This window comes from Flavobacterium marginilacus (genome assembly GCF_026870155.1).
GTDB lineage: Bacteria > Bacteroidota > Bacteroidia > Flavobacteriales > Flavobacteriaceae > Flavobacterium > Flavobacterium marginilacus.
In genome coordinates this window covers 807401-865071 of record NZ_CP113975.1, presented here as the reverse complement: position 1 = coordinate 865071, position 57671 = coordinate 807401, and the positions used below count along the sequence as shown (strand labels likewise).

55 protein-coding genes and 1 pseudogene (2 of these 56 running past the window's edge) are annotated in these 57671 nt (G+C 33.9%); 26 read left to right on the top strand and 30 right to left on the bottom strand.

Annotated features, from left to right (window positions below):
- The 3 genes from OZP07_RS03675 to OZP07_RS03665 form a co-directional block, all read left to right on the top strand.
- A protein-coding gene (locus OZP07_RS03675; protein ID WP_281637335.1) for an alpha-2-macroglobulin family protein crosses the window boundary here: on the top strand, positions 1–1629 show its 3' end. The gene continues 4860 nt to the left of window position 1, outside the view; 1629 of the gene's 6489 nt are visible here — the last part of the coding sequence; its start codon lies beyond the left edge, outside the window; the stop codon is at positions 1627–1629.
- Between the two features lie 122 nt (positions 1630–1751).
- Positions 1752–2567, top strand: coding sequence for a UDP-2,3-diacylglucosamine diphosphatase (locus OZP07_RS03670; RefSeq protein ID WP_194639854.1), 816 nt, complete (start codon positions 1752–1754; stop codon positions 2565–2567).
- Between the two features lie 15 nt (positions 2568–2582).
- On the top strand, positions 2583–3572 hold the full coding sequence (locus tag OZP07_RS03665) for a glycosyltransferase family protein (protein ID WP_281637334.1): 990 nt from the start codon (positions 2583–2585) through the stop codon (positions 3570–3572).
- A 142-nt stretch (positions 3573–3714) separates the two neighbouring features.
- On the opposite strand, the gene OZP07_RS03660 is transcribed toward OZP07_RS03665, so the two are convergent.
- The 5 genes from OZP07_RS03660 to hpt form a co-directional block, all read right to left on the bottom strand.
- Entirely contained in the window at positions 3715–7170 is a 3456-nt protein-coding gene (locus OZP07_RS03660) for a T9SS type B sorting domain-containing protein (protein ID WP_281637333.1), read from the bottom strand.
- Positions 7171–7317: 147 nt separating this feature from the next.
- Positions 7318–8319: a GTPase ObgE gene (gene obgE, locus OZP07_RS03655; RefSeq protein ID WP_194639849.1), complete on the bottom strand. Its 1002-nt coding sequence runs from the start codon at positions 8317–8319 to the stop codon at positions 7318–7320.
- Between the two features lie 112 nt (positions 8320–8431).
- Positions 8432–9655, bottom strand: a complete 1224-nt coding sequence (locus OZP07_RS03650) for a hemolysin family protein (RefSeq protein ID WP_281637332.1) — start codon at positions 9653–9655, stop codon at positions 8432–8434.
- Positions 9656–9965: 310 nt separating this feature from the next.
- Positions 9966–10538 carry an adenylate kinase gene (locus OZP07_RS03645; protein WP_194639845.1) on the bottom strand — a complete coding sequence of 191 codons (573 nt, stop codon included), beginning with the start codon at positions 10536–10538 and terminating at the stop codon, positions 9966–9968.
- Positions 10539–10579: 41 nt separating this feature from the next.
- Positions 10580–11110: a hypoxanthine phosphoribosyltransferase gene (hpt, locus tag OZP07_RS03640; protein WP_194639843.1), complete on the bottom strand. Its 531-nt coding sequence runs from the start codon at positions 11108–11110 to the stop codon at positions 10580–10582.
- Positions 11111–11198: 88 nt separating this feature from the next.
- Between hpt and OZP07_RS03635 the strand changes: the two genes are divergently transcribed.
- From OZP07_RS03635 to OZP07_RS03610, 6 genes are all read left to right on the top strand, one after another.
- Positions 11199–11747, top strand: coding sequence for a HEAT-like fold family protein (locus OZP07_RS03635; RefSeq protein WP_281637331.1), 549 nt, complete (start codon positions 11199–11201; stop codon positions 11745–11747).
- A gap of 79 nt (positions 11748–11826) precedes the next feature.
- Positions 11827–12984, top strand: coding sequence for a 5-(carboxyamino)imidazole ribonucleotide synthase (locus OZP07_RS03630; RefSeq protein WP_281637330.1), 1158 nt, complete (start codon positions 11827–11829; stop codon positions 12982–12984).
- A 55-nt stretch (positions 12985–13039) separates the two neighbouring features.
- Positions 13040–14278 carry an ATP-binding protein gene (locus OZP07_RS03625; RefSeq protein ID WP_281637329.1) on the top strand — a complete coding sequence of 413 codons (1239 nt, stop codon included), beginning with the start codon at positions 13040–13042 and terminating at the stop codon, positions 14276–14278.
- 1 nt (position 14279) lies between these two features.
- A complete protein-coding gene (locus tag OZP07_RS03620) occupies positions 14280–14876 on the top strand; it encodes an HNH endonuclease domain-containing protein (RefSeq protein ID WP_281637328.1) in 597 nt (198 codons plus the stop codon).
- Between the two features lie 12 nt (positions 14877–14888).
- Positions 14889–15374, top strand: coding sequence for a 5-(carboxyamino)imidazole ribonucleotide mutase (gene purE, locus OZP07_RS03615; protein WP_281637327.1), 486 nt, complete (start codon positions 14889–14891; stop codon positions 15372–15374).
- A 280-nt stretch (positions 15375–15654) separates the two neighbouring features.
- Positions 15655–17682, top strand: a complete 2028-nt coding sequence (locus OZP07_RS03610; protein WP_281637326.1) for a M3 family metallopeptidase — start codon at positions 15655–15657, stop codon at positions 17680–17682.
- A 129-nt stretch (positions 17683–17811) separates the two neighbouring features.
- Here the strand turns inward: OZP07_RS03610 and OZP07_RS03605 are convergent, their stop codons facing one another.
- A complete protein-coding gene (locus OZP07_RS03605) occupies positions 17812–18225 on the bottom strand; it encodes a DUF1842 domain-containing protein (RefSeq protein WP_281637325.1) in 414 nt (137 codons plus the stop codon).
- Positions 18226–18627: 402 nt separating this feature from the next.
- Here OZP07_RS03605 and OZP07_RS03600 point away from each other — a divergent pair, with 402 nt between their 5' ends.
- From OZP07_RS03600 to OZP07_RS03580, 5 genes are all read left to right on the top strand, one after another.
- Positions 18628–19131 (top strand): GbsR/MarR family transcriptional regulator, encoded by a 504-nt coding sequence (locus OZP07_RS03600; RefSeq protein ID WP_281637324.1) that lies wholly within the window; start codon positions 18628–18630, stop codon positions 19129–19131.
- Positions 19132–19284: 153 nt separating this feature from the next.
- On the top strand, positions 19285–19632 hold the full coding sequence (locus OZP07_RS03595; RefSeq protein ID WP_281637323.1) for a hypothetical protein: 348 nt from the start codon (positions 19285–19287) through the stop codon (positions 19630–19632).
- Between the two features lie 19 nt (positions 19633–19651).
- Positions 19652–20038: a hypothetical protein gene (locus OZP07_RS03590; RefSeq protein ID WP_281637322.1), complete on the top strand. Its 387-nt coding sequence runs from the start codon at positions 19652–19654 to the stop codon at positions 20036–20038.
- 66 nt (positions 20039–20104) lie between these two features.
- Positions 20105–21016 (top strand): TIGR01777 family oxidoreductase, encoded by a 912-nt coding sequence (locus tag OZP07_RS03585; RefSeq protein ID WP_281637321.1) that lies wholly within the window; start codon positions 20105–20107, stop codon positions 21014–21016.
- Positions 21013–21462: an SRPBCC family protein gene (locus OZP07_RS03580; RefSeq protein WP_281637320.1), complete on the top strand. Its 450-nt coding sequence runs from the start codon at positions 21013–21015 to the stop codon at positions 21460–21462. The genes OZP07_RS03585 and OZP07_RS03580 overlap by 4 nt, the downstream gene beginning before the upstream one ends.
- Before the next feature lie 41 nt (positions 21463–21503).
- Here OZP07_RS03580 and OZP07_RS03575 read toward each other — a convergent pair.
- The 6 genes and pseudogenes from OZP07_RS03575 to OZP07_RS03550 all read right to left on the bottom strand — a co-directional run.
- A pseudogene (locus tag OZP07_RS03575) lies at positions 21504–21998 on the bottom strand (IS982 family transposase); the annotation flags it as partial.
- Positions 21999–22481: 483 nt separating this feature from the next.
- A complete protein-coding gene (gene makC, locus OZP07_RS03570; protein ID WP_281637319.1) occupies positions 22482–22883 on the bottom strand; it encodes an alpha-pore-forming tripartite toxin MakABE regulator in 402 nt (133 codons plus the stop codon).
- Between the two features lie 422 nt (positions 22884–23305).
- Positions 23306–24052 (bottom strand): LytR/AlgR family response regulator transcription factor, encoded by a 747-nt coding sequence (locus OZP07_RS03565; RefSeq protein WP_194639825.1) that lies wholly within the window; start codon positions 24050–24052, stop codon positions 23306–23308.
- On the bottom strand, positions 24039–25790 hold the full coding sequence (locus tag OZP07_RS03560; protein ID WP_281637318.1) for a tetratricopeptide repeat-containing sensor histidine kinase: 1752 nt from the start codon (positions 25788–25790) through the stop codon (positions 24039–24041). Before OZP07_RS03560 ends, OZP07_RS03565 begins: the two co-directional genes overlap by 14 nt.
- Before the next feature lie 104 nt (positions 25791–25894).
- Positions 25895–26356, bottom strand: a complete 462-nt coding sequence (locus OZP07_RS03555) for a hypothetical protein (protein WP_281637317.1) — start codon at positions 26354–26356, stop codon at positions 25895–25897.
- Positions 26357–27110: 754 nt separating this feature from the next.
- Positions 27111–27923 carry a UbiA prenyltransferase family protein gene (locus tag OZP07_RS03550; protein ID WP_281637316.1) on the bottom strand — a complete coding sequence of 271 codons (813 nt, stop codon included), beginning with the start codon at positions 27921–27923 and terminating at the stop codon, positions 27111–27113.
- 220 nt (positions 27924–28143) lie between these two features.
- On the opposite strand from OZP07_RS03550, the gene gcvP reads away from it, so the two are divergent.
- From gcvP to OZP07_RS03520, 6 genes are all read left to right on the top strand, one after another.
- Positions 28144–30993 (top strand): aminomethyl-transferring glycine dehydrogenase, encoded by a 2850-nt coding sequence (gene gcvP, locus OZP07_RS03545; RefSeq protein ID WP_281637315.1) that lies wholly within the window; start codon positions 28144–28146, stop codon positions 30991–30993.
- Positions 30994–31404: 411 nt separating this feature from the next.
- Positions 31405–32463: a 3-oxoacyl-ACP synthase III family protein gene (locus OZP07_RS03540; RefSeq protein WP_194639816.1), complete on the top strand. Its 1059-nt coding sequence runs from the start codon at positions 31405–31407 to the stop codon at positions 32461–32463.
- Positions 32464–32653: 190 nt separating this feature from the next.
- Positions 32654–33181, top strand: coding sequence for a class I SAM-dependent methyltransferase (locus tag OZP07_RS03535; protein WP_281637314.1), 528 nt, complete (start codon positions 32654–32656; stop codon positions 33179–33181).
- 98 nt (positions 33182–33279) lie between these two features.
- Positions 33280–34128: a glycosyltransferase family 2 protein gene (locus OZP07_RS03530; RefSeq protein WP_281637313.1), complete on the top strand. Its 849-nt coding sequence runs from the start codon at positions 33280–33282 to the stop codon at positions 34126–34128.
- 106 nt (positions 34129–34234) lie between these two features.
- Positions 34235–34984, top strand: coding sequence for an MlaE family ABC transporter permease (locus OZP07_RS03525; protein ID WP_194639808.1), 750 nt, complete (start codon positions 34235–34237; stop codon positions 34982–34984).
- Positions 34981–35742 carry an ABC transporter ATP-binding protein gene (locus OZP07_RS03520; RefSeq protein WP_194639806.1) on the top strand — a complete coding sequence of 254 codons (762 nt, stop codon included), beginning with the start codon at positions 34981–34983 and terminating at the stop codon, positions 35740–35742. The genes OZP07_RS03525 and OZP07_RS03520 overlap by 4 nt, the downstream gene beginning before the upstream one ends.
- A 102-nt stretch (positions 35743–35844) precedes the next feature.
- Here OZP07_RS03520 and OZP07_RS03515 read toward each other — a convergent pair whose 3' ends face one another.
- Genes OZP07_RS03515 through OZP07_RS03500 form a run of 4 tightly spaced genes read right to left on the bottom strand, consistent with a single transcriptional unit; the run spans position 35845 to position 38620 of the window.
- Positions 35845–36900 carry a mannose-1-phosphate guanylyltransferase gene (locus OZP07_RS03515; protein WP_194639804.1) on the bottom strand — a complete coding sequence of 352 codons (1056 nt, stop codon included), beginning with the start codon at positions 36898–36900 and terminating at the stop codon, positions 35845–35847.
- Positions 36901–36936: 36 nt separating this feature from the next.
- A complete protein-coding gene (locus OZP07_RS03510) occupies positions 36937–37536 on the bottom strand; it encodes a SprT-like domain-containing protein (protein WP_281637312.1) in 600 nt (199 codons plus the stop codon).
- 26 nt (positions 37537–37562) lie between these two features.
- Positions 37563–37916 carry a four helix bundle protein gene (locus tag OZP07_RS03505; protein WP_281637311.1) on the bottom strand — a complete coding sequence of 118 codons (354 nt, stop codon included), beginning with the start codon at positions 37914–37916 and terminating at the stop codon, positions 37563–37565.
- 26 nt (positions 37917–37942) lie between these two features.
- Positions 37943–38620 carry an SDR family NAD(P)-dependent oxidoreductase gene (locus OZP07_RS03500; protein ID WP_281637310.1) on the bottom strand — a complete coding sequence of 226 codons (678 nt, stop codon included), beginning with the start codon at positions 38618–38620 and terminating at the stop codon, positions 37943–37945.
- A gap of 125 nt (positions 38621–38745) precedes the next feature.
- Between OZP07_RS03500 and OZP07_RS03495 the strand changes: the two genes are divergently transcribed.
- Positions 38746–39324: a GNAT family N-acetyltransferase gene (locus tag OZP07_RS03495; protein WP_281637309.1), complete on the top strand. Its 579-nt coding sequence runs from the start codon at positions 38746–38748 to the stop codon at positions 39322–39324.
- On the opposite strand, the gene OZP07_RS03490 is transcribed toward OZP07_RS03495, so the two are convergent.
- From OZP07_RS03490 to OZP07_RS03435, 12 genes are all read right to left on the bottom strand, one after another.
- Positions 39317–39955 (bottom strand): hypothetical protein, encoded by a 639-nt coding sequence (locus OZP07_RS03490; RefSeq protein ID WP_281637308.1) that lies wholly within the window; start codon positions 39953–39955, stop codon positions 39317–39319. The genes OZP07_RS03495 and OZP07_RS03490 overlap by 8 nt on opposite strands.
- Positions 39956–40993: an ATP-grasp domain-containing protein gene (locus tag OZP07_RS03485; protein WP_281637307.1), complete on the bottom strand. Its 1038-nt coding sequence runs from the start codon at positions 40991–40993 to the stop codon at positions 39956–39958.
- Between the two features lie 58 nt (positions 40994–41051).
- Complete coding sequence (locus tag OZP07_RS03480) at positions 41052–41762, bottom strand: NRDE family protein (RefSeq protein ID WP_281637306.1); 711 nt, start codon at positions 41760–41762, stop codon at positions 41052–41054.
- Positions 41750–42238 (bottom strand): DinB family protein, encoded by a 489-nt coding sequence (locus OZP07_RS03475; RefSeq protein WP_281637305.1) that lies wholly within the window; start codon positions 42236–42238, stop codon positions 41750–41752. The genes OZP07_RS03480 and OZP07_RS03475 overlap by 13 nt, the downstream gene beginning before the upstream one ends.
- Before the next feature lies 1 nt (position 42239).
- Positions 42240–42629: a DoxX family protein gene (locus tag OZP07_RS03470; RefSeq protein WP_194639779.1), complete on the bottom strand. Its 390-nt coding sequence runs from the start codon at positions 42627–42629 to the stop codon at positions 42240–42242.
- 6 nt (positions 42630–42635) lie between these two features.
- On the bottom strand, positions 42636–43097 hold the full coding sequence (locus OZP07_RS03465; protein ID WP_281637304.1) for a YHS domain-containing (seleno)protein: 462 nt from the start codon (positions 43095–43097) through the stop codon (positions 42636–42638).
- Between the two features lie 98 nt (positions 43098–43195).
- A complete protein-coding gene (locus tag OZP07_RS03460) occupies positions 43196–44077 on the bottom strand; it encodes a helix-turn-helix domain-containing protein (protein ID WP_281637303.1) in 882 nt (293 codons plus the stop codon).
- A 22-nt stretch (positions 44078–44099) separates the two neighbouring features.
- A complete protein-coding gene (locus tag OZP07_RS03455) occupies positions 44100–44729 on the bottom strand; it encodes a pyridoxamine 5'-phosphate oxidase family protein (protein WP_281637302.1) in 630 nt (209 codons plus the stop codon).
- 8 nt (positions 44730–44737) lie between these two features.
- Positions 44738–45151: a nuclear transport factor 2 family protein gene (locus OZP07_RS03450; RefSeq protein WP_281227943.1), complete on the bottom strand. Its 414-nt coding sequence runs from the start codon at positions 45149–45151 to the stop codon at positions 44738–44740.
- 279 nt (positions 45152–45430) lie between these two features.
- Complete coding sequence (locus OZP07_RS03445) at positions 45431–45967, bottom strand: carboxymuconolactone decarboxylase family protein (RefSeq protein WP_281637301.1); 537 nt, start codon at positions 45965–45967, stop codon at positions 45431–45433.
- A gap of 278 nt (positions 45968–46245) precedes the next feature.
- A complete protein-coding gene (locus OZP07_RS03440) occupies positions 46246–46923 on the bottom strand; it encodes a Crp/Fnr family transcriptional regulator (RefSeq protein WP_281637300.1) in 678 nt (225 codons plus the stop codon).
- A gap of 174 nt (positions 46924–47097) precedes the next feature.
- The gene (locus tag OZP07_RS03435) at positions 47098–48237 is read right to left on the bottom strand and encodes an acyl-CoA dehydrogenase family protein (protein ID WP_281637299.1); all 1140 of its coding nucleotides are present in this window, start codon (positions 48235–48237) and stop codon (positions 47098–47100) included.
- A 97-nt stretch (positions 48238–48334) separates the two neighbouring features.
- Between OZP07_RS03435 and OZP07_RS03430 the strand changes: the two genes are divergently transcribed.
- The 3 genes from OZP07_RS03430 to OZP07_RS03420 all read left to right on the top strand — a co-directional run bounded on the left by OZP07_RS03430 (position 48335) and on the right by OZP07_RS03420 (position 51782).
- Positions 48335–49420, top strand: coding sequence for an anhydro-N-acetylmuramic acid kinase (locus OZP07_RS03430; protein ID WP_281637298.1), 1086 nt, complete (start codon positions 48335–48337; stop codon positions 49418–49420).
- A 246-nt stretch (positions 49421–49666) separates the two neighbouring features.
- The gene (locus tag OZP07_RS03425) at positions 49667–50251 is read left to right on the top strand and encodes a chalcone isomerase family protein (RefSeq protein ID WP_194639767.1); all 585 of its coding nucleotides are present in this window, start codon (positions 49667–49669) and stop codon (positions 50249–50251) included.
- Between the two features lie 304 nt (positions 50252–50555).
- On the top strand, positions 50556–51782 hold the full coding sequence (locus OZP07_RS03420) for a Glu/Leu/Phe/Val dehydrogenase dimerization domain-containing protein (RefSeq protein WP_281637297.1): 1227 nt from the start codon (positions 50556–50558) through the stop codon (positions 51780–51782).
- Between the two features lie 59 nt (positions 51783–51841).
- On the opposite strand, the gene OZP07_RS03415 is transcribed toward OZP07_RS03420, so the two are convergent.
- Positions 51842–53257: a family 43 glycosylhydrolase gene (locus tag OZP07_RS03415; protein WP_281637296.1), complete on the bottom strand. Its 1416-nt coding sequence runs from the start codon at positions 53255–53257 to the stop codon at positions 51842–51844.
- Positions 53258–53314: 57 nt separating this feature from the next.
- Positions 53315–56035 (bottom strand): family 78 glycoside hydrolase catalytic domain, encoded by a 2721-nt coding sequence (locus tag OZP07_RS03410; protein WP_281637295.1) that lies wholly within the window; start codon positions 56033–56035, stop codon positions 53315–53317.
- Between the two features lie 358 nt (positions 56036–56393).
- Here OZP07_RS03410 and OZP07_RS03405 point away from each other — a divergent pair, with 358 nt between their 5' ends.
- Positions 56394–57257: an energy transducer TonB gene (locus OZP07_RS03405; RefSeq protein ID WP_281637294.1), complete on the top strand. Its 864-nt coding sequence runs from the start codon at positions 56394–56396 to the stop codon at positions 57255–57257.
- A 300-nt stretch (positions 57258–57557) separates the two neighbouring features.
- Positions 57558–57671, top strand: partial view of a hypothetical protein gene (locus OZP07_RS03400; protein ID WP_281637293.1) — the start only. It continues 498 nt past the right edge of the window; the window shows 114 of its 612 coding nt (coding positions 1–114); the start codon lies at positions 57558–57560; its stop codon lies beyond the right edge, outside the window.

Sequence of the window (57671 nt, the reverse complement as noted above, 5' to 3'; positions counted from 1 at the left end):
GCCCGTTTTTATGCAAATGCTTTGGCTTCGGAGATCATTTCCAGTAATCCAAAAATCGCCGAGCTTTTTGAAACCTGGAGAAAAAACGGAAAATTAAATTCCAAACTGGAAGAAAACGAAGAATTAAAATCGATTATTCTTGCTGAAACACCTTGGTTAAACGACGCTCAAAACGAAGACGAAAAAAAGAAAAATCTAGCTCTGCTCTTTGATTTAGAAAAAATGAAAACTTCGCAACAGGCAGCTTTTGATAAATTAAAACAAAAACAAAAAACCTCGGGAGGATTTCCATGGTTTGACGGAAGCGACGAAAACGAATACATTACTAGACATATTTTGGCGGGGTTAGGCCATTTGGCAAAATTAAATTCAAATGATGAAACCATTGAAAAAATAGATTCAATTTCAGAAAAAGGTATTCCGTTCATTGACAGCAAATTTTTGGAATACCACAAAACGAGAACCAAAAACTTAAAGAAAACAGATAAATTGATTTGGATAAACCCATATTCTGATCTGCATTATTTATACACCCGCAGTTTTTATTTAAAAGATTATCCATTAAACGATACTTTGAAGAAAGCAACAAAACTGTATTTAGAAACAGCTAAAAAAGATTGGCTAAACTATTCTTTGTATGAAAAAGGAATGACGGCTTTGGTACTGAATCGTTTTGGCGAAACATCATCTGCCAAAAAAATCATCGAAAGCTTAAAAGAAACCGCTTCGAACAATGAAGATTGGGGAATGTACTGGATTGCAAATAAGCCAGGCTGGTATTGGTATCAGGCGCCAATTGAAACGCAGGCTCTGCTGATTGAAGCTTTCGCCGAAGTGGATAACGACACGAAATCTGTCGATGCGATGAAAGTTTGGTTATTAAAAAACAAACAGACCAAAAACTGGCCCACCACAAAATCCACCACCGAGGCTGTCTATGCGTTATTAATGCAGGGAACCGACTGGCTGAGTGTAAAAGACAACACCTTTATCAAAATTGGAGATGAAAAAATCCTGACCAAAAAACTAGCTGGAAACGAAAAAGAAGCCGAAACTGGTTATATCAAACTGAGTTGGAAAGCGAATGAAATCAAAAAAGAAATGGCTTCAGTTTCTATTCAAAACAAATCAACAGTTCCAGGTTTTGGAGGTTTGTATTGGCAGTATTTTGAAGATTTGGATAAAATCAAAAACAATTCGGGAACTAATTTATCGGTTGCCAAAGAATTATATATCAAGAAAAACACAGACAAAGGTTCTGAACTGCAAAAAATAACAGCCAAGAATAAATTGAAAATTGGTGATTTAGTTACTGTCCGATTAATAATTTCTGCCAAAGAGGATATGGAATTTGTTCACTTGAAAGATATGCGAGCTTCCTGTTTTGAGCCTGTTGATGTGCTTTCGGGCTATGAATACAAAGGCGGTTTGGGCTTTTACAGAAGCACCAAAGATGTTGCAACTCATTTCTTTTTTGACCAGATAAACAAAGGAACATATATTTTAGAATATGATATTCGGGTAAATAACACAGGAAATTTCTCCAATGGAATTTCAACGATTGATAGTATGTATGCTCCTGAATATACGAGTCATACTAAAGGAATTCGGGTGAATGTAAAAAATTAGAAAATTCTTCATTCAATTAAAAATCCGTCTCGTTAAATTTAACGAGATGGATTTTTTATACACAAATAATACTAAAAACACATTGGGATAACATAGCGGTTTTACTTTCGTAAAAACTAAAAATGAAAAGACGAAGAAAAATCCCCTTAGTTGTTATAAGCGATGTTCACTTAGGCACTTACGGATGTCAAGCCAAAGAATTATTGCAGTATTTAAAATCAATAAATCCTCAGACATTGATTTTAAACGGTGACATCATCGATATCTGGAGTTTTACCAAAAGTTACTTTCCCGTTGCCCACATGAATGTTTTAAGACAAATCATAAAAATGTCCAATCAAGGCACTCGGGTTATTTACATTACTGGAAACCACGATGAAACTTTACGAAAATACTCAGACTTTATTTTGGGCAATTTCGAATTATTAGACAAAATCATTCTTGATTTGGACGGCAAAAAAACCTGGATTTTCCACGGAGATGTATTTGATTCTTCAACCAAAGGCTATGCCAAAATACTAGCCAAACTTGGCGGGAAAGGCTATGATTTATTGATTCTGATTAACAGTTTGATTAATTGGTTTCTGGAACTTTTGGGCAAAGAAAAAAGAAGCTACTCCAAAATGATCAAAGACAGCGTCAAAAAAGCGGTTTCTTTTGTTTCCAATTTTGAAACCACAGCTGCCGAAATAGCCATCCAAAAAAAATACAGTTACGTAGTCTGCGGACATATTCACAAACCACAAATGAAAGAAATTGAAAATGAACACGGAAAAGTATTGTATCTGAATAGCGGCGACTGGATAGAAAACCTTACTTCATTAGAATATAAAAAAGGAAAATGGAGCCTTTACCATTATAAAAAAGAACATTACAAAGACCCCGATTTATCTGAAGACAAAGAAGTAAATGACATTGTCAACAAAATTCTTTCATAACCTAAAAAGCTAACAATGAAAATATTTTACGCAATACAGGCAACAGGAAACGGCCACATCAGCAGAGCCATACAATTATATCCTTATCTGCAAAAATTTGGAGAAGTCGATTTTTTTCTAAGCGGCAACAATGCAACTCTGGACATCGATTTACCCATAAAATTCAGAAGCGCCGGCTGCAGCCTTCATTACAGCAAATGCGGAGGTTTAAATTACTGGGATATTGCCAAAAACATAAAACCAAAGCAAATTTATGACGATGCCAATGCTTTACCGCTAAAAAATTATGATGTTGTCATTAATGATTTTGATTCCATTACCTCATTAGCTTCCAAACTGCAGAAAGTGAACTCAATACAATTTGGACACCAAGCCAGTTTTATTTCGCCAAATACTCCAAGACCCGAAAAGAAAAGTATGATGGGAGAAATGATTCTGAAACATTATGCACCGTCTCCTAAAAACATCGGACTGCATTTTGATAAGTACGATGATTTTATTTATCCTCCCGTCATCAAAGACGAAATCGTAAATGCCGATCCAAAAAACAAAGACCATATTACAGTTTATCTTCCTTCATTTCAAAAAGACTGTTTGGAAAAAACATTCAATAAACTTCCTAATTTAAAGTTTCATTGGTTTTTGGAAGAAACAAAAAACAAACATACTATAAAAAATGTGACGTATTATCCCGTCAGTAAAGACCTCTTTAACAAAAGCCTGATTAACTGCGAAGGAATTATCACTGGCGGAGGATTTGAAACTCCTGCTGAAGCTTTATATCTTGGCAAAAAAATACTTTCGATTCCAATCAGACAGCACTATGAACAGGAATGCAATGCCGCAGCACTCAAAAAAATGGGCGTTCCTGTGCTTTATGAAATAGGTGATGATTTTCATTTAATAATCGAAAACTGGCTCGATTCCCACATAAAATATCCAACTATAAAAGCCAATAATATCAACGACACACTGCAGTATTTATTTGATACTTATAATGACTGATACTTTTCTTATGCAGCCTGATTTCGATTTTTAATTATTCTAAAAGAGAAGAAATAATAATCGAATGTGGTTACAAACAAAAAAACCGTTTCAGTGATGTAACGGTTTTTAAATTTTTAGTCAGTCAATACTTTTCAATAGTTTATCTTTTCAAAGAGAAATGTCCTTTAAGTTTCTTTCCTTCTTCTGTAATTAATTCAAACCAATAATCCGAGGAAGGCATCGGATTGTTATTATAATTACCATCCCAACCCATACTGTCACCTTTTAGACTCGTCATAATCTTGCCATATCTATCATATATCACAATCTTTACACTGGCACCGCCAGCAGAAGCTATAATATTCCAATAATCATTTATTCCATCACCATTAGGTGTGAAAAAATTTCGATACATCATTAAAAAAACCTTATCCCTGATTACAGAACAATTATCTTTATCCCTGATAAAAATTTGGTATTCTCCAGGCAGTAAATCTTTAAAAACAGGTATATCCTGATATGTTAAACCATCCATAGAATATTCATAATTACCAGATGCTAAAATTTCTATTTCATTTTTTTCGCTTTTCCAATCACTAGTTTTTATTGAAAAAGGAATATTCGCATTTTGACTTTCTGCTCTTAAATAAATAAAAAAAGAACCTACATCAAAACAGCTGCTCATAACTGAATTTTCAATTCTAAAAAAAATCTGATTATCACTTTTCTCAGCATAATATGGAAAAACTATTTCATTGATTTTATTGACAGCATCATCATAAGAATTGTAAAAACCAATGTTATATGTACCCTTTTGTCCATTTAGAATCTCTTGAGCTTTAGCATCAAAATCGTCCAATTTATAATTTGAATTCGGCGATTTACAAATAATAATATCTTTAGGATTAGAAAAAACAGCTCTAAAATTCAAATTAAATCCAAATTTAGATACCAGAAAACATCCAGTTAACACATTAGTTACTCTAAAATAAATAAAATTAGGATTACTATTAAAAGCATATATATCTGGTAACGAATTACTGTTATTTAAAGCATCCGATTCAGATTCATAAAAAGTCACTTTTAAATTAGACTGATTCCCTATAATATCGGGTTCAACAGCTTTAAGATTAAAATTTAAAGGGAATCTATCGCAGATTGAAATATCTTTTGGTATCGTAAAAACTGGAGTTTCATTTAAATCTAAATTGAAACTGGAAACTGAAAAACAGTCTGTTGACAGATTTGTTACTCTAAAAAAAATAGCTTTAGGATTACTATTAAAAACTGAGACATCTGGTAACGAATTACTGTTATTTAAAGCATCGGCATTAGACGCATAAAAAGTCACTTTTAAACCAGATTGATTCCCAATAATCTCAGATTCAACTGCTCTAAGATTGAAGCTCAAAGGAAATATACCACAAACTGAAATGTCTTTTGGTATTGTAAAAACCGGCAGCTGGTTTATAACTAAATTAAAACGCGAAACCACAAAACAGCCCGTTAATGGATTTGTTACTCTAAAATAAATAGAATTAGGATTACTGTTAAAAGCATATATGTCTGATAAAGAATTACTGTTATTTAAAACATCTGTATTAGACGCATAAAAAGTCACTTTTAAACCAGATTGATTTCCTATAATCTCAGATTCAACAGTCTTAAAATTAAAATTTAAAGGAAATCTATCGCAGATTGAAATATCCTTCGGTATTGTAAAAACTGGAGTTTCATTTAAAGCTAAATTAAAACTTGAAATTGAAAAACATCCAGTTAACACATTAGTTACTCTAAAATAAATAGAATTAGGATTACTATTAAAAGCATATATATCTGGTAACGAATTGCTGTTATTTAAAGCATCGGCATTAGATCCATAAAAAGCCACTTTTAAACCAGATTGATTCCCTATAATCTCAGATTCAACTGCTCTAAGATTGAAGCTCAAAGGAAATATACCACAAGCTGAAATATCTTTTGGTGTCGTAAAAACCGGCGGCTGGTTTATAGCCAAATTAAAACGTGAAACTACAAAACAGCCTGTTGATGGATTTGTTACTCTAAAATAAATAGAATTAGGATTACTATTAAAAACTGAGATATCTGGTAATGAATTGCTGTTATTTAAAGCATCGGCATTAGAACTATAAAAAGTCACTTTCAAATTAGACTGATTTCCTATAATCTCAGATTCAAGAGCCCTAAGATTAAAATTTAAAGGAAATATATCGCAGATTGAAATATCTTTTGGTATTGTAAAAACCGGAGATTCTTTTATGATTAAATCAAAACTAGAAACAGAAAAACAGCCTGTTGATGCATTTGTTACTCTGAAATATACTTTTGCATTTTTCCCGCTTATGGTATAAAGGCTCGGCAATGGATTACTGTTATTCTTTGCATCAATTTCTGATTTATGAAAACTGACTGTCACATTGGTTTGCGACCCAATAATCTCAGAAACAGTCTGATTAATATCAAAAAGAGATGCATTAGTATCAAATTCACAATGTTCAATGTTTTTTGGATTTGTATATGATGGCGAAAATCCTATTTTTATATCGACTGGTACAATTTGAGACTGCTGATTGACTGAGTTATTAATAACGGCATATACTGTTTGTCCGCCTGGAATTGTATTGTTCCAAGTGGACGGCAGTGCATTCACTTGATTTTGTGCATCAGCAGCTGTTTCATAGACTTTTACATCAAAAGCTACAGTTTCGTTTTTCCCTGCTGCTCCATACCATGCTCCACTCGAAAAATCATTATTTAAAATAACTTCATTATAGATAGAATCTGAATTGATTTTTATCCTAAATAACTGATTTGATGTAACACCATATAAACTGCCTAATTCACTGGCTAAACCGTATGTTTCATTTGGCAGATTCCCCAGAACTTTATGCGAAACATAATTCATATTATTATCAACAGTCACTTCATAAAGCTGACATTTTCCAATACTATAATTATTCCAAGCGATATACATTTTATCGCCATACATCACAAAATCACCGGCTGCACTGCCAAAAACAAAATCATGCCATAAATTTGCTTGATTATAGTTTCCATTATTGAGACGATATACACTTGAACTGGAGCCACCAAAATAAATATTAGACTGTCTATCGAATGACAGGGAATTAATATTACCTATTACATTAGAAGTATATATATTTACAACACTACAGTCTGTTTTATTTATTTTGTAAATATTAGATTGATAAGAAACATATGTATCTCCGTTTTGATTATAGGCAATATCAAATATTGGCACAATCGAATTAGAGCATACCTTTATTTTAGAAGGATTTGTTGTTAAATTAGTAACTAATTGTATTTCGCCTGAACTTGTGCCTATATAAATACCCGATTCTGCAATTATTTGAGACGAATTAGCATCTAATGCACGGTTTTTTAAGTCTTCCAGATTTATGGAAACAATTCCATCACTGTCTGTATCGCAAAATTGAAAAGGTGAGATTGCTGACTTTTTAGCAACATTAGCTATTTTACTAAAAGTTTTGGGATATATGCTATAATCCGCAGAAAGATCTTGACTAAAAACAAATAAAGGAAATAAACAAAATAGCAGGTAAATATGTTTCATAATTCTTTTAAACAATTGGGTAAATATAATAAAAGAAATAGTGTTAATTTAGATTTAATCACCATAAATAAACCTTCATTTCAAGTCTAAAAAAACCACTAACAAATCGAATTCATTAGTGGTTTTTATGTGTTTTAAAAATATATTTTACTCATTCAGCATTTTCCATAGCTTGTCTTTCAGCTCTGTTAATCCCTGCTGTGCAACCGATGAAATAAACAAATAAGGAATACCTTTGAATTCTTCGTCTAATTGTGTTTTCAATTCCGCTTTCAATTCATCATCCAGCATATCGATTTTTGAAATCACCAATAGGCGTTCTTTATCCAGCATTTCCGGATTGTATTTAGTCAGTTCATTTACCAAAACATCATACTCTTCCTTGATATTTGGCGTATCCACAGGAACTAAAAACAATAGAGTCGAATTACGCTCGATATGGCGCAGGAAATAATGACCAAGCCCTTTACCTTCGGCAGCACCTTCAATAATTCCCGGAATATCGGCAATTACAAACGATTGAAAATCCCTGTAAGCTACAATTCCAAGATTTGGTTTCAAAGTCGTAAATGGATAATCTGCAATTTTTGGTTTTGCTGAAGTCAATACAGACAATAGTGTTGATTTTCCAGCATTTGGAAAACCTACCAAACCAACATCTGCCAAAACTTTTAATTCCAAAATCACATCCATTTCCAAACCTGGCAAACCTGGCTGTGAATAACGAGGCGTCTGATTCGTTGAACTTCTAAAGTGCCAGTTTCCTAAACCTCCTTTTCCTCCTTTGGCAAGTATTTGTTTTTCACCATCCTCAGTAATCTCAAACAATGTTTCGCCTGTTTCTTTATCTTTCACGACAGTCCCTAATGGAACTTCGATATATTTATCATCTCCGTCAGCACCTGTACTTCTGTCTCCTCCTCCGTCACCTCCGTGACCTGCTTTGATATGACGGGCAAATTTTAAGTGAAATAAAGTCCAAAGATCCTTATTCCCTACCAAATAAACATGTCCGCCACGACCTCCATCACCTCCATCTGGACCTCCATATTGGATGAATTTTTCTCTATGCAAATGCGTAGACCCCTTTCCTCCTTTTCCGGAAGAAACATAAATTTTTACGTAATCTACAAAATTTCCCTCTGTCATTTTCTTTTGTTTAAAAGTTTAAATCTAAAGTTTAATCGTTTAATCGTTTAATCGTTTAATAGAAAATCTATCAACTTTAAACTTAAAACCTTAAACTATTTTTAAACTAAATTTAATCTTTTAAGGCTCTCACCATTACTTTATCGATCTTCACGCCATCCATATCGATAACTTCCAGCACAAATCTTTGCCAAATCAGCTTTTCGCCTTCTTTCGGAATATGTGATAACTCCGTCATTATTAAACCACTTAGAGTGGTCACTTCATAATCATTTATCAAATCATCCAGCTCGAAATAGGTAAGGAAATCGTGCAGTGAATAATGCCCGTCTACCATCCAGGTTCCGTCTTCTCTTTCAATTAACTGAAAATCGTCTTTATAGAAATCGGAAGCGTTTCCAACCAAAGCTTCCAGAATATCATTCAGCGTAATAATTCCTTGAAAAACTCCATATTCATCGGAAACCAATGCATAATGAATTCCTGTTTTTTTGAATTGTTCCAATGCCTTATAAGCCGTAGTCTGCTCCATCATAAATGGGGCATCAGTCATAATTTCTGCCAGATTAAAATTGTCATTATCAACATTAGCAAAAATGTTTTTCAAATTGACAACTCCAACGATATCATCGTGGTTTTCATTATAAACCGGGTAAACAGAATGCAGTTCTTTGATCATAAAACCTCTTACTTTGCTTTTATCAGCATGTAATGGCAGCATCATCACTGATTTTCTGTGAGTCATTAACGAATTTATTTTTCTATCTCCAATATGAAAAACACGCTCTACAATATCCTGCTCTATTTCCTGAACTTCTCCTCCTTCGGTACCCTCCTTGATAATTGCTTTTATCTCTTCCTCGGTTACTTTTCCGTCGGCGGTAGGTTTTATTTGCAAAATATCGAGTAAGAAATCAGTAGAAGTAGTTAACAGCCATATAAAAGGTGCTGTTATTATAGAAATTATTTTCATTGGCAAAGCCACTGCTTTGGCAATTCCTTCGGGATAGTTTAATCCAATTCTTTTAGGAAGTAATTCTCCTAATACCAATGAAAAAAAAGTCAATACAACAACAACAATCCCAACGGCAATTGAATGAGCATAAGGAATCAGTATCTGAAATCCTTTTACAAAAGCTTCAACATCGGCAGTAATTTTATCGCCGCTGTAAATCCCTGTCAGTATTCCAATAAGTGTAATTCCTATTTGTACTGTCGACAGAAATTTATTCGGTGAATTGGCCAAATCCAAAGCAGTCTGGGCATTTTTGTTTCCTTTTTTTGCTGCGGTTTCCAATCTGTTTTTTCGGGCCGAAATCAATGCAATTTCAGACATAGAGAAAACCCCATTTAAGAGTATTAGAAAAAATATTATAACTATTTCCAATGTTTAGATAATTCGTTTATACTTTGGATTTTATGCAATCCTTTTGTTATTCATTCTTATTTTAATAGCCCAGATGGAAGTGAAAAACTCATAGCTATAAAAAACTAATTTTTCCTGTTATACAAAGAGCAGATCCTCACCCCGACCCTCTCCAAAAGAGAGGGAGAAACAGGATGGTTCCTTCTTACTTCTCCTTTTATGACATAGAAAAATTAGTTTTTTATAGCTGTGACTTGTAACGTACAGCTGGAGAATGCTCCTATAAATTATCGATAACCGCTGTTAGTCTTTCAGTAATTTCCTGAATAGTTCCTATCCCGTTTACTGCATGAAACTTATTTTGATCCTTGTAATATCCTATCAGCGGAGCCGTTTTTTCATTATATTCCTGATAACGGTTTCTGATTTTTTCTTCGTCCTGATCATCAACTCTTCCGCTTGTTTTTCCTCTTTCCAGTAATCTGGCAACCAAAATATTGTCATCAGCTTCCAAAGCTACTGTAGCAGCAACGTTTGAACCAATTGTCGGTAAAAAAGCATCCAGTGCTTCAGCCTGTGCGATAGTTCTTGGATAACCGTCGAATAAAATTCCGTTGGAATCCAAGTGTTTGTTCACCTCATCAATAAGCATTTTTGTTGTTAATTCATCTGGAACCAAATCCCCGGCATCCATAAAAACTCTTGCTTCTTTACCAAGCGGTGTATCATTTTTCAGATTGTAACGAAAAACATCTCCGGTTGAAATATGTGTTAATTTGTATTTTTCTTTTAAAAATTCTGCCTGAGTTCCTTTTCCTGCTCCCGGCTTTCCAAATAAAATTATATTAATCATTCCTTTTTTATATGTGGTTTTTACTATTTTTAGTTTTTTGGTTATTCTTTTAACTGATACACTTCTGGCAGATTTCTGCCCAATCCATCGTAATCCAATCCAAAACCTACGATAAATTTATTTGGAATCCGGATTCCAATATAATCAATTTTCAGATCTTTTTTGAAAGCATCCGGTTTGAAAAAAAGTGTTGCTATTTTAAAATGTTTTACATTCTGGCTTTTGAACAATTTTTTCAGTTCCTCTAATGTATTTCCTGTGTCGATAATATCTTCTATAACAATTACGGTACGGCCTGTTAAGTCCTGATTCAGTCCAATTAACTGCTTAACGGAATCGGTAGAGGATGTCCCCTCATAAGAAGCTAACTTGATAAAAGAAACTTCGCACGGTTTTTTGTATAATTTTAAAAAATCGGAAACTACCATAAAAGAACCATTCAGTACTCCAATAAAAATCGGCGTTTCATCAAAAAAATCGTCTTCTATCTGTGCTGCCATTTTTTCGATAGCAAAGTTTATCTCTTTGGCAGAAATAAACGGAACAAATTGTTTATCGTGTAGTTGTATCACAGTTTTATATTTTAAAATATTTGGCAAAGATAGGGATTTCACTTTTGACAATTGTCAATTGATTTGTACTTTTAAATCAAAAACAGAAATGATGGTCAGCGAATTCCAGAAAAATTTAGATTATATAACAGGACATAGAGAAAACCGACAAAAATATGCTGATGAAGTACTGCATAATCAAGAACTTTTCCCTGAATTAATTCGGCTGTGTTTTCAGGTTTCAAATAAAAATTCGGCCAAAGCCTGCTGGATTTTGGAATTTGTCTGTTACCAAAAACTGGAATGGATTGAAAATCATCTGGATTATTTTTGTTCCAATATCAAAAACCTGAAAGATGAAAGTGCCATTCGCCCCGTTGCCAAAATCTGTCAACTGCTGGTTCATTCTCATTATAAAAAAAGTGAAATACAGCTTTCCGAAAAACATCTGGAAGCAATCATCGAAAGTTCTTTTGACTGGCTGATTAACGATACTAAAGTAGCATCCAAAGCTTATTCAATGAGAACTTTATACCTATTAGGACAGCATTATGACTGGATTCATCCCGAATTGAAAACTATTGCCACAAAAGATTTTCCAAATCACAGTGCCGCTTATAAAGCCGTTGCCAAAGAAGTTTTGAAGAAAATAAAATAGCATTTTCCTATTCGATTAGGAAAAAGTATCTTTGCAGTTGCTGGCAATGTGCTGAGCAGACAAAGTAAATACAATCACAATGAACTATTTTTCTTCTGATTTTAAATTAGGAATCTTAGGAGGCGGGCAGCTTGGCAAAATGCTGCTGTCTGACACACGAAAATTTGATATCCAAACTTACGTTTTAGACCCAAGTGACGAAGCTCCTAGTAAAATTGCCTGTAACCATTTTGTAAAAGGCGATTTGATGGATTTTGAAACTGTTTACAATTTTGGAAAACAAGTAGATGTTTTGACCTTTGAAATTGAGCTGGTAAATCTTGAGGCACTGGAAAAACTGGAAAATGAAGGCAAAAAAGTATATCCTTCTCCAAAAACGCTAAAACTCATACAAAATAAAGGAATCCAAAAGGATTTTTATATCAAAAATAATATCCCGACAGCTCCTTACAAGCGTTATTCTACTCTAAAAAACTTAGTAGTTGATTTAGTAGAAGCAAATATTCAGCTTCCTTTTGTATGGAAATGTACTGAATTTGGATATGACGGAAACGGCGTAAAAATCATTCGGCAGACAGCTGATTTAGAAAATTTACCCAATGTAGAATGCATTGCTGAAACAATGGTGCCTTTCAAAAATGAATTGGCTGTAATTGTCTGCCAGAGTCCTTCCGGCGAAATCAAAACCTACCCAGTTGTGGAAATGGAATTTCATCCAGAAGCCAATCAGGTAGAATATGTAATCTGCCCTGCCAGAATTGATAATAAAGTTGCCGAAAAAGCAAGAGCGATTGCATTGAATGTTTCGCAGCAATTTAATCATGTTGGCCTTTTGGCAGTTGAAATGTTCCAAACCAAAGATGATGAAATTCTGGTAAACGAAGTAGCACCGCGTCCGCACAACTCAGGACATTACTCAATCGAGGCTAGCTATACTTCGCAGTTTGAAAATCATCTGCGTGCTATTCTTGATTTACCTCTTGGAAACACAGACAGTAAAGCTGCCGGAATTATGGTAAACTTAGTCGGTGCCGAAGGCTTTTCTGGCGACGTAATTTACGAAAACATCGAAACTATTTTGGGCTGGAACGGCGTTACCCCGCACATTTACGGCAAAAAACAAACCCGCCCTTTCCGAAAAATGGGACACGTAACCATTGTCAATGAAGATATGGCCGAAGCAAGACGAATTGCGGCCGATGTTAAGAATACTATAAAAGTGGTCAGCATTCAGTAATCAGTTTGCAGTTGTTAATCAATGTCAAATTAGATAAATTTGTAAAAAACAATACATGAAAATTTCAAAATTACATATTGATACTTTTAGACATTTAGAGAATCTAGATTTTGATTTTACGTATCCTTTGGATTATAAAGACAAAGAAAAAGCAGGGAAACCTTTAAACAAAATTTGTTTTATTGGGCAAAGTGCAACTGGAAAAACTAGTCTATTGGAGTTATTAGATATTAAAACGCATAATAACTCTTATATAGATTATCCTGAAGAATTCAAACATCACTCATCGTTAGAAAAGTTAAAATCTTCTTTATGTGTGTTTTTCAATGACAATACTGAAGAGTTCTGTATTCAGAATCAGGAAATATTAATAAACTATTTCGTTGACAAAAAATTAAAAACTAACGATTTAACCAAGAAAGTTTTTTTTCCATCAGAGTTAAATATAAATAAAATAATTAATTTTCTTCAACCTGAAGAATTAAAAAATTCAAATTTTAAAGACAAAGATTTTCTTTTAAAAAATTACAATCAATTTAAACTTAGCGAAAACAATTATAAAGAAATTTACAGATTTTTACTAAATGATTTTATCAATTATCGTGAAGAACTCCTAAAGAAAAGCTCTGACTTCTTCAGCTATTCAAATATTAATGACATCATTGATGATTTAAACAAATGGAGAAAAGAAAATCCAAATCCTAATGAAGAATTTGCAATAAAATTTAATGAGGTTTTAAAAAAATTAAATCTAGAAGTTGATGTCAACAATCCATCATCTTTCCTAAATATTAAACATTATAAAAGTGATGTCTTTATACCAATACTTTCACTAAGTACAGGAACAAAACTTTTAATATCGTTACTTTTACCATTGTATAAATTTGACACCAAAGATTCCATCATTTTAATTGACGAACCCGAGCGTTCATTGTATCCTGATATGCAGATGGATTTAATGGATTATTATCAAAATCTAGCTTCTGAAGCTCAGTTTATAGTTGCTACACATTCCCCTTTTATCGCTGCTTCCTTTGAACCCGAAGAACGTTTCATTTTATATTTTGATGAAGAAGGAAAAGTAGCCGTACGCAGAGGAAGTTCTCCAATTGGCGATGATCCGAATGATATGCTAAAAAATGATTTTGGAGTAAATTATTACAATAAGCACGGTGAAGAAGCATATCAAAAATATATCAAACTTAAACAGGACGTTGCTAATGAGACTGATCCTAAAAGAAAAAAAGAATTACTATTAGAAACTGTTAAACTGGGAGACATTTATAATTTCTAATATGAGGAGAGTTCTTAAAAACCATGATTCAGAAGTAATTAAAAATAATTTAAATTATATAGAAGGCAATTCAAACAATAATTTAAAAATTTCGAAAGTTTTATATAAAGAGCAAAAGGGATTTTGTTCATATACAGAAGAGTATTTAGGAAGAGCTGATGCACGGGACATTGAGCATTTTAATCCAAATCTAAAAGGAACTATTGACGATTCTTATTCAAATTGGTTTTTGGTAAAACACCAATGGAATATAGAGAAAGCTTCTAAATGGGAAAATTTACAGCCTGTTTTAAACCCAGCAGCAATTGATTTTGAAGATAGAATCGTTTATGACAGCGGCGATTATCGTGTTTCAGATTTAAATGATAACGAAGCAATTAATTTAATTAAGTTATTAAAGCTTGATGATATCATTTTAGCTGATGAAAGAAAAAAATACATACAAAGAAAAACTAAAGAATTATCAGTATATGGTGTTTCTGCTGAAGATTTCTTTAAAATCTTAATTGAAGACGATATAAAACAAATATCCTATTTAAGAGCCATCCAAGAAGAATTTAATATTGACATTTGGAATATGATTCCAGAACTAAAATAAATAAAAAAACAAATGAGCAAAGTAGCTGTAATAATGGGAAGCATTTCGGATATGCCGGTAATGCAGGATGCCATAGATATTTTAAAAAGTTTTAATATAGAAACCGAAGTCGACATCGTTTCGGCACACAGAACACCCGAAAAACTGTTTGATTTCAGTATGAACGCACACAATCGCGGAATTTCGACAATTATTGCCGGAGCTGGAGGCGCAGCGCATTTACCTGGAATGGTTGCTTCGATGTCACCGCTTCCTGTAATTGGAGTTCCTGTAAAGTCTAGCAATTCTATTGATGGCTGGGACAGTGTTTTATCTATTTTACAAATGCCTGGCGGTGTACCAGTAGCAACTGTTGCTTTAAACGGAGCAAAAAATGCCGGAATCCTTGCTGCACAAATTATAGGAAGTGCCGATAAAACTGTTTTAGACAAAATCATCGCCTACAAAGAAGGACTAAAAAAAGCCGTTTATCAATCTTCGGAAAACTTGAATAAATAAAAAAAAGCTCCTAAAATACGGAGCTTTTTTTTGATATTGCAAAATTCTAAACTCGGGGAAATTTAGCATTTTCAATACTTTTTTCTTTTAGGTTAGGGACAAAAAGAGTTTGTTTTTTTGACAGTATTAATTCTATTAAAGAAATTAATTATTCGACAAAAATACACAAAATATCGATTAAATACATTTTACTTTTAAATTTTAATGAAGTTTATTTTTTTTTCAATTTCAGACAAAAAAATAACCTCCTAATATTTGGAACAAAACAGATCTTATAATTATGAATATACTACTCAATAAATTTGACACCAGGCTAGATACAGCGCCATTTTCACAAATAAAAAACGAAGATTATCTTCCTGCATTTCAGGAAGCAATTGATATGGCAAAAGCCGAAATTGATGCAATAATTAACAATGCAGAAAACCCAACTTTTCAAAACACTATTGAAGCTTTGTCATTTAGCGGCGATACTTTGGATCGGATTTCAAATATCTTTTTCAACTTAAATTCGGCAGAAACGAGTGACGAAATGCAAAAAATTGCCCAGGAAGTTTCGCCGCTATTATCTGAATTTGGAAATGATATCCGCTTGAATACTGCTTTATTTGCCAAAGTAAAAACAGTTTACGATCAAAGAGAATCTTTGAATTTAAATCCAGAACAAACAACACTTCTGGACAAACAATACAAAAGCTTTTCCAGAAACGGAGCTAATCTGCCGGAAGAAAAGAAAAATCAGTTAAGGGAAATCGACAAAGAATTGTCCAAATTGAGTTTACAGTTTGGCGAAAATGCTTTGGCCGAAACCAATGCTTTCGAATTACATCTTACTGACGAAAATGATTTAGCCGGCTTACCAGAAGGAACTATCGAAGCGGCTCGTTCATTGGCGAAGGCCCAAGAAAAAGAAGGCTGGATTTTCACTCTGGATCACCCTAGTTACCTGCCTTTTGTGACGTATGCAGATAACCGCGAACTGCGTAAAAAAATAGCTCTTGCTTTCGGAGCAAGATGTTTTCAGAACAACGAATTCGACAATCAGGAAATCGTTTTAAAAATTGCTAAACTGCGCTTTGAAAGAGCTAATCTTTTAGGATACAAAACCCATGCCGATTTTGTTCTAGAAGAACGCATGGCCGAAAGTCCAGAAAAAGTAAAATCTTTTTTAAATGATTTATTGGCCAAAGCAAAACCAGCAGCCAAAAGAGAATTTGAACAGTTATCGGCTTTCGCCAAAGAACTGGACGGTATCGAACAGCTCGAAAAATGGGACGGAGCATACTATTCGGAAAAACTGAAACAGCAGTTATTTAATTTAGATGACGAGAAACTGAAACCTTATTTCCAATTGGAAAAAGTGCTGAACGGCGCTTTTACGATTGCAGGAAAACTGTTTGGCTTGACTTTTACTGAAATTTTTGACATCGACAAGTATCACGAAGAAGTTACTGCCTATGAAGTAAAAGACAAAAACAATGAATTGGTTGCACTTTTCTACGCTGATTTCTTTCCAAGAAAAGGAAAACGAAACGGTGCTTGGATGACTTCTTTCAAATCACAATACATCAAAGACGGCGTAAACGAAAGGCCGCATATTTCCAATGTCTGCAACTTTACAAAACCAACAGAGACTAAGCCGTCGTTATTAACTTTCAATGAAGTGACAACTCTATTCCATGAATTTGGCCACGGATTACACGGAATGTTAGCGAATACAACGTATCCTAATTTATCAGGAACATCGGTTTATTGGGACTTTGTGGAACTGCCAAGCCAAATTATGGAAAACTGGTGTTATGAACCAGAAGCTTTGGCTCTGTTTGCACACCATTATGAAACCGGGGAAGTTATTCCACAGGAATATGTAGAAAAAATCAAGGAGAGTGCTAGTTTCCAGGAAGGAATGGCAACGATGCGCCAACTGAGTTTTGGATTACTGGATATGGGCTGGCACGGGCAAGATCCAACGAATATTAATGATGTAAAAACTTTTGAAACGGAGCAATTTTCTTCCACTCAATTGTATCCTGATGTAAAGGAAAATGCAATCAGCACAGCCTTTTCACATATTTTCCAAGGAGGTTATTCATCGGGTTATTACAGTTACAAATGGGCCGAAGTTCTTGATGCCGATGCATTCGAATATTTTCAGGAGAAAGGAATTTTCAACAAAGAAGTGGCTGATAAATTCAAAGAAAATGTCCTTTCAAAAGGCGGAACCGAACATCCAATGGTATTGTACAAACGCTTTAGAGGACAGGAACCAAAACCAGATGCTTTGCTGAAAAGAGCGGGGCTTTTATAGATTTCCAGATTATTAGACTTCTTAGACATTTATAAAAACCGAGGCAGAAACGCTTCGGTTTTTGTTTATTAAAACAAAAAAGATTACCCGAATTAGGTAATCTTTTTAAATTAGTCAGTAAAAATTGTCTTAAACCGCTTGCTCTTTTAAGGCATTTACTGCTTTAACCGGTACATTTTCAACAGTGTGTCTCCAGTATGAGAAACCGCCAACTCCATTCCATGCATTATCGATAGCTAAATGAGCATTGAACTCAGCCAAGAAAGAACCAATTGCCGGAGGAGGAACTGAATGCACATACTGCCCTTGCAGACTAACTAATTGTGTATATTTTCCTAATCCTGCTGCATATATTTTTCCTTTTACCTGAACAACAATGTGGCTGTCAGGACCGCTTACTGCCTGAGTAATTATTACTGTACCTGTTACGGTATGCTGTGATGGTACCACCACTAAACTAAATGTTGCGATTGGAGCACCTGGTGTTCCAACATTTCCAATTGTCCCTTTTGCTAAATAAGCACCTGCTAATAAATCTGCCATGATTTCTAAATATTATTTTTATCTTACTCGTTAGGCTTTTCAGAACCGCCTCGTTTTTTTAAGTGGGATCTGCTCCACTTTTTTAATTGTATTTTTAATTAAATCAATAAACGGTGTTATAAATCAGAAAATAAAGCACCTTATATACATTTGATAATCAATAACAAACAAATAAAATCCTTCTCTTTTTATTTTCTACATCAAAACTATACTAGACTTATAGAATTAATTAAAAAAATGCTGCAGAACAAAAAATTTCAGTTATGAAAGAAACAAAATCTAGCATAAGATAATTACTACTTTACTTTTGGAATGATTTTTTTAAAACAAACTTTCAATTATTTTTGAAAGTTTAAAAACTTTTGTTTACATTTGTTCCAACAAAGGGAAATAAATCCAAAAATGGAATTCAAAGAGGCAAAAAATAAGTTTGTACAAACCTGGGGAGCATTAGGTTCTCAATGGGGAATTAATAAAACCATGGCGCAGATTCATGCTTTATTAATGGTCTCAAACGAAGCGGTTTCTATGGAAGACATCATGGAAGAATTACAAATTTCACGCGGTAACGCCAGCATGAACCTAAGAGCATTAATGGACTGGGGAATTGTCTACAAAGAATACAAAGCGGGTGAACGCAGAGAGTTTTTTACTGCTGAAAAGGATTTAGATGAATTGGCTTCCAAAATTTCGAGAGAAAGAAGCAGGAGAGAAATCAAACCTGCGCTTAAAATCCTAAAAGAGGTTTCGACAATTGAAGCAAAAGATTCAGCCGAAGAAAAACACTTCGTTGACCAAACTTCCAAATTGTATGATTTTGTTTTAAAAGCAGATAATGTCTTAGACAAAATGACCGAATTCAACGAAAACTGGTTAGGTAAATTGGTTTTAAAAATTATGAAATAGCCAACACTAAATATTTGATAATTAGATTAAATTTCTACTGGCTATTCAATGAGACAAATAAAAAACAATAAAAACGAATTAAATAGCAGTAAAAAAATTTACCACTAAGTTTCATTTTTTTCTGAAAGTTTAAAAATTTAAAAATAAATAATTATGAATTTCAACATTATCGGGTATTTAATTTACCTCAGCATTACGATTTTCATTATTCTGAAAGTTGGAAAAATATGTTACAAAAACGGAAATATTTACGTGGCTGAATTAATCCCAAATCATGCTGAAATCTGTCAAAAAATCAATCAGGTTTTACTTTTAGGATATTATCTTTTAAATATTGGTTACTGTGCCATGACCCTAATTTCCTGGCAAAAAATAACTTCTTCACCCCAATTGATAGAAACCATCGGCACCAAAACCGCAGTCATCATTTTTATTATTTCGGTACTGCATTACACAAACATTTTAATATTAACCAAATACATTCACAAATTAATTAAATAACACTTAAATACTTATTATCATGGAAACTACAAAAATCTTAATCGGTTACGCTGTCTATTTACCAATCGCTTTATTCCTTACCTATTATGTTTCTAAAACCCTTTTCAAAAACGGAAAAATATTTATGCTGGACATTTTCAAAGGCAGAGAAGAAATTGCGCAGGCAACAAACAGACTTTTTGAAACTGGATTTTATCTGCTTAATTTAGGCTTTGCCTTAATGATTTTACAGTTGAGCATTTACGACAACAGCTATCAGTCACTTATCGAAGCCCTGAGTTATAAAATTGGCGGATTTTCTATCTATCTTGGAATAATGCTGTTCCTTAACTTATACTTTTTCTTCAGAGGAAAAAGAAAATCCAAAGAAGCTCAGCAAGAAGAAAGATTGGTTTTTAAAGCTTAATTTATTCAACAAACCTAACTGGTTTTTGAAACCTGTTAGGTTTATTCCACAAAAAACAAAACAACAATGACAAAACTTATTATAGCTGCAGGAACCGGATTTTTAGGTCAGATTTTGACAAAGCATTTCAAAAATAAATTTGATGAAATTGTAATTCTGACCAGAGGCAAGTCAGAAACTGCTGACGGAATTAAATTCGTCAACTGGAATGCCAAAACATTTACAGGCTGGGAAAGCGAGTTGGAAAACACAACAGTTTTAATTAATCTTGCCGGAAAATCGGTTGACTGCCGTTATACCAAAGAAAATAAAAAACAGATTTTATTGTCGAGAATTGAAAGCACAAAGATCTTAAATAAAGCTGTTTTGAATTGCAAAAATCCACCAAAACATTGGCTGAATTCATCGACTTCAACAATTTATCGTTTTTCATTAGATAAACAAATGGATGAAACCGATGGCGAAATCGGAAATGACTTTTCGATAAATGTTGCGCTTTCCTGGGAAAAAGCATTTTTTAAAACTGAAACTCCAAAAACTCTTAAAACAGCTTTGCGGACTTCAATAGTTTTGGGAAAAAACGGCGGGGCTCTTGTTCCTCTGAAAACGCTGGCAAAATTTGGTTTTGGCGGAAAACAGGGAAAAGGAAATCAGTTTGTAAGCTGGATTCACGAAGAAGATTTTGCAAATGCAATAGATTTTATTATTCAAAAAGAAATCATTGACGTTATCAATATTGTTTCTCCCGAGCCAATTCGCAATGCCGATTTTATGCAAAAACTGCGAAAAGCAGTTGGTTTTCCTTTTGGAATTCCAATGAATACATTTCTTCTTGAAATTGGATCTTTCTTTATTCGAACAGAAGCAGAATTAATATTAAAAAGCAGAAATGTAATTCCGAAACGGCTTTTGGAAAATGGGTTCCAATATAAGTTTGAAAATATAAATAACGCTTTTCAAAATTTATTAAGCAAATGACAACCATCCACCTCACAACCAAAATAAAAGCACCCAAAAATATCGTTTTTGATGCTTCCCGAAATATCGACATTCACCAGCTATCGGCAAGTTCTTCCAAAGAAAAAGCAATTGCCGGAGTTACATCGGGTTTGATTAATTTGAACGAAACGATGACTTGGCGAGGCAGGCATTTCGGATTTTACTTAACCCATAAAAGCCGGATTCCCGTAATGAATCTTTATGATTATTTTGTGGATGAAATGGAAGAAGGAAATTTCAAATCATTCAAACATCGACATTATTTTGAAGAAATAAACGGAGTTACCATAATGACAGATAAACTGCAGTATGAAACTCCGTTTGGTGTTTTTGGTAAACTATTTGATTTTTTATTTTTGAAAAGGCATTTAAGGACTTTTAATATATACAGGAATCAGGTTTTGAAAAGTTTGTGTGAGAAATAATAATAATAATAATAATAATAATAATAACCCGTTGGGTGTAATTAAATTATTTGATTTTTAATATTGTTTATAGGTCTATCAAAAATGAATTTATTGATAGACTGAACCAATGTTAATGCTGTTATTTTTGCTAAAATTCTTGTTTTAAAACCTTCAAAAGTTTTAGCGTAATTGTTTCTAATTCTGAACTGGTCGCATAGTTGAGAAAATAATGTTTCAATTCTTTTTCTTGATTTTCTAAAGATATAAGGTTTTGGTTTATAGTCTTTTTGATTTTTCCTTTTTGGTGTTACTAATTTAATATTTACCGTTTGAAACAAATCCAATTGAATGCTTTGAGACAAGTAACCTCTATCGACAAGCAAAATACAATCAGACATTTGATGTTTTATGTTCTTTAAAAAATGAACATCGTGAACTTCTGCTTTTGTAATATCCAATGAATGGAAAATTCCATTTATAGAACAAACCCCGTGCAATTTATATCCGTAAAACCAGTTGTTTTGAAAAGCACAAAACCCTTTTGAAGGAGCAGTTTCAAACTCGTTTTACGACACTATCCTAAAAAGTGTGTAAGTTTAAAAATATAGGGGTTTGTGCAAACCCTAATATCTTTTTTACTTACACACTTTATGAGATAGTACCTAATTTTTATAATTTAATTGTTGTTCCTACTCATAAGGCTTTTCAGAATTCGCCCCTGCAATTAACCTTTACAGGAAGATTCGTTTATTTAGGGTCTGCTGAAAAACTAACTTAACGCAAATTAGTGTCAATTTTTACCCAAAATCCTCAACTTTAGTAGTTTTTGAAAGGTTTTAATTCATTTATAGCCTTTAAAATGGAGCTTTAAAAATATAAATTGCAAAAATTGAATTATATTAGGTGCAAGGTTTGAGGATGATTGTGCAAAAACCTTGCACCTAATAATAAAATTCAACTTCTCAACTACTGCTTTTTATGAGGTTTTGAGTTTTTCAGCAGACCCTAATTATAATTTACCGTATAGCTAAACAAAATTAATTGTTATTAACACTTAAAAAAGGATCAAAAGTATAATTTGTACCATCAATACTAACTACTACTGAGTATTGAATATTTCCTGCTGGCAAATTTGGAGCTAAAAGTCCCTGCCATGATCCATCAGCATTCATTGTAGGAATCAAGGCTTTACTGCTTATCATTTGTCCAGTAAAACTATTAATACTTACATCGGAATCAGGATCAACTGGAGCAATTGACCATACAATAGTATCTGATTTTTGACTTGTACTTGTGCAAACTGTATATAATTCTGCTTGACCTTCGTTTCCTGAACCGACATGTTTATTAGTATCTACCAAATAAACATTATTTTGAAGATTCCCTGATGTTGCTGCTCCTAAAGCATCAACTACTATTAAAACATTAATTTTACTCATTTTTTTAGTTTTTAGTTTCCCCTACTCATAAGGCTTTTCAGGATTCGCCTCGTTTTTATAGTGGTTTCTGAACTCCACTTTTTTCATTTATTTTCTCATTAATGTATTTCAACAAGTCATTTTAAAAATACTGATAGCACAGCCGGGTATATACTTTTGAATCATTAAGTTGGAAAAAATTAAAAATAAATCTAGCTAGCTTTTTATTTCTTTAGTAAAACTAATACAACTCCACTTTTTTAATTATAAAAATGGAACAAGCAAAGCCTTCTTATCCACGAAAGTGTCAAAAATTAGCACAAAAAAAGACTTAAAAAACAGTAACTGTCTTTTAAGTCTTTCTTTACAAATCTGAACCAATAAATTTAAGATTTTACATGGATCAAAAAATAGCTCTCCATTAAAATCGTTTTTGAAGTATATTATCTTAGAGTACGGACTCTCTTTAAAATATCTTTATATTTCTCGCTGAGAGTTACCTTGTGTCCCCCAATCAAAAAAATAAGATTGTCTATAGGAATAATTTCTGTTATTTTTTGAATGTTTACAATATAATTTCTATGTGTTCTATAAAAAAGTTTTGCATCAAGCAACTCTAGTATTTTAGTTAATGAAATTAGAATTAAAAACTTTTCTTTTTCAGTAACTATATTGCAATATTTTTCTTCTACCTCAATATAAATAATATCCTGCAGATGCACTTTTTTGAGTGATTTCCCTTTTTTAATGAATAAAAATTCTTCACTAATAACGGTATTTTCTTCATCACTCAGAAAAACATCTTTTTGTCCATAAAATTTTTCGACGGCAAGTTCAAGAGCGAATAAAAGTTCTAGCTCATTAAATGGTTTCATCAGATAACTGAACGGCTTGGTAAGTTTTGCTCTTTCAAAAATATGCATGTCAGTAGAACTTGTTAAAAAAACCAAAGGTTTTGGAGCATTGGGCAATACATTTATGGTTTCGGCAAATGCAATACCTTCTGGAGAACCATTTAGAAAAATATCTACAATAGCGATATCTATTTTGTTGCTGCAAAAAAGAGCTAAAGCATCTTTATGATTTGCAGCTACACCAACTACATTATAGTTATTGGCTTCAAGTACTTTAATAAGGGCATCACTTTCTGATGGAGTATCTTCAACAATCAGCAGGTTAATTTTGTTCATGAGGCGGCGTTTTAAGCAAAGATACAATGAATTTTGTTCCTTTTCCTAACTCGCTTTTTATATCTAATTTTCCGTTATTTTTTTTAATCATTGACTTACACAACTGTAAGCCTAGACCTGTACCTATGCTCTTTTCATTTTCTTTTTTAGATAACAATGTACTGTCTTTAAGAATACTTGCTATAGTATCGCCACTCATGCCAATACCATTGTCTTCAATAATTAAATCGCAATAAGTATCACTATCGTTTTGAGTATAAATTTTTATAAATCCATTTTCATTTGAAAATTTAATAGCATTGTCAAAAAAATTTCGCAGCAGTAATTTTAGCGATTCCTGATCGGCAAGAACGAAATCTTTTTTGGAGATTGTATTTTCAAAAAGAATATTTTTCTCTGCCATCAAAGGCTGATAATTGTATGCCACTTGCTCTACTATAAAAAATAAACGCAAAGAAGTGATTTCAAAATAAGCTTGTTTTGTTTGCAATAATGCCCAGTGCAAAAGGTTATCTAATAAATTGTAAGTACTGTTTGCAATACCACTATTTTGATGCAATATGGTATCAATTTCTTCCAGATCTTTTGTGGCTACTTTTTCTAATAACTTGGCATTACTGGTTTTCATAGCATGTACCGAGGAACGCAAATCATGACTTACAATAGAAAACAACTTGTCTTTTGTGGCATTCAACTCATCTAGGGTTTCTTTTTGTTTTGAAATCACTTGATTTTGCTTCGCTTTTTGACGGTAAAAATATACAGCCATTAGGAACAAAATACTGACCAAGGTTATAGATACTATTAAACCTAACTGTTGTGTTTTTTGTACTCTATTTTCAGTTTTGAGTAAATTAACTTCATTTTGTTTTTGCTTAACGGCAAATTTCTTTTCTGTTTGTGCTATTTCCCATACTTTATTTTGATTGTTCAAAGAATCTTTCCATTGGTCATATTCTTCTCTGTACGCTAATGCTTTTGCAAAATTATTGCGGTTTTTTTCGATAACAGCCATATTGAGTGCTGTTCTTCTTTTTAAATCGAAATTTTTGATTTTTTTTGATAAAGCATATGCTTTCTCAAAATAGGGAATGGCAAGATTGTCTTTATATTGTACATAATATAAATTAGCAACATCTCCATAAGACCCAATAAGCATTAAAGAATCTTTTTGCTGCTCTTGCAGTTTTATGCTTTCAAGCAGATAAAACTCAGCTTTTTCAAATACATTAAGATGCAAATAGCATATTCCTAAGTTATGCTTTACATTACTTTTTTTTATTCCTAGAAGTTTACTATCGTTTACATGTTCAATTTCTTTGAAATACTTAATCGCTTTTTGAAACTGCTTTTGTTCAAGAGCAATTTCAGCCAATTTCATTCTGGCATTATAATAAAAAGCAAATTCTTTAGAAACGTTGATTAATTCTTTTTGGCCTTCATTAAATATCTTCTTTTCTTCAAAGCTAAACCCTCTAAATAAATGACAATAATTCTGGATTTCTCGATTTTGTGAAGACTGACTTAATTGCTTCATGGCATATACTAGTGTAGAATCCCAATTTTGCTCTAAAAAAAAAACTTGCGCTTTCTTAAAATCAGGGTCTTTAATGTAGTGACCACTTCTGTTTTTAATTTCTTGTTCAAAAATCGTAGTACTATTACTATGCTGAGAAAAAATAAATAGTGAATTGGTAAAAAAAACAAACAAAAAGACTACTTTATATAAATCTTTCATAAGCGAATTTTATTCGCAATTTAGTTAAAATTTAACAATAAAAAAAGCAGAGAAAATTATGCTCTGCTTATATTTAATAATTCGCTTTTATCTTTTTATTACTATTATGAAGTTGGTTGAACAGTCGTTTCCGTTCCTCTTGAAGTTATTGGATCGGTATCTCTCAAAAATATTTCTACAGTATCTATATCTTTTAACTTAACACCTTTGGGTAACTTTTCTTCTTTGGCATCAAAACTAAGTTCGTAAGTTTTAAAATTACTAGATTTAACTTCATTAAAATCATAGGAAATAAAAAACTGTAACTGATTAACACCCAAACTAGAAACCGAATACGACTGGGTCACAACAATCTCAGGATTTTCACATCCTTCAACGATAAACACCACTACACTAACATTGATACCATTAGCATCAGCTTTACGGTTTGCTTCTATTAAAGCTGGTAAAGGTTTTTGGGAACGAATATGATCAAACTGAATTGAACCATTTGATTTTGGTTCAAAAACACCTAAATCTACATAAGGGTCAAATTTGATTTTTTGTTTTATTTCGGCTGTTTCCATAATTAAAGAATTTAAAGTTTTTTAATAAATTAAGCGGTATAATGAAATGATATTTTTTTTACTTCTAAAAAGAATCGTAAACTTATTTCACATTAAATATCAAGTTCATTTTGATATGATTATTTGGGGCAAATGTTTCTTTGAAACTTCAATTATAAAAAACTAATTATTTTATAATTGAAATCAATTCCATAACAAAAGAAATTAAAAAAGCTTTAAATCTCAAAATACAATGCACAAGTTCGTATATTTTTAGCACAAGACACTATATTTATAGCACAAGAGAATAAAAGTTAGGATTTAAGGCATTCGCTTTTAAAAATAAATATTGCTATATCATTTCGCAAAACAGTTAAATTAGCCACGGATTCCATGGATAAAACAGATTAGAACAGATTTTTTAACAAATCCGTTAAGAATTTAGCTGGAATCTGTGCAAGATCCGTTATATCCTTGTCATCTGTGTGCCATTTTTTTATACTTTGGGTATATAGAATTTAAAAGTTTTAAAGCGAATACCCTGATTCACGGCACGGCATTCGCTTTTAAAAGTTTCTGACACGAATTACACTAATCTGCACGAATTAAGATTGCTGTTTAATTACACAAAATATTCGAGACTGTAAAAAGTTGTAAAATTTGATTTCAATTTTGATAAGAATTAGTGTTAATCGGTGAAATTCGTGTTTATCTTTTTTTAAATGCGGATGCCGTGACCCTGATTAGGATTATATAAACAGTAATTATTATTTTTCTAATTATAAGCCAGCATTAGCCACCAAAAAACAGGCACTGCTTCGACCCAAAATGAAGTGTAATATTTGGAGCGGTTTGGATTTGCAAATGCAATAAAAAGCATTAGTATAACCACCATAACAAGATTTATCAAAGCATCATGATAATTGAATGTCGAAATAAAAACTTCCAAAAACCAGAATGGACCCAACAATAAAAAACCTAAAAACTTTGTCTTTTTTACGCCAATCATCTGGGGAACGGTCTTTAAATGCGGATCGTCATTGGCCAAATCAATGATTTCAAAAACCAGAATCAGCACAAAAACCAGAATAAACCGCTGAATACATTTTATAAAAAAATCGGAAGAAAAAGGAACCTCTGCATTAATAAAAGGCAAAACCAAGGTTGCACCAACCCAGCATAGTGCCACGATGTAAATTTTTACGCCAGCCCAGTTTCGGGCATTACTCCTGTTAGGAAAAAAAGGAAGTGTGTATAATGCTGTAATAGCCAGAATTCCGAACGAAACTATCTGAGTAATTCGTTTTAACTGAAAAAAATAATATCCAACCAAAACAATCGAAATCAAACTACAAAGAGCAATAATCTTCAATAAATTCCCAATCGGTTTTTTCTTCACCCGGACCAAGGCATCATATTTAACAAAATTATACCCTACAATTGTTCCAAAAAAAACAAATAAAGCCATCGGCTTATCGTACTGAATATGAAACACATGAAACGTAATCTGTACCAGTGCATAACAGGACAAAGCCACATGAATACTGCTATTCAGGTAAAAATTCAATAGCTGTTTCAATAGCTTCATTTCGTAAATATAATTAATTATTAACAAATCAACTCTTTAGTTATAAATTTCACAAAAATTGAAGTTAAAAATACCCATTAAATTATTAATAATACTTAATTTTGCGCCACAAAAAAACAACACATTTACTGTAAAATGTAATAATCTTGGTATAAACTTAATTCAAATGAAGAATATACTTTGCAGATTACATTTCTTTTTTAAAAATAGATAGCTACAAATGAAAACAGATGCTTTTGCTTTAAGACACATTGGTCCAAGAGAAACAGATCTTCAACACATGTTACAAACCATTGGAGTTGAATCGATCGAACAACTTGTTTACGAAACCCTTCCTGACGACATTCGTTTAAAAGCACCGTTGAATTTAGATCCTGCAATGACAGAATTCGAATTTGCAAATCATATTCGCGAATTAGGGAAGAAAAACAAAACATTTAAATCATATATTGGTTTGGGTTATCACCCAACTATCGTTCCGGCTCCTATTCAAAGAAACATTTTTGAAAACCCAGGATGGTATACAGCTTATACTCCTTATCAGGCAGAAATTGCTCAAGGCCGTCTTGAAGCTATTTTAAATTTCCAGACTACCGTTATCGAATTAACTGGAATGGAAATCGCAAACGCTTCTTTACTTGATGAAGGAACGGCTGCTGCAGAAGCTATGGCGTTATTATTTGATGTTCGTACTCGCGATCAAAAGAAAAACAATACGCACAAATTCTTCGTTTCTGAAGAAATTTTACCTCAAACTTTATCTGTACTGCAGACTCGTTCCACTCCAATCGGAATTGAATTAGTTGTTGGAAATCACGAAAATTTTGATTTTTCAAATGAGTTCTTCGGAGCGATTTTACAATATCCAGGAAAATACGGTCAGATAAATGATTACAGCGCTTTTGTTGCTAAAGCAAAAGAAAACGAAATCAAAGTAGCCTTCGCTGCAGATATTTTATCATTGGCGACTTTAACTTCTCCGGGAGAAATGGGAGCTGCGGTTGTTGTGGGAACTACACAGCGTTTTGGTGTACCAATGGGTTACGGTGGTCCTCACGCAGCTTATTTTGCAACAAAAGACGAATACAAAAGATCTATGCCGGGCCGTATCATCGGAGTTTCTGTTGATGCAAACGGAAACCGTGCTTTACGTATGGCTTTAGGAACTCGCGAACAGCACATCAAACGTGAAAAAGCAACTTCGAACATTTGCACTGCTCAGGTTTTATTAGCTGTTATGGCGGGAATGTACGCAGTTTACCACGGACCAAAAGGTTTAAAATATATTGCAAACAAAGTTCACGCATCGGCAGTTACGGCTGCTGAAGCTTTAAATAAATTAGGAGTTTACCAAACCAATACAGCTTACTTTGATACTATTTTAGTAAAAGCAGACGCTCAAAAAGTAAAAGCCACAGCGGAGAAAAACAAAGTAAACTTCTTTTATCCTGATGCCGACAGCATTTCGATTTCATTTAACGAAACGACTTCAGTTACAGACATCAACCAAATTATTGCGATTTTTGCTGAAGCTTTAGGAAAAGAAACTTTCACAGTTTCAGAATTAAGTGAAATAAGTCAGTTACCGGCTTCATTAAAAAGAACATCTACTTTCTTAACGCATGATGTTTTCAACAATCATCATTCAGAAAGTCAGTTAATGCGTTATATCAAAAAATTGGAACGTAAAGATTTATCATTGAATCACTCGATGATTTCGTTAGGTTCTTGTACGATGAAATTAAACGCAGCTTCTGAAATGCTGCCTTTATCAATGCCAAACTGGAACAGCATTCACCCATTTGCACCAGTTAATCAGGTTGAAGGTTACCTTACAATGCTTAAGAAATTAGAGCAGCAGTTAAATGTAATTACTGGTTTTGCCGGAACAACTTTACAGCCAAACTCGGGAGCTCAGGGAGAATATGCTGGTTTAATGGCAATTCGTGCTTACCACCTTTCTAGAAACGATGGTCACCGTAATGTATGTTTGATTCCTTCATCGGCTCACGGAACAAATCCTGCTTCTGCAGCGATGGCCGGAATGAAAATCATTGTGACTAAAACGACTCCGGAAGGAAATATTGACGTAGAAGATTTAAGAGAAAAAGCGATTGAACACAAAGATGATTTATCTTGTTTGATGGTAACGTATCCTTCTACTCATGGAGTTTTCGAATCTTCAATTATCGAAATCACAAAATTAATCCACGATAACGGCGGATTAGTATATATGGATGGTGCAAACATGAACGCACAAGTGGGATTAACAAATCCTGCTACAATCGGCGCTGACGTTTGTCACTTAAACTTACACAAAACATTCGCTATTCCTCACGGAGGTGGCGGACCTGGTGTTGGACCAATTTGTGTGAACGAAAAATTAGTTCCGTTCCTGCCAACAAACCCAATCTTAAATGTTGGCGGCGAGCAGGCAATTACAGCAATTTCATCTGCTCCTTATGGATCTGCTTTGGTTTGTTTAATTTCTTACGGTTACATCACAATGATGGGAGCTGAAGGATTAAAAAGTGCTACTGAACATGCAATCTTGAATGCTAACTATATGAAAGCACGTTTTGAAGGACACTATCCAATTCTTTACACTGGTGAGTGCGGAAGAGCTGCCCACGAAATGATTTTGGATTGCCGTGCATTCAAACAAAACGGAATCGAAGTTGGCGATATCGCAAAACGTCTAATGGACTACGGTTTCCACGCTCCAACAGTTTCTTTCCCAGTTGCCGGAACACTAATGATCGAACCAACGGAATCTGAAGATTTAGCCGAATTAGACCGTTTCTGCGACGCTTTGATTGCTATCAGACAGGAAATTGAAGAAGCAACGGCCGAGGACAAAAATAATCCATTGAAAAATGCACCTCACACATTGGCAATGTTGACTTCTGATGCTTGGGATTTACCATACACCAGAGAGAAAGCAGCTTATCCTTTGGATTACATCGCTGACAACAAATTCTGGCCGTCTGTACGTCGTATTGACGATGCTTACGGAGACAGAAATCTGGTTTGCAGCTGTGCGCCGATTGAAGCATACATGGAGAGCTAGAATTTCAGCAGATTTTAGATTATACAGAACCCTTTCAGCTACAAACTGAAAGGGTTCTTTATTATAGTCAAATATTTATTTTTAAATTTATTAAAACCGTTTTCGAATTACTGCGATAGGTATCAATTGGTTTTGCTAAATAATAAAAACCACGCATTTTTTAGTTAAAATAAAATGATATTTATCCTTTTAAAATAACAAAAAACAACTTTATAACAAAAAGAACTCTGTTTGTTATTTATACCTATTCTAAGAATAAAACGCATTGTTTAATCATTTTCAATAAAAAATATTCAATATTTTTGCCATATATTTATTATTCCATAATTATATGCACGCATAATAAATATATTAACTATTATACATTTATTATAATTAATTTAGCCAAAATTTATTCTGGAAATTATCAAAATGAAAATAAAAATAACTGGTATAGGAAGCTATATTCCTGAGAAAAAAATTAGCAATACTGATTTTAGCGAACATGTTTTCCTTAATGAAGACGGTTCTCCATTTGCTTACCCAAACGAAGTTGTAATTAACAAATTCAAAAGCATTACCGGTATCGAAAAAAGAAGGTATGCCGAGGATCATTATACCTCTTCTGATTTAGCTTTTTTTGCTTCTCAAAAAGCAATTGAAAATGCAGGCGTAGATCCAGAAACATTAGACTATATTATTTTTGCCCATAACTTTGGTGATGTAAAATACGGAACAAACCAATCCGATATTATACCAAGTCTTGCAACAAGAGTTAAACATAAATTACAGATTAAAAACCCAAGGTGTGTCGCTTACGACATTCTTTTTGGCTGTCCTGGATGGATTGAAGGCGTACTGCAGGCCAATGCTTTTATAAAATCGGGCATGGCAAAAAAATGTCTTGTTATAGGAGGCGAAACTTTATCTAGAGTAGTTGATGCCCACGATAGAGATTCGATGATTTACTCTGACGGCGCTGGTGCTTCGATTATAGAAGCCTCTGATGATGAAGCTGGAATGCTGTCTTATGAAAGCGCAACTTATGCTGCTGAAGAAGCTAATTTCCTTTTCTTCGGAAAATCATACAATCCAGAGTTAGATCCAGACACTAAATACATCAAAATGTATGGCCGTAAAATATATGAATTTGCACTAAGTCAGGTTCCAGCAGCGATGAAAAGCTGTTTAGAAAAGAGCGGAATTGCTATTGAGGATGTCAAAAAAATTCTGATTCATCAGGCTAATGAGAAAATGGACGAAGCCATCATTCACCGTTTTTACAAATTGCACGGGCAGACTCCTCCAAAAAATATTATGCCAATGTGCATCCATGAATTAGGAAACAGCAGTGTAGCAACCGTTCCCACCCTTTTTGACCTGCTGATTAGAGGACAAATTGAAGATCAGGAAATAAACAAAGGTGACATTGTCATTTTTGCTTCGGTAGGAGCTGGTATGAATATTAATGCATTTGTCTATCGATATTAAGATTACCCCTGTACGTTTATTGTAAGCCCGCTCACTTTTTTTAGTGCAGTGGGCTTTTGTTTTAGAAATAAAAAAATACATTTCTAAACTCAAATAATATTGGGACAAATATTAAATTACAAACAGTATAAGAAAGAGAATCTTTATATTTGCAGACGCTAAAGCAAAAGCGTAGTCAAAAATTAAAATCATGTACGAAAAAACATTTCCCAATAAACGATTCAAGCATACTTTAGAATTTTTAAAGAAACATGTATCTCCTTCGCAAACCATATTAGATCTTGGTGTTGACAATCCTTTTTCTAAAATTATGAAAGAAGAAGGCTATTCTGTAAAAAACACCACTGGTGAAGATTTAGACATGAATCAAAATGTTTTTTCAGAAGGAAAGCAGGATGTCGTTACTGCTTTTGAAATTTTTGAACATCTGCTCAATCCGTATACTATTTTAAGTGAAATAAAATCAGATAAATTATTAATTTCAATTCCATTGCGCCTTTGGTTTTCTTCTGCCTACCGTAGTAAAACTGATATGTGGGACAGGCACTATCATGAATTTGAAGACTGGCAATTGGATTGGTTATTAGAAAAAACAGGCTGGAAAATCATTGACAGAGAGAAATTTACTCATCCGGTTAAAAAAATTGGTTTCCGTCCCTTATTACGATTTTTCACGCCGAGATATTATATAGTTTACGCAGAAAAAGTTAAGATTTAAGATTACTGATTAACGATATCTGATTTTTGATTTTTATTTTAACCTTTACTCAAAATCGTTAATCTAAAATCATCAATCTAAAATCTAAAATTCTTAAAATGAGATATTACATAGTTATTCCAACCTACAACGAAGAAACCTTCATTCAGCTAACCTTAAACAGTTTAGCAAATCAAACCGTTTTGCCGGCCAAAGTTGTTGTAGTAAATGACAATTCTACTGATAAAACTGCGGAGATTGTTTCGGCTTTCGCCAAAGAAAATCCGTTTATTAGTCTGGTAAATAAAACTTCGGAAATAATTCATTTACCTGGAAGTAAAGTGATTCAGGCTTTTCAGAAAGGATTTGAAACTTTGGACGAAGATTATGATTTAATCGTAAAAATTGATGCCGATTTAATTTTTCCTTCTAATTATTTTGAAACCGTAATCAAACATTTTAAATCGGATGACCGAATCGGAATGGCCGGCGGATTTTGCTATATCGAAAAAAACGGTGACTGGGTTCTTGAAAACCTAACCGACAAAGATCACATCAGAGGCGCACTGAAAGCATATCGAAAAGAAACTTTTAAACAAATTGGCGGATTAAAACCTGCAATGGGCTGGGATACGGTTGACGAACTGCTTTGCAAATATTACAATTGGAAGGTTGTTACCGATGCTTCTTTGCACGTAAAACATCTTAAACCTACGGGTGCAAATTACAACAAAACTGCGCGCTACAAACAAGGTGAAGCATTTTACACACTTGGCTATGGCTTCTGGATAACTGCAATTGCATCAGCAAAATTGGCAATGATGAAGAAAAAACCACTTCTTTTTCTCGATTACATCCAAGGTTTTTGGAAAGCAAAATCGGCAAAAACTCCTCTATTAGTTACTAATGAACAGGCAAAATTCATACGCAATTATCGCCTGCAAAAAATGAAAGAGAAATTGTTTTAATATTTACCCTTTGGTAATTAAAAACAAAAATTCCAACAAAATACAGTATTTTTGCATACCTGTATTCTTTTCTGAATACTGTAACCCGTAAACTGAATACTAGAAAATGATGCTCATTCGCTATTTATCCCAAATTGGGAAATATTTTTTAATGTGGAAAGAAATCTTCAGAAAGCCAACAAAATGGTCTGTTATGAAAGGTTTAATCTTCAAAGAAGTCGATGATTTAATTATTGATTCACTAGGCATTGTTGCATTCATTTCATTCTTCGTTGGCGGTGTTGTTTCTATACAGACTGCTTTGAACTTAACTAATTCTTTCATTCCTAAATATCTTATTGGATATGCCACCCGTCAATCGGTGATTTTAGAATTTGCACCAACATTTATGTCCATCATTATGGCAGGAAAAATGGGTTCATTTATAACATCGAGCATAGGATCAATGCGCGTTACAGAACAAATTGACGCTCTAGAAGTTATGGGAGTTAACTCTCTTAATTATTTGGTTTTCCCAAAAATAATAGCATTGCTTTTATATCCATTCCTTATCGGAATTGGAATGTTTTTGGGTATAGCTGGCGGATATATCGCTACCGTTTATGGCGGTTTTGGTGCCGATGTTGATTTTATCGAAGGAATTCAGCGGGATTTCCTTCCTTTTCATGTTGTATATTCTTTCACTAAAACATTTATTTTTGGTATGCTTTTAGCAACCATTCCTTCTTTTCATGGTTATTATATGAAAGGTGGGGCACTTGAAGTAGGTAAGGCAAGTACCGTATCCTTTGTTTGGACTTCGGTTACCATTATTGTACTCAATTATGTTATTACCCAATTACTCTTAACAAAATGATAGAAATAAAAAATATAGAAAAATCATTTAACGGCGTCAAAATTCTGAAAGGGATTTCCAGTGTTTTTGAAGCAGGCAAAACCAATTTAATTATTGGCCAGAGCGGATCTGGGAAAACTGTTTTATTGAAATCATTATTGGGAATCCATACTCCAGAGGCAGGAACCATATCATTTGACGGACGGATTTATTCAGATTTAAATGCTGACGAAAAAAGAGAAATACGTACAGAAATCGGAATGCTCTTTCAAGGAAGTGCCCTTTTTGACAGCATGACTGTTGCCGAGAATGTAGCTTTCCCTTTAAGAATGTTCACCAATGACAGCAAATTAAAAATCCAGAAACGAGTAGATTTTGTTTTAGAAAGAGTAAATCTTGTGGGCGCACATAAAAAATTACCTTCTGAAATTTCGGGAGGAATGCAAAAAAGGGTTGCAATCGCAAGAGCCATCGTAAACAATCCTAAATATCTATTTTGTGATGAACCAAATTCGGGATTAGACCCCAATACGGCAATTTTAATTGACAACCTCATCAAGGAAATAACGGTAGAATACAATATTACAACAGTCGTAAACACACATGATATGAACTCTGTTATGGAAATTGGCGATAATATTTTATTTCTAAAAAATGGCGTTAAAGCCTGGCAGGGAAATAAAGAAGAGATTTTCAGAACCAACAATGAAGCCATCGTAGAATTTGTTTATTCTTCAGAATTGTTCAAAAAAGTCAGAGAAGCGCATTTAAAAGAATAATCTCTTCAGCAAAATATATAAATACACCATCATCTTTGGAGTAAAACTAAAAAGGGCCGCAATTAAATTATTGCTGCCCTTTTTAAGTAAAATATATTTCGGTTATTTCAGCTGAGAAACAATTCCTTTTATTTCCTGTTCTTTACTTTTTGGATAAATCAATAAAACTGAATCTTTATCAACAATAATATAATCATCCAATCCGTCAACAATTACTTGTTTCCCTAAAGCTGTTCTTACAATATTATTGGAAGAATTCTGCAATAATACCGTAGCATTTACTACTGCATTATTATTATCGTCTTTTGGCAGTTTTTCATGTAATGAACCCCATGTTCCTAAATCATTCCAATCAAAAGTTGCAGGAAGCACATACACATTTTGAGCATTTTCCATAATCGCATAATCTATGGAAATATTATCAGCATTTGGATAATTTTCCTGTATAAAAGCATGTTCATCCTCTGAATTATATACATCAAACCCTTTCATAAAATGAGCATACATTTCAGGCTGAAATTCTTCAAAAGCTTTCAAAATAGATTTAACACTCCACATAAAAATACCTGCATTCCACAAATAATTCCTGCTTTGTATAAATCTTCTAGCCGTTTTTGAATCTGGTTTTTCTCTAAACTGTACAACTTTTTTTATCGAGCGGCTGTCTAATTTATCAAATTCAATATAACCATAACCTGTATTTGGAGCTGTTGGCAAAATACCTAAAGTCATCAGAGATTCTTCTCTTTCGCACAGATCAAAAGAACGCTGTAAATTGGCCACAAACTGCATTTCGTCTTCAATCCAATGATCACTTGGAGCGACTACCATCACAGCATTTGGATTCATTTTTTTAATTTTTAATGAGGCATACAAAATACAAGGTGCTGTATTTCTCATTGCAGGCTCCAAAACAATCTGCTCCTGTTTCACCATTGGCAGTTGTTCTAAAATCAAATTATTATAACTCTCATGCGTCAAAATCAAAATATTCTCTTTCGGAATAATTTGTGACAATCGGCTGAATGTCTTCTGAATTAAAGTTTCTCCAGAACCCAGCATGTCATGAAACTGTTTTGGGAACTCTTTCGTACTTACCGGCCAAAATCGGGAACCGATCCCTCCTGCCATAAGTATTGCGTAATAGTTTTTGTTCATTTTTAACTTCTTTTTATAGCCTTCTAACAGCTTTTATTAATTTGGCAGCAATTCCACCTCAGCATTTGGATTAAATAAATACAATCGTCCGGAACTTATTTCTAAGCATTCGTAACGCTTGGTTCGTATTGCTATTTTCTTAAAAATCTTCCCATTGGAAATTCTAAAAACACTTCCGTAAGGAATTTCAAATATATAACTTTTATCATTAGGTTTATCATACTGCTTTAAAGCTAACGCTAATGTAACATCTGTATCACTGCTTGCAGACGGATTTTTAAAATGTCTCGCCAGCAAAGGCAGTAAATGACTGGGGAAAATCTCTGACCGGATAAACGGCATCATCAGCCTTTGAAAAGAATATTTCCATTCATCTCCATGAGGTTTAATATTTCTTCCGAATTTTTCAAATGCCACCAAATGCGAAATCTCATGAATCAGTGTTATCAAAAACCTGTATTTATTAAGACTTGCGTTTACTGTAATTTCGTGTTTCCCGCTCGGTCCTTTTCTATAATCGCCATGGCGTGTCTGCCGTTCATTGACAATTTTAAGATGCACCTGATTTGCCACAATCAGTTCAAAAGCTGGTTTTACGGCATGTTCAGGCAAATATTTAAAAAGCGTCTCTGACAAAATAGTTATGAGTTATAAATTATGAGTTATGAATTTTTCTTCGAAGTAATGATTATGCTTCTAATGATTTTAAAAACTTCATTACTTTGCTGATGAATTGTACTAAATTCCTTTTCAGAAATATAATCTGTTTCCTTTAAAAGTTCTAACCAATACATTGTTTCATCACACTCTTTTTGCGAAATAGACAACTTATGAATAAAATCAGCTTTACTTTGAGCATTTACAGCTTCACGAATATTTGCACCAACAGAAGTTACTGAACGCAAAAACTGTTTACTCATTACAAATTCTCTCTTTTCGGAAACTAAATATTTATAAAAATTAACGCCTTTTATCGCTAATTCAAAACTTTTTATTCTGATAATGCTTTCACTCATATCTTATAATTCATAACTTATAATTCTTATGGATTTGTAGAAGAAACCGGCAACACTTTACCATTAAAATATTTATTCCCTGTAAGCGTAAAATCATAGATATAATGAGCCATTTCACCAGCCGAAAGAGGTGCCTGATAACCTGGAAAAGCTTCCTGCAGCATTTCGGTCTGAACTGAACCCAAAGCCAAAACATTAAATGAAATACCCTGGTCTTTATATTCTTCTGCCAATAATTCAGACAAAGTGATTACCGCTCCTTTACTGGAACTATAAGCTGCTAATCCTGCAAACTTAAGACTTCCTTGTACTCCTCCCATAGAACTAATAGTGACTACGTGGCTTCCTTTTTGTAAATAAGGCAAGCAGATACGTGTCAAATTAGCCACTCCAAAAACATTTACTTTATATATATTCTCGAAATCATTTTGAGTGGTTTCAGAAAAAGGTCTTAGTAATAAACTCCCAGCGTTATGGACAACTGCATCTATTTTTTTCCAAGTACTAAATAAAAATTCGGTCACTTGCTGCAACTCGGCTTCATTGGATAAATCAACAGAAAGAAAAGTAATGTTTTGATGAGAAAGCAGCTCTTGATTAGCTTTTCTCGACAACGCCAGTACCTGATGCCCTTCATTAGCAAATTTCAATGCCAATTCAAAACCTATTCCTCTTGAAGTACCTGTAATAATAATATTTTTCATGTGGCAAAAATAAGCAAAACAGTTAAAAAACCACACTTTTAAATTTCAAAACTAATATCCATTATCTGGCTGAATAATTACTTCTCCATTTTTTTTATTTTTACAAAAAACTAGAATCTGCAAAAATGATTGATCACATCCAATTTGGAACAGCAAAAATCACTGATATTGAAGGTGTATTGGCATTACAGGAAATTTATCTGGTCTCGAACATGACCGAAGAAGAAAAAACTGCTGGTTTTGTAACCACTCCTTTTTCTGTTGAACAATTGCAGGAAGTCATCCGCCAGGAAGGTTTATTTGTTGCCAAAGAGAATGGCAGAATAATCGCTTACATTTTTGCAGCAAGCTGGCAATATTTCAGCCAATGGGCGATTTTTAATCATATGACACCAATGCTTCCCGAGCTTACCTTTAAAGATTTCAAAATGACTGATAGCAATACTTTTCAATACGGTCCAATCTGCATTGACAAAAAATACAGAGGAAAAGGGCTGATTAATCCTTTCTTCGATTTTATGCGGATTCATCTTTGGGAAAAATTTCTTGTGGGTATTACTTTTATCAACAAAACCAATATACCCTCACAAAAAGCACATATTGAAAAGCTAAAATGGTCTGTTATTGGTGATTTTCAATTTAATAATAACAGCTATTTTATTTTGGCATACGACATGAGTCAATCGTCTTTGATTCTTATCTAATGTATTTTTTATAGACTTTAAAAATCTGGAAGAGGGCCAAAACAACAAAAAATAGCGGAATACATATCGGCATAATGTATTTCGAAAAAGAAAATGTGTTCTTCGATAAAGAATCCAGTACAAATATTGCTAATAACATTCCCCAAAAGGTTCCCACTAAAGTTCCAAAAATATAATGAAATTTTAGTTTACTATCCAATACTATGTGATTGGCATTCATCAAATATAAATTCCAAGCCACCCAAAACGGTATTTGAAGAAAATTCATCCCGCACAATACCATTCCGATTAGAAAAGGAGAATACCTAACATAACTTTCTAAATAATTATGTTCTTCGACTGATTGATTCGAATGGGCATAAAACAAATAAGCCAGCAGAAAAAGAAAAAACACAGCAAAGAAATCAATCCCTTTCATTAACTTTTTATTGCCCACTAATTTATTGGCAAAAATCACTGTGAAATAAATCACAACAGCTTCAACAACAATAACTCCTAACAAATAAAAAATCAAAGGATTTATTCCAACTTTAGAAAGAACCTCAACTCCAATGATATTCAAGTAACCAAGAGGCAGTGAGCCTAGAAAGCTCACCACAAACCCAACTGCTATATTTTTAAAAGCTTTCATTTATTGAAAGTTTATAATTTTCTTATTCTGCATTTGATGCAGACGATATTCTTTCATTCCTGCTTTGTGCGATAGATACGGAAATCCATTTTGATAATTAGCGGAACTAATTTCATACATATAGGTAATATGTCTGGCAAGTTCCTTCCAAGCAAATAATAAGGAATGTTTGGGATCATAAATATGTGTCGGTTCACTGGCAGCGCCATTCAGTTCTACAACCGAGAAATTCTTTCCTTGTTCCAATTCTTCAAAAGTATTGTACATAATATCCAATCTTCCAAAATGGAAACCAGAAATCTGACCACACATTTCATTAAAAACTGCAGTAAGTTTTGGCGTTATCAAATGGCTTACATCCAGAAATTTAGCGCCACGTGCATGATTTCCATAAGGAACAAGATTTATTTTTTCGCCCACAGGCAAAACCTTCTGTAATTTACTGCCATATTCTTGTTTCAATACTTTTAATTGCAGTTCAAATCTAGGATTTTCTTTTATCAATTCTTCAATAGTTGCGTGACCATTTCCAGTAACAATTAAAAATTCTTTAGCTACAATGCCGGTAATTCTTCCTTGCTTTTCGTGTGGATATCGTACATAAAAAACACCTATTTCATTTTTATACGGAATCAGATTTTGCACAATAAAATCAAAATGAGCTTTTTCAGCATATTGTTTTAAATCGGAGAAAGTCTCTATTTTTTTGACCGCTGAACCGCGCAGACCAATATCGGGTTTAGCAATAAAAGGATAGGTAATTGATGCACTTTCAAGGATGTTTTTTATATTTTTTAAAGAAGTTCCTACTGGAATCAATTCGGTTTTTGGGTAATAATTTTGTGGAATCAGGTTATAAATCTGCTTTTTACTTTCCATCATAAAACCGCCATTTTTGATAGTGGGATTGGAAGCATTAAAGAAAAAAATAGATTTTGCCTTAATAGAATAATACGCCCATAAAAAATATATAGGTATGTAAACCATTTGAAAAGGCCAATATTCCCAGTGGGTCAATTTGTGAAAGAATAGTTTCAAGAGTTATGTTTTAATTGTATTCTGATTGGCAAAAGTAAAAATCAGGAGGATTATGATATCAAATAGCTATGAATGTTTTGGAATATTCTTTTGCTGTTATCAGATCCAAATGATTAATTATCACTTTATTTTTCTCAATAACTGACTGGGTAATACTCAAGGTTTTCATTTCATTATTTCTATTGATAATCAAACCGTGTTCCTTGTCATCCCTTTCGGTATACCGATGAAAATGAAGCATTTTATCTTCAGTAATTACTGGATTATTAGCTAAAAAAGTATAAAACCAACTTGCCCTCTGTTCTCGGATTTCTTTAGAATATAAAGTAGATGAAGACCAGATATAATTTTTATCAATCTCCAAATCTACAGCTGCTTTTTCAATTCCATTCCAGCGCAACTGAAAAAGCTGTTTATCCTGAAATAAAACTAAGGTAAAAGGCTCGATATTATCTAAATCAATTTCGTGCCAAAAATCCTTTGGCGAAGCACTGCTAATCATTTCGAGAACAATTAAACCTCGGCTTTTTCGATAAGGCAATTTAACGTCGTGCTTTTCATCGGCTCCGTTTAATAAGACTACAACCGTTCCATTCTCATCAACTGCATACCAAGTTCCTCCAGCTTTGGGATCTTTAGGATAAATAATATTTTTTCCATTTAAAAAATAGTTCTTCGGAGGGATTGCACTCGGTCTGATTATTTTTTCATCACGATTTGAGGTAATGATAATTGTATCATTGTAACTAACAAAACTTACTGTGCACATTGTTTCCTGTATTCAATTGTAGAACGGGCTACTCCAAAATTTTCATCAACTGTTATATTTTTATATTGCAAAACCGCCACTTTTATCAATGCCTGATGATGGATACAATGTTCTAAATTATACAGCAATTCCCGATAATAATTACTTTGAATTTTGACAGCAGCACCATCTATGATTTGCTGTAATTCTAGATTTTTGTTTTCTTTTGCGATATTATTTTTGATATCTGAAATAATTTGAACTGCAAAATCAATATTGGTCTGTATCAATACGTTTCGTTCTCTTTTATCATAATTCACAATTCCTGAATTATAATTCAGAATCAAACACTGAAACATTTCTACTATATGCCGTGTATGTTCCCCAATGCTTGCACCACTTAATTCGAAACAAGATTCTGAATATTCTTTTTCTTGCAATTGATTGAGAAGACCAATCAATTCGTTTAAACTATTATTTATGGATGAAATCAGCATACTACAATTTTAATTTAAACAGATTAGGTATTTTACTTTTATTCCAATAAATCAGCGCAATACAACAAAGAAAGGTAATTATTGCCAAAATGAACAACTCTCCCCCATCATTTTTTACTTCGATTCCCAATACAAAAAGATGCGAAAAAATAGCTCCAAGCATAACACCGGCTCCCATCAAAGCACCTAACAAAGTTGTTCGGGGAATCAGAATTAAAATAGCCGCAATTAATTCTGTAATTCCTGATCCAATTCTTCCGTATGGTTCCATTCCTAAAGTGGAGAAAATATAAACACTTTCTTCAGCTCCGGAAAATTTAAAATAAAGCGTTTGTAGCAAAATAACTGCTGCCGTTAAACGCACTATCCAAATTAAAATTGATGTTTTCATGATCTCTTATTTTATAATTTTTTTCCAATTAGCATCCGCTTTTGCTTTCAGGTTGTTTTCGTCCTTATTCCAACTTTTTAAAGTATTATTGAAAAAGGCATTATAAAACAGATACAATTTTCCGTCAATGATTTTGAATGTTTCAGGATTAATTTCGACTTTCTCTCCGGCGCTTCCCATTGCATAGGCGCACCAACCTCCATATTGTGGTTCGAAAGAAGCAGGATTTTTTGAGAAAATTTCTTTATTTGATGCAGAAGAAAATTGATAAATAATACCCTCGTATGAAGCTGAAATTTCTTTTTTCCCTTTTACAGCTTTATTTTGTTTAAAATAAGACACGGGATCATAGCCTTGAATGGCTGCTTTATTTTCCAAATTATATTCGGATATTTTTTTGCCTGCACTTTGAGCAAATGTTGCCGAGAATGCAAAGACAACCAACATTAATATTATGACTCTTTTCATGATAACCTTTTATTTATATATTTCTACAATACAAATTTAAAACAGTAAAAAAAGGCAAAATGTCGGGTACTTTACATTGGAGGTAAAATTTCGAAAAATTAACTGACTGCTCTGGCAAAACCAACAGTGTCACGGTAGGTTTGAGGAGAAACCTCAGCATTGGTTTTGAAGAAACGGCTAAAATAATGCTCATCTTCGTACCCAAGCTCATAGGCAATTTCCTTTACCGCCTTGTTCGTTAAATACAATTCACGCTTGGCTTCGATAATGATACGTTCTGCAATTAAATTCGTCAGTGTTTTATTGAAGTGATTTTTGGTAATTTTAGCTAAAGCTTTTGGAGAAATATTCAGCAATTCGGCATAATCGCTGGCAGAATGTTTGGTTTTGAAATTTTGCTCAATGAAATTTCTTAAATTTTGAAGGACAAATGGCGCCGATTTTTCATCTATTACAGAAGTTGCAACAGCTTGTTGTTCTTTTTTTAATCGAGAAGCTGTAATGAGAAAAATTTTTAAATACGATATCAGCAACTCATATTGTGCCATTGCCGGATTTTGCATTTCAATTTTCATTTGTTCCAAAACCATATTGAATGTAGCTCCAGCCATTTCATCAACCATTACATACGGCGGTTCATAAATATTATTGAATAAAACCCCATTACAAGCTACCTCATCATGGTGTTTCATGATGCAAAAAAAATCAGGATGAAAATGAATCACTTTCCCTTCAAATAGATCATCTGGTGATAGCATAAACGGCTGATAAGGTGCAAAAGCCAACAATTGATTTTCTGTAAAATCATATTCAGAGAAATCAACTTTTACTTTGCCTTTTCCTTTTTGAACCCAAATTAATGAATAATAATTCAATCGCTGAATATGATCGAAACAAGCATTGCTTTCAAAAGAAAAAATTTTGAAAGCAAGATTTCCGTTTTGAGGATTGACTAAAGTAAAGGCGGATTGATTTATCATATTATAATTTTTATAAACAAATTTAGCTTAAACCTGCTTCTTTTAATTTGTTTTTAAGATTTTCTATTTCTTCTTCTAATTTTTGAATATGGGCAAACTTTGGTTCGAAAGCCCGCTGTATTTCTTCCACAGTAAAACTTGGTGTGATGTGCTGCGGGCAATTCCAATCAAAAGCTTCTATATGAAAAAGTATCATGCGCTCTGGATGAAACTTATACTCACCCAAATCGAGTTTAGCTAATAATTTGGGATTGTCTTTGAGTTCAATTATTTCGGCTTTGGCCAAAATTTTCAATCTCGCTCTTGCTGGATAATCCACCATAATTAATGCTACATTATTGTTGGTTGCAAAATTCCCAACAGATATGTATTGTTTGTTTCCCGAAAAATCGATGAAACCAATTGTGTTTTTGTCCAAGACTTTCACAAAACCTTTGGGTCCGCCACGATGCTGAATATAAGGATAGTTTTTTTCGCCAATAGATGCCAAATAAAAACTATCCCGATTGGCTATAAAACCCATTTCATTTTCGGATAAGCCATCAATGATATTGAACTTTTCCATTCGTTCATACCCTTTTCGGCTACCATGTTCTTCCTGTAACGCTTTGGCAGCATCCGAAAATGCTATTTCTGCAAAATTTTTAGCCATGACTAAAATTATTTAAATTTTCTGTCTTTCTCTTCTATTGGTAAGTCATTGATACTTGCAAAACGTTTGCGCATCAAGCCATTTTCATCAAACTCCCAATTTTCATTTCCGTAGGCGCGAAACCATTGGCCATCAGCATTTCTATATTCATATTCAAAACGAACTGCCATTCGATTTTCGCGAAAGCCCCATAATTCTTTTTTCAGTTTATAATCGAGTTCCTTTTCCCATTTGCCTTTTAGGAATTCTTTTACGGCTTCACGTCCATTAATAAAATCGGTTCGATTGCGCCATTCTGTATCAACAGTATAAGCCAAAGCAACACGTTCCGGGTCTTTGCTATTCCACGCATCTTCGGCTAACTGTACTTTTTGCAAAGCAGTTTCCATATTGAATGGAGGAAGTGGATGTTTTTGTTCCATGATAATTAAGTTTATTTCAATTGTTTGAATGCAATTATTTTTAACACATAGAAACATAGATTTTGTAAGCTTAAAAATAGGCGTTTCACTTTTTTTAAATCCACATAGTTATCTATGTGAAAGAAATCCATTTCTTTTTGAATTCTTTTTAAAAACAGAATCTATGTTTCTATGTGTTTAATAAATTTTATGAGTTATACAAAATGCGGTATTAAAATACAATGCAAACCAACTTATATTGAAATGGTTATCGCTTTTTACCTTTTTTAAAATTACAAATTATAAAGATGGTGCCAAAGGAAAATCAACTGGCACTTTTGTCAAATTGTGCAAATAATTCATCGCCGTTTTATCACTTATTAAAAGTATCAAATCCACTAAATTCTCATTCGTAAAACCTTGAGCAAAAAAAGCATCCACTAAATCCGAATTAGCTTCTCCTCTTGTTTTAGTAATTTCGCCAGCAAGCTGTACTAATGCATTCAATTTTGCATCAGCAGCTTTTCCTTTTCGAATGTCGAGTATTTGCTCGTCTGTAAAACCATTCATTTTTCCAATAACAGTGTGGGCGCTCACGCAATAAACACAGTTATTAACTTGGCTTACGATTAAATTTACGGCTTCTTTTTCTTTATTGTTTAAAGATGTTTTAGCATTTTGATAGGCTAAGTATTTTTCTAAACCATTTTTTGAATTTGCAATCACAGCATATAAATTTGGAACAAATCCTAATGCTTTTTGCAGATTGTCAAAAATTGCCTGATTGTTTTCTGAAACTTCTGATCTTGCTGGAACTGAAAATGTTGTAGTTGTCATTTTATTTATTTTTAAAATTGCTTGTCATTATTGACATTACAAAGATGCGACAGCTTTAAAATTTATAAAATGGACAATAAGCGCAAGGTGATGGACAATTTTCCTTCATGAAAATGAGCCCGCTAATTTAAAAGAATATGACTGTCCGCAAATAATACCATGTGTTATTTTCGCCACTGATTACACAGATTCTCACAGATTTCATTACTATTTTTTTTAAAATCTGTTGCTTATTCGATCTGTTTGGTATTAGTTAAGGAAGTCCTATAAAACAAAAATTACAATTTAGTAATATCTTCAATAATAATTTCTTTGCGATTATAATGCAATAAACCATTGGTTTCCATCTCATTTAGCAATTGAGTGGCTGTCTGTCTGGAAGTACAAATAATCTGCGCCATATCATTTTGAGTGAGATAATTTTCAAGAATAACTCTATTATCGGTTCGCCTGCCTTCTCTCTCAGCCCAGTCTTTTAGGAATTGATGCAGTCTGGTTTTGGCATCTTTCGAAATTAAATTAGCATAACTGTTTTTAATCCGTTTCATTTTCAATCCTACAAACTTGGTATAAGACAACGCCAGACTAGGATTTTGAAGTAATAAATTTTCAAAATCAGATAATAGGAAACTGCAGATAATGATTTCATGTGTTAGTGCTTTTGCATATTCATTGGAATTCACATCGTTTTCCAATGTCAATTCACCAAACAAATCTCCTTTTTGAATAATGTCTTTGATAGTTTCATTTCCATCTTCATCGACAGCAACGATTTTGATATTCCCTTTTTTAAGCAGAAAAACTCTGGGCACATCTGAGGAAGAAAAATAGATAATATCTCCTTTTTTGGCTTTTTTAAAACCTGTAATAATGCACAACTGTCTGATTTGTGACATACTCAATGTCCAAAACAGCTTGTGATCCCGAAGGTACCAATATTTTAATTCTTCGTACATAACTACTTATAAGTGATTTACTAATTTAATGTAAAAATAAACAAAGTCACATTTCAAAAAACACATTATAAAATAAAAAATCCAAACTCGAAATTCAAGTTTGGATTTATTTATTAGTCTCTGAGTTACTAAGTAACTAAGCTTCTTAGTAACTTAGAAGCTATTTTAAAACATTTATGCTATTAAAGTTCTCGAAATTACGATACGCTGAATTTCGGAAGTTCCTTCATAAATCTGAGTGATTTTGGCATCGCGCATCATGCGTTCTACGTGATATTCGGCCACATAACCGTTTCCTCCGTGAATCTGCACCGCTTCGATAGTCGTATCCATAGCCGTTTGTGAAGCAAATAATTTGGCCATCGCTCCCGATTGCGAAATGTCTTTTCCTTCATCTTTTTGAGTCGCCGCATTCAGACACAATAATCTCGCTGCCGAAATCTGGGTCGCCATATCTGCTAATTTAAAAGCTATTGCCTGGTGTTTGAAAATTTCTTTACCAAAAGATTTTCGCTCCTGTGAATATTTCAAAGCCAGTTCATAAGCGCCGGTTGCAATTCCCAAAGCCTGCGAAGCAATACCAATACGGCCTCCGTTTAAAACTGCCATGGCAAAATTAAATCCAAAACCATCAGCACCGATTCTGTTTTCTTTAGGCACTTTTACATCATTAAATAATAAAGAATGCGTGTCGGAACCGCGGATACCCATTTTCTTTTCTTTTGGACCAATGTCAAATCCAGCCCATCCTTTTTCTACAATAAAAGCATTGATTCCTTTGTGTCCTTTTTCAATATCCGTTTGTGCAATTACGATATAAGTAGAAGCTGTCCCGCCGTTAGTAATCCAGTTTTTGGTTCCATTCAGCAAATAATAATCTCCTTTATCGATTGCAGTTGTTTTTTGCGAAGTTGCATCCGATCCCGCTTCGGGTTCAGACAGGCAAAATGCTCCAATCACCTCTCCTTTGGCAAGCGGTACAAGATATTTCATCTTCTGCTCTTCATTACAATATTTTTCTAATCCGGCGCAAACCAAAGAATTATTCACAGACATAATAACAGCTGCTGAAGCATCTACTTTGGCAATTTCGGTCATTGCCAAAACGTATGAAACGTTATCCAATCCCGAACCTCCGTATTTTGGATCAACCATCATTCCTAAAAACCCAAGTTCTGCCATTTTTTTGACCTGCTCAGCAGGGAATTTGGAGTGTTCGTCTCGTTCTATCACTCCTTCCAGCAGCTCAGCCTGAGCAAAATCCCGCGCTGCCTGCTGTATCATTAATTGTTCTTCGGTTAGATTAAAATTCATAATAATATAAAATAAAGTGTGGTTTTTGTTAAAAAAATATTATCAAAGGTAATTTTTTAATTATGAAATTTTAAATTTTGAATCGTAAATTTGACCTATGAAAAAAGATTACTACAACGTTATAGGAGTGATGTCAGGAACTTCGCTGGATGGGGTCGATTTGGCTCATATTCAATTCCATATAAAAAATGAAAAATGGGCATTTGAAATTCTGGAATGCGAGACTATTTCCTATGATTTGAATTGGATTTCCATTCTAAAAACAGCTGTTGATTATTCCGAAATTCAGCTTGAGGAGCTAAATAAAAATTATACACAGCTGCTCGCTTCAATCATTACAAATTTTATAAGCAGACACGCTCTTGAAAATTTAGATGCAGTCTGCTCTCATGGGCATACTATTCTGCATCAGCCACAAAACGGTTTTACACTTCAAATTGGCAATCTGCCTGAAATTGCGCAATTAGTGCAGCAAAAAGTAGTCTGCGATTTTAGAGTTCAGGATGTTCAATTGGGAGGACAAGGCGCACCTTTAGTTCCTATTGGTGACCGTATCTTATTTCATGAATACGATTACTGCATGAATTTAGGAGGATTTTCGAATGTGTCTTTTGAAAAGAATAACATCCGAATTGCTTTTGATATTTCTGCCGTAAATACCGTGCTTAATTTTTATGCCAGTCAATTAGGATTCGATTATGATGATAAAGGTAAAATTTCTAGAACCGGTCAATGCAATCCTGATCTATTAAATGAATTGAATTCACTGGATTTTTACAAAACACCGCCTCCAAAATCATTGGGATTTGAATTCGTAAAGGAAATTATTCTTCCAATGATTGAACGTTATTCTATTTCTATTGAAGATAAACTGCATACATTTACAGAGCATGTCTCTATTCAAATAGCATTGGCTTTAGAAAATTTTGAAACCCAAAAGAACCAAAAAAGAAGTATGCTGATTACTGGCGGCGGTGCCTATAATGACTTCCTGATTGAAAGAATCCAATTTCATCTTCCCGAAATGCAAATAATTATACCGTCGGCAAAAATTTTAGAATTCAAAGAAGCCCTAATTTTTGGATTATTGGGTGTCTTAAAAATGAGAGAAGAAGTAAATGCACTTCAAAGTGTCACTGGAGCCCTACATGATCATAGCTCTGGAATAATTTACAGCTGTTAAAAAATAGCTGTTTTATCTGCTCCATCATTTTTTATAACAATTTTCCTTTCAGATCTATTTTTGCAAGAGCTTAAAAAATAAATATTTTCTTACTTTAGGTGTAAGTCTTTATTTACTAACAACTTATGTTTTTATGAAAAATAACCAACTACAACGTTATAATATGCATATTTAACAAAATAACACCCCCTTAAGGCATCATTAATAACAATTTAGCATTAATTTTGCGCAAAAATAAAAAAATTTATGACTGCTAAAAAAATAGTATTAGCGCTAACTCTTATTATTTGTGCCCTGTTTTCATCAGAAGCTATCGCTCAGAAACAAATTGTGTTTGAAGGAGTAACTATCCCAAGAACAATGAGTTTTGAAAACAAGACTTTACAGCTGAATGGTGCAGGATCCAGATCCAAAATGTGGGTAGAAGTTTATATTCAGGCTTTATATTTAAGCCAGTTGTCCCAAAACCCTAAAGAAATTATCAATGACAATACAGTGATGTCAATCCGGATTGAAATTACCTCAGCTTTAGTTTCATCAGGTAAATTAACTCGGGCGATAAATGCAGGATTTGAAAAATCTGCTGGTGATACATTCGAATCTTTTAAACCAAGAATGGAATTACTCAAAGGTTTCCTAGCTGACGACATTACCAAAGGAGATGTTTACGAACTAACCTATTCTCCTGCAGACACTTCTATCTGGATTATAAAAAATGGTGAACTTAAGGGAAAAATTCCTGGATTTGATTTCAAAAAAGTATTTTTCGGCATATGGTTGGGAGACAAACCAGTCGATGAAGAATTAAAAAACAGTTTATTAGGCATCTAATACTGAAAATATCATTATTCCTGAAACAGTTTAATACCACAGATTTAATACCACATCTACAAAATGAGCATTGATTGAAGTTGGTTGCCATACCAATAATGTCGTGCTCATTTTATTTTAAAAAACAGCTGGTTTCCTATTATTAGTTCAAATTGCCCCGAATACAAAAAGTGCTTTTCAATCTATTTAACAAATAGAAAAGCACTTTTTTTATGCTGGTAATTCAAATTCAAAAAAAATACACAACTATATCTTTCTCATAAAACCTTTTATATATTTGCCAAAAATAAATATATCACACCCAATGAAAGATTTGTTAAATAAATTCGAAAATAAAGCTCCTGAAATCATTTTCAACTGGAAAGATTCTGAAACAGAAGCCGAAGGCTGGACAGTAATAAACTCTCTTCGGGGCGGTGCCGCAGGCGGAGGAACCCGTATGAGAAAAGGACTTGACATGAATGAGGTTTTGTCTTTGGCAAAAACCATGGAAGTAAAATTTTCGGTTTCTGGCCCAGCCATTGGCGGAGCAAAATCCGGGATAAATTTTGACCCGAATGATCCCCGCAAAAAAGGCGTTTTACAGCGCTGGTACAAAGCAGTTTCTCCTTTATTAAAAAGTTATTACGGAACAGGCGGTGATTTAAATGTAGACGAAATTCACGAAGTTATTCCCATGACAGAAGAATGTGGTGTCTGGCATCCTCAGGAAGGTGTTTTTAACGGACACTTTAAACCTACCGAAGCCGATAAAATCAATAGAATCGGGCAATTACGCCAAGGTGTGATCAAAGTAATAGAAAACCCAAAATTCTCGCCCGATGTTACCCGAAAATATACAATAGCTGATATGATTACCGGATACGGAGTCGCCGAAGCGGTACGTCATTTTTACAATACCTATGGCGGAACTGTAGCTGGAAAGAAAGCCATTGTACAGGGTTTTGGAAATGTAGGATCAGCCGCTGCATTTTACCTAGCCGAAATGGGAGCCAAAATCATCGGAATTATTGACCGGGACGGCGGATTAATCAATGAAGAAGGTTTTACTTTTGAAGAAATAAAAGCTTTATTCCTTGCCAAAGACGGAAACAAATTAGTAGCCGAGAATATGATTCCGTTTGAAGAAATCAATCAAAAAATATGGAACATTGGTGCCGAAATTTTCACTCCTTGTGCAGCGTCAAGATTAGTTGCACAAAGTCAGATAGATAGTTTAATTGCCAACGGACTCGAAGTAATTTCCTGTGGTGCGAATGTTCCTTTTGCCGACGCGGCAATTTTCTTTGGTCCGATAATGGAAGAAGTGGATCATAAGGTAAGCTTGATTCCTGATTTTATTTCCAATTGCGGTATGGCTCGTGTTTTTGCTTATTTCATGGAAAAGAAAGTACAGATGACAGACGAAGCTATTTTTCATGACACTTCTGAAATCATCAAAAATGCCATTGAAAAAACACATGCTTTGAATCCATCCAAAACAAATATCAGTGCAACCGCTTTTGAAATTGCACTGAAACAATTAGTATAATTTTTTTTTACTTTCTTCTAAACGGATCAAGCTAGATTTAAATCGGTTTGATTCGTTTTTCATTTAACGATTATTTTATCTAAAGAAACAAAATTTCCTGTACTGCCAAATCCTGTTCCGTCTTTTTTATACCAGTTGCCATGTTCCCCTACAACGGTTACAATAAGTTTATAACTGCCTTTTTTCAATACAGGACTTAAATATTTTAAAGATGATTCGGGATATTTGCAGTACATTTCAATTAGATTCGACTGAATTCTTTTTCCATTATGATTCTGAATTTCTATTTGAGCATAACCGCCGTTTGGACGGGCTGTACCATAAAGTCCAATTTGAGTTCCGTCAAAATTTACCGAGAAAGAAGCTCCTTTGACATCAGAACTGTTATCTGAAAAAGAATCTGCCGATGACTGTTTCTTCCAGTTATCAGAATACTTTATTTTATCAGTTTCTGAATTTTGAATAATTGTCCCTTTCAGAGCTAAATCAGACCACTCTCCGGTTGTGGTATTGATCTGCCAATTTTCCTTATAATCAGGCAAAGAAATCGAATCGTTTTTTACCAATAAAGGCTGCCAAACATAAGTCGCCGCCGATTTTTGACGCGGAAAAGCCCAGCGGTCTCCGCCAAACAAGTAGGTAGTCCCTTTTGAACCAACAACAGGAAATACAAATGTTGACTGCGAATTCCATGTTAATGAATTTTTGGGTGCGAAATTCTCATGAGCTTTCCACGGTCCTTTTAAGGAATTTGACGTAAAATAATAATTATCATTTCGTTCCCATGAAGTCAGAGAAGAACCCAGCCAAAAATAGATGCTGTCTTTTTTGAAAATAACTGGAGCTTCACAATGCTTAGTCATGTCTTTCACAATCTGTTCCGTAACACTTTTGTAATCATCACTAAGTTTATATAAATTACCAGAATGCGTTATAACGTAGCCACTTCCGTCAGTATCCTGAAAAGTACCCATATCCCACTTTTTGATGGGTTCTCCGTTAAAAAGTAAAGGCCCCTGAAAAGTATAAATACCATTGATCGTCTTTGACGTAGCATAACCCACACACTGATCTTTATACTTCAGGTCATCGGTATGCATATACATGATATACTCGCCTGTTTTTGGACATTTCATCACTTTGGGTCTTTCGCCAATGTGGCCTGGCCCTAATTTTCCGGATCCTTGAACAGGAAGGACAATTTTCTCAAATTTCCAATTGTATAAATCCGAAGAAGAATAACAGCTAAAACCTGTAAAATCGATAACTGTATCGCTTTTGTATTCGCCAAAAAAATAAAACCGGCCGTTATCTTTTATAAGTCCGGCACCATGAGCACTTACGACATTTCCTTTTTCATCATACCAGGGAACACCCGAATAAATGGCATTTATTTTTTCTTTCTCCTGCGCATTTCCAGCTATATAAATTCCTAAAAAGAATAGTGACAGAATTGATTTAATTTTATAATTCATATTTTAAAACTGCATTTCTTTAAAGACCAAAAAACGATTTTTTGTTTCAAAAACAAATTATCTTTCAAAAGAATGTTCTCCCGAACCAATGTTGTCCAAATAAAGATAATTTCCTTCCTCGACAGCCGCTACTTCTCTGTTATCCAATTTAACTGCAGTTCCTTTTTTACCGCATTTTGGCACGTACACTTTTGCAGTACAATTGACAGGAACAGTTATTTTTAAACGATAATTATTATTTGTGTAATTCCAGTCAGCTTTGACATCTCCTTTATCCGTTGGATAAATTCCTTTGGCATACGTTAGTTTGTCACCGAACCAAAGTGGTTTTATCTGGATTTTTTCATGCTGCGGGCTTAAGGCTTTTATTCCTAAAATATAATTCTGCATAGCCAGCAGACCTACCGCTCCCCATGGATGCGACATACTTTGGCCAGTTGTATCTGCATCCCAGGATTCCCAGGTTGCAGTAGCTCCCTTTGTAATGGTTTTTGCCCAGCCTTCCCATTCAGGATTAGTATATAAATCAACCAGATGTGCTCCTTCATCAGCCTGTCCAATTGATTCCGGCAGCCAGCGCAGACAAACCATTCCGATATTCATTTTTTGTTTTTTGATTTCTTCTATAACTTGCTTTTTATTTGTTTCGGGTACAATATTTAACGCATAAGGAAGAATGTTTGCATGCTGTGAGACATGAGTACTCACACTTTTATCATTGTGAATTCCATCAATATAGACACCATCCTGATTAATAAGATTTGTGTTAATTGCTTTTTTAACAGCTTCGGTTTTCTCTGCATAAAGTGCTTTATCTGCAGAATTACCAACGACTTCGGCAATTTTTGAGAGAATATTGAAATCCTCATAAGCATAAGCATCAATAACCGTTCTGGAATCTGCAGTCATGTCGTAGCCATAGCGCATGGTTGCAGGCCAGTCAATAATTCCAAATTCATAAGGCCCTTTTCCGCCTTTTAACTGATGGATTAATCCTGTACTTTCATTTTTATAAGCATCAACATAATCGGCTATTTTTTTCAATCGGGAATAATTGGACTTTAAAAATTCAATATTAGAAGTCTGCATATAATAATCCCAAACCCACAGAAGATAAGCCTGAGTAAAATCGGGAATATCCCTTCCGCCGTCAACATTTGGATACACGGCATTTAATCGTCCGTCAGGCCAATACTGATCCTGAGATTCTAAAAATTCGTTTAGCGTACGCATATTCATCGTACGATCATACATTACACTCATACAAGGAACGGCCTGTGACCAGCTGTCCAATAAAAAACCTCCTTTTTCTCTTGTCGGCGTATCAACAAAATCTTCCTGTGCCCCCAGAATTAAAGTATGCTTCATTAACTCCCACGTTTTATTCAGCATTTCATTCGATGTTTCAAATGAAGAACGAGAAGAATCCAATTCGAAATGACGGCTGATAAAACTGACATTGCTTTGATTCAGTTCATTTGGTGCATTATCAACCTGTAAGTAGCGCATTCCAAAATAAACATTCGGATTAAAAACAGAATTACTGCCGCTCGGAATGTATTTAAAGGCCAGATTAGTAGATTGGTTAAACTTTGGTGAAACCGTTCCGTCATCAACCAGAGCAAATCCTCCTAGCATTTTGATTGTATCTTCTGGGAAACGTTCCTTAAAATTTATCTTGAAACTGCCGGCGTATATTTTGCCTAAATCAATAATATATTTTCCATTTCCTAAATTTTGTATGCTTTTAGGTTTGATTTCTTTTTCAATAACTCTTGTTAAATCGGATGGTAAAATACCTGTCCAAGGAGCAGTAGGCTGTGCGCCAATTTCTACTGCGCTGCTCCAATTGGAATCATCCAGTTTTGCGGTATTCCATCCAGCAATACTTTTTCGGCTGTCAACCGATTCTACTCTTCCTACTCCCTCACCGCCTCGTTGCGGCTGGCCAAGAAGCCATTGCGCAGCCTGCGTCTGTTTCCAGGATTTATCAGACCCAATAATCGTCTGTGTGCCATCACTATATTCGATAATCGTTTTTAGAATCATGCCTCGGCTTGCCGCTGCACGCCCCTGCCCGCCTCCGTACCAGTGCGTGAGACATGCCAGCAGGTTTTCAGTATTCTTTTTTAATAATGCAGTAACATCCCAGGCATTGTAATAACTGTATTGCGGATAGTGATTATTGAATCCTTTGCCAACAAATTGCCCATTCACATATAATTCATAACTGTGACAGGCAGAAAGGTAAACGATCGCTTTCTTAATTGTTTTATTGGGAAGACTCACTTTTTTTCTGAAATAAGTAAAATCATCGTTGTCTTTTGAATCTCTTTTAATCCATTGTGCAGCTTTCCAATCTTTGTCATTCAACAAACCTGTTGTAAAACTAGCAGGATTTGAATACGCACTCACATTTCCGTCTTTATCCCAGCTGCGGACTTTCCAATAATAAGCAGTAGCAGCTTTAAGAGCCGCTTTTTCTAAATAAATATAGTTTTGTTTTCTGGAACTGGTCTTTTTACTATCCCAGACATCTCCTCTGTCAGCTTTAAGATTAGCGAGACTGGAAGAAACAATAATCTGATAAGCCGATTGTATTTCGTTTTTATCCGTATCGCTTACATACCACCCAAAATAAGGCTTATCATTTGTACCAATAGGATTTTGTTTGTCAAAACTGCGTAAGTTAAAAGGTGCATTTGGATTTGCTGCTGTAATTTTAATAAACGAAAGAACAAAAAGTGCTAAAATTAAAAATTGTTTTATCTGCTTCATCAATGGTGGTTATGATTTGGTTAAAATAAAATTTGCTTTAAAAAAAGAGTTCACTTTTATGACAGCTTCACAAATTTATGAAAGTCTTTTTTTTTGAGTATCCTGATTGAACGCAGACAGTTTCTTTAAAATACTTTAACTGATTTTTTATCACCAGCTCTTCTCAATTCACATCTTTTACACTTAGCTCATTTTTTATTCTTGACAATTTTTAGTACTTTTCAGCGTTCTAATACCATAATAATAAATAATGAGCACTGCATCAAGAAACATTAGTCGTCTAACATTCCTTTTTTTTGGACTGCTTTTTGGTTTTATCTTAAACTCTTCCCTATCTGATAAGAAAAAATCTTTGATTATGTCAAGTATTATTTTTGGCATGCTGCTTTTATTAATGTTTTTTTTACGCTTTTGGCCACCATATAATCCGGAAAACAATGCAGCACTTGCTGGCGGAGGAGGCGGAGGCGTTACAATAAATTTTGGCGACAGCGATTTGGGATCAGGCAGAGACACAAAAAGTGAGGCTTTGAATGTTCAAAATGAAGCCAAACAGACTCCTGCAAAAAGCACGCCTCAGGAATCCATTTTATCACAAGAAAATACCACCGAAGAAAGTGTCGTAATTCCGCAGAAAGAGAAACCTAAAAAAACCGAAGTGGTTGTCAAGGAAACTCCTAAACCCGAAGCCGTAAAACCAAAAGTATCCAATTCTACGAATGATGCCTTATCCAGCATACTAAAAGGTTCCAAAAAAGGAGGTGACGGCAACGATAATACTGCCGGCAACAAAGGAAAATCCAACGGAAGTCTGACCGCAACCGGCTACTATGGCACGGGAGGTTCCGGCGGAGGAACAGGTGGCGGTAACGGAACAGGAAACGGTATTGGCAATGGCAGCGGTTACGGTCCTGGAAGCGGAGGCGGTTCTGGCGGAGGTACTGGAGGCGGTTCCGGTTACTCGCTTGGTAACAGAAAAGCGCTATCCAAACCCGCTCCAAAATATACCTGCAACGAATCCGGAAAGGTGGTTGTGGAAATTTCTGTTGATCAAAACGGAAAAACCATAAGTGCAACACCAGGAGTAAAAGGAACAACTAATACGGCAAGCTGTCTTTTAGATCAGGCTCGAATTGCTGCAATGAATACCAAATGGGAATCTGACAGCAATGCCCCAATAAAACAAGTTGGAAAAATTATTTATAACTTCAGTTTGAATTAATCCTACGATCAGGAGCACAGCTTTTGTGCATTTTCAACAGCAATTCCGCTGTACAACTACAATTCTCGATCAAGAAAAACTTCGGCAAGAAAGTCTTGTTTTTCTTGATCGGAGATATCTCTCCATCGGAGTTAGTTTACTGATTTTATTTTTCAGAAAAAACGCATTTTTTTTGAATACCTCATCAATAATCTGAAACAAATATTTGTACATTTATCTAAATTTGGATAGATATGTGAAAGGTTGTTGCTTAAATATACAAGTTGGCAGACACTTCAACCAAAAGAAGAAAATAGAAATATGAAAGAATTTTTAGAACTGAACAAACCTAAATTACCATTTGCTTTTAAAATTACTTCAATTTTATGTTTATCTGTTTATTCAATCTTTTTGATTTTAGCAAAGTTCAATCAA

What these genes read in the sequence shown, in the direction of transcription:
- OZP07_RS03420 (WP_281637297.1), top strand. Translation starts at nt 50,556, where the DNA reads ATGAAAGATTTGTTAAATAAATTCGAAAATAAAGCTCCTGAAATCATT.
- OZP07_RS03610 (WP_281637326.1), top strand. Translation starts at nt 15,655, where the DNA reads ATGAATATACTACTCAATAAATTTGACACCAGGCTAGATACAGCGCCA.
- OZP07_RS03455 (WP_281637302.1), bottom strand. Translation starts at nt 44,729, where the DNA reads ATGGCTAAAAATTTTGCAGAAATAGCATTTTCGGATGCTGCCAAAGCG.
- OZP07_RS03450 (WP_281227943.1), bottom strand. Translation starts at nt 45,151, where the DNA reads ATGGAACAAAAACATCCACTTCCTCCATTCAATATGGAAACTGCTTTG.
- OZP07_RS03435 (WP_281637299.1), bottom strand. Translation starts at nt 48,237, where the DNA reads ATGAATTTTAATCTAACCGAAGAACAATTAATGATACAGCAGGCAGCG.
- OZP07_RS03440 (WP_281637300.1), bottom strand. Translation starts at nt 46,923, where the DNA reads ATGTACGAAGAATTAAAATATTGGTACCTTCGGGATCACAAGCTGTTT.
- OZP07_RS03590 (WP_281637322.1), top strand. Translation starts at nt 19,652, where the DNA reads ATGGAAACTACAAAAATCTTAATCGGTTACGCTGTCTATTTACCAATC.
- OZP07_RS03480 (WP_281637306.1), bottom strand. Translation starts at nt 41,762, where the DNA reads ATGTGCACAGTAAGTTTTGTTAGTTACAATGATACAATTATCATTACC.
- OZP07_RS03410 (WP_281637295.1), bottom strand. Translation starts at nt 56,035, where the DNA reads ATGAAGCAGATAAAACAATTTTTAATTTTAGCACTTTTTGTTCTTTCG.
- OZP07_RS03670 (WP_194639854.1), top strand. Translation starts at nt 1,752, where the DNA reads ATGAAAAGACGAAGAAAAATCCCCTTAGTTGTTATAAGCGATGTTCAC.
- OZP07_RS03500 (WP_281637310.1), bottom strand. Translation starts at nt 38,620, where the DNA reads ATGAAAAATATTATTATTACAGGTACTTCAAGAGGAATAGGTTTTGAA.
- OZP07_RS03465 (WP_281637304.1), bottom strand. Translation starts at nt 43,097, where the DNA reads ATGAAAAGAGTCATAATATTAATGTTGGTTGTCTTTGCATTCTCGGCA.
- OZP07_RS03535 (WP_281637314.1), top strand. Translation starts at nt 32,654, where the DNA reads ATGTACGAAAAAACATTTCCCAATAAACGATTCAAGCATACTTTAGAA.
- OZP07_RS03550 (WP_281637316.1), bottom strand. Translation starts at nt 27,923, where the DNA reads ATGAAGCTATTGAAACAGCTATTGAATTTTTACCTGAATAGCAGTATT.
- OZP07_RS03520 (WP_194639806.1), top strand. Translation starts at nt 34,981, where the DNA reads ATGATAGAAATAAAAAATATAGAAAAATCATTTAACGGCGTCAAAATT.
- OZP07_RS03585 (WP_281637321.1), top strand. Translation starts at nt 20,105, where the DNA reads ATGACAAAACTTATTATAGCTGCAGGAACCGGATTTTTAGGTCAGATT.
- OZP07_RS03505 (WP_281637311.1), bottom strand. Translation starts at nt 37,916, where the DNA reads ATGAGTGAAAGCATTATCAGAATAAAAAGTTTTGAATTAGCGATAAAA.
- OZP07_RS03490 (WP_281637308.1), bottom strand. Translation starts at nt 39,955, where the DNA reads ATGAAAGCTTTTAAAAATATAGCAGTTGGGTTTGTGGTGAGCTTTCTA.
- OZP07_RS03635 (WP_281637331.1), top strand. Translation starts at nt 11,199, where the DNA reads ATGATGGTCAGCGAATTCCAGAAAAATTTAGATTATATAACAGGACAT.
- obgE (WP_194639849.1), bottom strand. Translation starts at nt 8,319, where the DNA reads ATGACAGAGGGAAATTTTGTAGATTACGTAAAAATTTATGTTTCTTCC.
- OZP07_RS03650 (WP_281637332.1), bottom strand. Translation starts at nt 9,655, where the DNA reads ATGTCTGAAATTGCATTGATTTCGGCCCGAAAAAACAGATTGGAAACC.
- OZP07_RS03665 (WP_281637334.1), top strand. Translation starts at nt 2,583, where the DNA reads ATGAAAATATTTTACGCAATACAGGCAACAGGAAACGGCCACATCAGC.
- gcvP (WP_281637315.1), top strand. Translation starts at nt 28,144, where the DNA reads ATGAAAACAGATGCTTTTGCTTTAAGACACATTGGTCCAAGAGAAACA.
- OZP07_RS03405 (WP_281637294.1), top strand. Translation starts at nt 56,394, where the DNA reads ATGTCAAGTATTATTTTTGGCATGCTGCTTTTATTAATGTTTTTTTTA.
- OZP07_RS03645 (WP_194639845.1), bottom strand. Translation starts at nt 10,538, where the DNA reads ATGATTAATATAATTTTATTTGGAAAGCCGGGAGCAGGAAAAGGAACT.
- OZP07_RS03515 (WP_194639804.1), bottom strand. Translation starts at nt 36,900, where the DNA reads ATGAACAAAAACTATTACGCAATACTTATGGCAGGAGGGATCGGTTCC.
- OZP07_RS03540 (WP_194639816.1), top strand. Translation starts at nt 31,405, where the DNA reads ATGAAAATAAAAATAACTGGTATAGGAAGCTATATTCCTGAGAAAAAA.
- OZP07_RS03460 (WP_281637303.1), bottom strand. Translation starts at nt 44,077, where the DNA reads ATGATAAATCAATCCGCCTTTACTTTAGTCAATCCTCAAAACGGAAAT.
- OZP07_RS03660 (WP_281637333.1), bottom strand. Translation starts at nt 7,170, where the DNA reads ATGAAACATATTTACCTGCTATTTTGTTTATTTCCTTTATTTGTTTTT.
- OZP07_RS03605 (WP_281637325.1), bottom strand. Translation starts at nt 18,225, where the DNA reads ATGGCAGATTTATTAGCAGGTGCTTATTTAGCAAAAGGGACAATTGGA.
- OZP07_RS03495 (WP_281637309.1), top strand. Translation starts at nt 38,746, where the DNA reads ATGATTGATCACATCCAATTTGGAACAGCAAAAATCACTGATATTGAA.
- OZP07_RS03430 (WP_281637298.1), top strand. Translation starts at nt 48,335, where the DNA reads ATGAAAAAAGATTACTACAACGTTATAGGAGTGATGTCAGGAACTTCG.
- purE (WP_281637327.1), top strand. Translation starts at nt 14,889, where the DNA reads ATGAGCAAAGTAGCTGTAATAATGGGAAGCATTTCGGATATGCCGGTA.
- OZP07_RS03425 (WP_194639767.1), top strand. Translation starts at nt 49,667, where the DNA reads ATGACTGCTAAAAAAATAGTATTAGCGCTAACTCTTATTATTTGTGCC.
- OZP07_RS03630 (WP_281637330.1), top strand. Translation starts at nt 11,827, where the DNA reads ATGAACTATTTTTCTTCTGATTTTAAATTAGGAATCTTAGGAGGCGGG.
- OZP07_RS03565 (WP_194639825.1), bottom strand. Translation starts at nt 24,052, where the DNA reads ATGAACAAAATTAACCTGCTGATTGTTGAAGATACTCCATCAGAAAGT.
- OZP07_RS03525 (WP_194639808.1), top strand. Translation starts at nt 34,235, where the DNA reads ATGATGCTCATTCGCTATTTATCCCAAATTGGGAAATATTTTTTAATG.
- OZP07_RS03470 (WP_194639779.1), bottom strand. Translation starts at nt 42,629, where the DNA reads ATGAAAACATCAATTTTAATTTGGATAGTGCGTTTAACGGCAGCAGTT.
- OZP07_RS03595 (WP_281637323.1), top strand. Translation starts at nt 19,285, where the DNA reads ATGAATTTCAACATTATCGGGTATTTAATTTACCTCAGCATTACGATT.
- OZP07_RS03625 (WP_281637329.1), top strand. Translation starts at nt 13,040, where the DNA reads ATGAAAATTTCAAAATTACATATTGATACTTTTAGACATTTAGAGAAT.
- makC (WP_281637319.1), bottom strand. Translation starts at nt 22,883, where the DNA reads ATGAGTAAAATTAATGTTTTAATAGTAGTTGATGCTTTAGGAGCAGCA.
- OZP07_RS03560 (WP_281637318.1), bottom strand. Translation starts at nt 25,790, where the DNA reads ATGAAAGATTTATATAAAGTAGTCTTTTTGTTTGTTTTTTTTACCAAT.
- OZP07_RS03415 (WP_281637296.1), bottom strand. Translation starts at nt 53,257, where the DNA reads ATGAATTATAAAATTAAATCAATTCTGTCACTATTCTTTTTAGGAATT.
- OZP07_RS03555 (WP_281637317.1), bottom strand. Translation starts at nt 26,356, where the DNA reads ATGGAAACAGCCGAAATAAAACAAAAAATCAAATTTGACCCTTATGTA.
- OZP07_RS03620 (WP_281637328.1), top strand. Translation starts at nt 14,280, where the DNA reads ATGAGGAGAGTTCTTAAAAACCATGATTCAGAAGTAATTAAAAATAAT.
- OZP07_RS03530 (WP_281637313.1), top strand. Translation starts at nt 33,280, where the DNA reads ATGAGATATTACATAGTTATTCCAACCTACAACGAAGAAACCTTCATT.
- OZP07_RS03580 (WP_281637320.1), top strand. Translation starts at nt 21,013, where the DNA reads ATGACAACCATCCACCTCACAACCAAAATAAAAGCACCCAAAAATATC.
- OZP07_RS03445 (WP_281637301.1), bottom strand. Translation starts at nt 45,967, where the DNA reads ATGACAACTACAACATTTTCAGTTCCAGCAAGATCAGAAGTTTCAGAA.
- OZP07_RS03475 (WP_281637305.1), bottom strand. Translation starts at nt 42,238, where the DNA reads ATGCTGATTTCATCCATAAATAATAGTTTAAACGAATTGATTGGTCTT.
- OZP07_RS03600 (WP_281637324.1), top strand. Translation starts at nt 18,628, where the DNA reads ATGGAATTCAAAGAGGCAAAAAATAAGTTTGTACAAACCTGGGGAGCA.